This window comes from Streptomyces sp. NRRL F-5122 (assembly GCF_001507435.1).
Classification (GTDB): domain Bacteria; phylum Actinomycetota; class Actinomycetes; order Streptomycetales; family Streptomycetaceae; genus Streptomyces; species Streptomyces lannensis.
Window position 1 is genome coordinate 115,203 of the sequence record NZ_LMWH01000026.1, and the last position, 57,671, is coordinate 172,873.

At 68.9% G+C, this 57,671-nt stretch carries 44 protein-coding genes and 1 pseudogene (2 of these 45 cut by a window edge); 23 read left to right on the top strand and 22 right to left on the bottom strand.

Translation table 11 applies throughout. From position 1 onward, the window contains the following. Positions 1-270, top strand: partial view of an SDR family oxidoreductase gene (locus ADL25_RS05480; protein WP_059126471.1) — the 3' end only. The gene continues 477 nt to the left of window position 1, outside the view; 270 of the gene's 747 nt are visible here — the last part of the coding sequence; the start codon falls outside the window, past its left edge; its stop codon occupies positions 268-270. A gap of 244 nt (positions 271-514) precedes the next feature. Beyond that, entirely contained in the window at positions 515-721 is a 207-nt protein-coding gene (locus ADL25_RS05485) for a hypothetical protein (protein WP_059126472.1), read from the top strand. A 41-nt stretch (positions 722-762) separates the two neighbouring features. Here ADL25_RS05485 and ADL25_RS50290 read toward each other — a convergent pair whose 3' ends face one another. Next, complete coding sequence (locus ADL25_RS50290; protein ID WP_059126473.1) at positions 763-1,335, bottom strand: hypothetical protein; 573 nt, start codon at positions 1,333-1,335, stop codon at positions 763-765. Between the two features lie 414 nt (positions 1,336-1,749). Here ADL25_RS50290 and ADL25_RS05495 point away from each other — a divergent pair, with 414 nt between their 5' ends. The 3 genes from ADL25_RS05495 to ADL25_RS05505 all read left to right on the top strand — a co-directional run bounded on the left by ADL25_RS05495 (position 1,750) and on the right by ADL25_RS05505 (position 4,529). After that, positions 1,750-3,195, top strand: a complete 1,446-nt coding sequence (locus ADL25_RS05495; protein ID WP_059126474.1) for a sensor histidine kinase — start codon at positions 1,750-1,752, stop codon at positions 3,193-3,195. Between the two features lie 234 nt (positions 3,196-3,429). Further along, positions 3,430-3,990: a thioredoxin family protein gene (locus ADL25_RS05500; RefSeq protein WP_199839107.1), complete on the top strand. Its 561-nt coding sequence runs from the start codon at positions 3,430-3,432 to the stop codon at positions 3,988-3,990. Further along, complete coding sequence (locus ADL25_RS05505; RefSeq protein WP_059126475.1) at positions 3,981-4,529, top strand: hypothetical protein; 549 nt, start codon at positions 3,981-3,983, stop codon at positions 4,527-4,529. Before ADL25_RS05500 ends, ADL25_RS05505 begins: the two co-directional genes overlap by 10 nt. A gap of 89 nt (positions 4,530-4,618) precedes the next feature. Here the strand turns inward: ADL25_RS05505 and ADL25_RS05510 are convergent, their stop codons facing one another. From ADL25_RS05510 to ADL25_RS52105, 5 genes and pseudogenes are all read right to left on the bottom strand, one after another. Further along, on the bottom strand, positions 4,619-5,020 hold the full coding sequence (locus tag ADL25_RS05510) for a tautomerase family protein (protein WP_059126476.1): 402 nt from the start codon (positions 5,018-5,020) through the stop codon (positions 4,619-4,621). A 143-nt stretch (positions 5,021-5,163) separates the two neighbouring features. After that, a complete protein-coding gene (locus ADL25_RS05515; protein ID WP_059126533.1) occupies positions 5,164-5,877 on the bottom strand; it encodes a flavin reductase family protein in 714 nt (237 codons plus the stop codon). Positions 5,878-6,022: 145 nt separating this feature from the next. Beyond that, on the bottom strand, positions 6,023-6,808 hold the full coding sequence (locus ADL25_RS05520; protein ID WP_079050190.1) for an alpha/beta fold hydrolase: 786 nt from the start codon (positions 6,806-6,808) through the stop codon (positions 6,023-6,025). Positions 6,809-6,924: 116 nt separating this feature from the next. After that, positions 6,925-7,110: a hypothetical protein gene (locus ADL25_RS50295; RefSeq protein ID WP_234380618.1), complete on the bottom strand. Its 186-nt coding sequence runs from the start codon at positions 7,108-7,110 to the stop codon at positions 6,925-6,927. A gap of 35 nt (positions 7,111-7,145) precedes the next feature. Beyond that, positions 7,146-7,355 (bottom strand): annotated as a pseudogene (locus tag ADL25_RS52105) (nuclear transport factor 2 family protein); the annotation flags it as partial. Between the two features lie 225 nt (positions 7,356-7,580). Here ADL25_RS52105 and ADL25_RS05530 point away from each other — a divergent pair. Continuing rightward, positions 7,581-8,066 (top strand): winged helix-turn-helix transcriptional regulator, encoded by a 486-nt coding sequence (locus tag ADL25_RS05530; protein WP_059126534.1) that lies wholly within the window; start codon positions 7,581-7,583, stop codon positions 8,064-8,066. A 59-nt stretch (positions 8,067-8,125) separates the two neighbouring features. On the opposite strand, the gene ADL25_RS05535 is transcribed toward ADL25_RS05530, so the two are convergent. Both ADL25_RS05535 and ADL25_RS05540 read right to left on the bottom strand, forming a co-directional pair. Continuing rightward, positions 8,126-8,623 (bottom strand): winged helix-turn-helix transcriptional regulator, encoded by a 498-nt coding sequence (locus ADL25_RS05535; protein WP_063805556.1) that lies wholly within the window; start codon positions 8,621-8,623, stop codon positions 8,126-8,128. 118 nt (positions 8,624-8,741) lie between these two features. Further along, positions 8,742-9,635: an alpha/beta hydrolase gene (locus tag ADL25_RS05540; protein ID WP_059126478.1), complete on the bottom strand. Its 894-nt coding sequence runs from the start codon at positions 9,633-9,635 to the stop codon at positions 8,742-8,744. 137 nt (positions 9,636-9,772) lie between these two features. Here ADL25_RS05540 and ADL25_RS05545 point away from each other — a divergent pair, with 137 nt between their 5' ends. Then, the gene (locus ADL25_RS05545) at positions 9,773-10,600 is read left to right on the top strand and encodes an enoyl-CoA hydratase/isomerase family protein (protein ID WP_059126479.1); all 828 of its coding nucleotides are present in this window, start codon (positions 9,773-9,775) and stop codon (positions 10,598-10,600) included. 198 nt (positions 10,601-10,798) lie between these two features. On the opposite strand, the gene ADL25_RS05550 is transcribed toward ADL25_RS05545, so the two are convergent. The 5 genes from ADL25_RS05550 to ADL25_RS05570 all read right to left on the bottom strand — a co-directional run bounded on the left by ADL25_RS05550 (position 10,799) and on the right by ADL25_RS05570 (position 19,693). Further along, entirely contained in the window at positions 10,799-11,575 is a 777-nt protein-coding gene (locus ADL25_RS05550; RefSeq protein WP_079050199.1) for an SAM-dependent methyltransferase, read from the bottom strand. Between the two features lie 257 nt (positions 11,576-11,832). Next, the gene (locus ADL25_RS05555) at positions 11,833-15,303 is read right to left on the bottom strand and encodes a phosphodiester glycosidase family protein (RefSeq protein ID WP_059126480.1); all 3,471 of its coding nucleotides are present in this window, start codon (positions 15,301-15,303) and stop codon (positions 11,833-11,835) included. 120 nt (positions 15,304-15,423) lie between these two features. Next, complete coding sequence (locus tag ADL25_RS05560; RefSeq protein ID WP_059126481.1) at positions 15,424-16,143, bottom strand: DUF6461 domain-containing protein; 720 nt, start codon at positions 16,141-16,143, stop codon at positions 15,424-15,426. 75 nt (positions 16,144-16,218) lie between these two features. Further along, positions 16,219-17,994, bottom strand: a complete 1,776-nt coding sequence (locus tag ADL25_RS05565; RefSeq protein WP_079050191.1) for a SpoIIE family protein phosphatase — start codon at positions 17,992-17,994, stop codon at positions 16,219-16,221. Positions 17,995-18,160: 166 nt separating this feature from the next. Further along, a complete protein-coding gene (locus ADL25_RS05570; protein WP_059126537.1) occupies positions 18,161-19,693 on the bottom strand; it encodes a GMC family oxidoreductase in 1,533 nt (510 codons plus the stop codon). A gap of 120 nt (positions 19,694-19,813) precedes the next feature. Between ADL25_RS05570 and ADL25_RS05575 the strand changes: the two genes are divergently transcribed. Then, entirely contained in the window at positions 19,814-20,566 is a 753-nt protein-coding gene (locus ADL25_RS05575; RefSeq protein ID WP_059126482.1) for a TetR/AcrR family transcriptional regulator, read from the top strand. 112 nt (positions 20,567-20,678) lie between these two features. On the opposite strand, the gene ADL25_RS05580 is transcribed toward ADL25_RS05575, so the two are convergent. Then, positions 20,679-21,536 carry a formate/nitrite transporter family protein gene (locus tag ADL25_RS05580; RefSeq protein WP_059126483.1) on the bottom strand — a complete coding sequence of 286 codons (858 nt, stop codon included), beginning with the start codon at positions 21,534-21,536 and terminating at the stop codon, positions 20,679-20,681. Between the two features lie 341 nt (positions 21,537-21,877). Between ADL25_RS05580 and ADL25_RS05585 the strand changes: the two genes are divergently transcribed. The 7 genes from ADL25_RS05585 to ADL25_RS05615 all read left to right on the top strand — a co-directional run bounded on the left by ADL25_RS05585 (position 21,878) and on the right by ADL25_RS05615 (position 34,738). Continuing rightward, positions 21,878-22,891, top strand: a complete 1,014-nt coding sequence (locus ADL25_RS05585) for a LacI family DNA-binding transcriptional regulator (RefSeq protein ID WP_107116524.1) — start codon at positions 21,878-21,880, stop codon at positions 22,889-22,891. Between the two features lie 267 nt (positions 22,892-23,158). After that, positions 23,159-24,493: an ABC transporter substrate-binding protein gene (locus ADL25_RS05590; protein WP_059126484.1), complete on the top strand. Its 1,335-nt coding sequence runs from the start codon at positions 23,159-23,161 to the stop codon at positions 24,491-24,493. A gap of 7 nt (positions 24,494-24,500) precedes the next feature. Further along, positions 24,501-25,451: a carbohydrate ABC transporter permease gene (locus ADL25_RS05595; RefSeq protein ID WP_059126485.1), complete on the top strand. Its 951-nt coding sequence runs from the start codon at positions 24,501-24,503 to the stop codon at positions 25,449-25,451. 47 nt (positions 25,452-25,498) lie between these two features. Next, complete coding sequence (locus ADL25_RS05600; RefSeq protein ID WP_252125222.1) at positions 25,499-26,305, top strand: carbohydrate ABC transporter permease; 807 nt, start codon at positions 25,499-25,501, stop codon at positions 26,303-26,305. A 62-nt stretch (positions 26,306-26,367) separates the two neighbouring features. Continuing rightward, positions 26,368-29,097 (top strand): glycosyl hydrolase-related protein, encoded by a 2,730-nt coding sequence (locus ADL25_RS05605; RefSeq protein WP_059126487.1) that lies wholly within the window; start codon positions 26,368-26,370, stop codon positions 29,095-29,097. Positions 29,098-29,313: 216 nt separating this feature from the next. Then, entirely contained in the window at positions 29,314-32,289 is a 2,976-nt protein-coding gene (locus ADL25_RS05610; protein ID WP_059126488.1) for a glycoside hydrolase family 2 TIM barrel-domain containing protein, read from the top strand. 418 nt (positions 32,290-32,707) lie between these two features. Next, entirely contained in the window at positions 32,708-34,738 is a 2,031-nt protein-coding gene (locus tag ADL25_RS05615) for a zinc ribbon domain-containing protein (RefSeq protein WP_063805560.1), read from the top strand. A 3-nt stretch (positions 34,739-34,741) separates the two neighbouring features. On the opposite strand, the gene ADL25_RS05620 is transcribed toward ADL25_RS05615, so the two are convergent. Continuing rightward, positions 34,742-38,824 (bottom strand): discoidin domain-containing protein, encoded by a 4,083-nt coding sequence (locus ADL25_RS05620; RefSeq protein WP_059126489.1) that lies wholly within the window; start codon positions 38,822-38,824, stop codon positions 34,742-34,744. Positions 38,825-39,629: 805 nt separating this feature from the next. Between ADL25_RS05620 and ADL25_RS05625 the strand changes: the two genes are divergently transcribed. The 5 genes from ADL25_RS05625 (at position 39,630) to ADL25_RS05645 (ending at position 48,318) form a co-directional block, all read left to right on the top strand. Beyond that, positions 39,630-41,882, top strand: coding sequence for a carbohydrate-binding protein (locus ADL25_RS05625; RefSeq protein ID WP_059126490.1), 2,253 nt, complete (start codon positions 39,630-39,632; stop codon positions 41,880-41,882). 260 nt (positions 41,883-42,142) lie between these two features. Further along, a complete protein-coding gene (locus ADL25_RS50300; protein WP_059126491.1) occupies positions 42,143-42,328 on the top strand; it encodes a hypothetical protein in 186 nt (61 codons plus the stop codon). 485 nt (positions 42,329-42,813) lie between these two features. Continuing rightward, a complete protein-coding gene (locus ADL25_RS05635; RefSeq protein ID WP_059126492.1) occupies positions 42,814-45,111 on the top strand; it encodes an ATP-binding SpoIIE family protein phosphatase in 2,298 nt (765 codons plus the stop codon). A 209-nt stretch (positions 45,112-45,320) separates the two neighbouring features. Beyond that, a complete protein-coding gene (locus tag ADL25_RS05640) occupies positions 45,321-46,676 on the top strand; it encodes a mycothione reductase (protein WP_059126493.1) in 1,356 nt (451 codons plus the stop codon). A 415-nt stretch (positions 46,677-47,091) separates the two neighbouring features. Next, positions 47,092-48,318, top strand: coding sequence for a cytochrome P450 (locus ADL25_RS05645; RefSeq protein WP_059126494.1), 1,227 nt, complete (start codon positions 47,092-47,094; stop codon positions 48,316-48,318). A gap of 69 nt (positions 48,319-48,387) precedes the next feature. On the opposite strand, the gene ADL25_RS05650 is transcribed toward ADL25_RS05645, so the two are convergent. The 5 genes from ADL25_RS05650 to ADL25_RS05670 form a co-directional block, all read right to left on the bottom strand. Beyond that, on the bottom strand, positions 48,388-49,653 hold the full coding sequence (locus ADL25_RS05650) for a cytochrome P450 (RefSeq protein WP_059126495.1): 1,266 nt from the start codon (positions 49,651-49,653) through the stop codon (positions 48,388-48,390). After that, positions 49,650-50,267, bottom strand: a complete 618-nt coding sequence (locus ADL25_RS05655; protein ID WP_059126496.1) for a GTP-binding protein — start codon at positions 50,265-50,267, stop codon at positions 49,650-49,652. The genes ADL25_RS05650 and ADL25_RS05655 overlap by 4 nt, the downstream gene beginning before the upstream one ends. Then, positions 50,248-50,604 carry a DUF742 domain-containing protein gene (locus ADL25_RS05660; protein WP_059126497.1) on the bottom strand — a complete coding sequence of 119 codons (357 nt, stop codon included), beginning with the start codon at positions 50,602-50,604 and terminating at the stop codon, positions 50,248-50,250. The genes ADL25_RS05655 and ADL25_RS05660 overlap by 20 nt, the downstream gene beginning before the upstream one ends. Next, complete coding sequence (locus ADL25_RS05665) at positions 50,601-51,020, bottom strand: roadblock/LC7 domain-containing protein (RefSeq protein ID WP_059126539.1); 420 nt, start codon at positions 51,018-51,020, stop codon at positions 50,601-50,603. The genes ADL25_RS05660 and ADL25_RS05665 overlap by 4 nt, the downstream gene beginning before the upstream one ends. A 126-nt stretch (positions 51,021-51,146) precedes the next feature. Beyond that, positions 51,147-52,865, bottom strand: coding sequence for an ATP-binding protein (locus ADL25_RS05670; protein WP_079050193.1), 1,719 nt, complete (start codon positions 52,863-52,865; stop codon positions 51,147-51,149). 648 nt (positions 52,866-53,513) lie between these two features. On the opposite strand from ADL25_RS05670, the gene ADL25_RS05675 reads away from it, so the two are divergent. Beyond that, positions 53,514-53,705: a hypothetical protein gene (locus tag ADL25_RS05675; RefSeq protein WP_234380620.1), complete on the top strand. Its 192-nt coding sequence runs from the start codon at positions 53,514-53,516 to the stop codon at positions 53,703-53,705. 136 nt (positions 53,706-53,841) lie between these two features. Here the strand turns inward: ADL25_RS05675 and ADL25_RS05680 are convergent, their stop codons facing one another. Then, positions 53,842-55,029 (bottom strand): flotillin family protein, encoded by a 1,188-nt coding sequence (locus ADL25_RS05680; protein WP_059126499.1) that lies wholly within the window; start codon positions 55,027-55,029, stop codon positions 53,842-53,844. 10 nt (positions 55,030-55,039) lie between these two features. Continuing rightward, complete coding sequence (locus ADL25_RS05685; protein WP_059126500.1) at positions 55,040-55,291, bottom strand: hypothetical protein; 252 nt, start codon at positions 55,289-55,291, stop codon at positions 55,040-55,042. Between the two features lie 571 nt (positions 55,292-55,862). Here ADL25_RS05685 and ADL25_RS05690 point away from each other — a divergent pair. Both ADL25_RS05690 and ADL25_RS05695 read left to right on the top strand, forming a co-directional pair. After that, positions 55,863-56,831 carry an RNA polymerase sigma factor gene (locus ADL25_RS05690; RefSeq protein ID WP_059126501.1) on the top strand — a complete coding sequence of 323 codons (969 nt, stop codon included), beginning with the start codon at positions 55,863-55,865 and terminating at the stop codon, positions 56,829-56,831. Positions 56,832-56,916: 85 nt separating this feature from the next. Further along, positions 56,917-57,671, top strand: the 5' portion of a protein-coding gene (locus ADL25_RS05695) for an alpha/beta fold hydrolase (RefSeq protein WP_059126502.1). Its footprint extends 151 nt past the window's final position; the window shows 755 of its 906 coding nt (coding positions 1-755); the start codon lies at positions 56,917-56,919; its stop codon lies beyond the right edge, outside the window.

Sequence of the window (57,671 nt, forward strand, 5' to 3'; positions counted from 1 at the left end):
ATCCACTCCGACGACGTGGCCACGGCGGTCGGCCGCACCGCGGTCGGCACCCCCGTCAACGGCGTGGTGGAGGTCGCGGGTCCCGATGCCTTCCAGCTCGACGAGCTCATCCGTGACGGGCTCGCCGCCAAGGGCGACCCCCGCACCGTGGTCTCGGACCCGCAGGCCCGGTACTTCGGAGCGGAACTGAAGGAGACCACCCTTCTCCCGGGTCCTGACGCCCACCTGGCCGAGACCCGGTTCGCCGACTGGGCCGCGCAGCAGAAGTAGGCGGATGGGTGGCCCCTGCGTGCCCGCGGTGGCCACCCTCCCCCTCGCCAACCACGCCTTTCGTCGCACCGTCAGCGCCGCACTCCGCCATGACGTGATCACCCGTGTCGCGCAGGGAAGTTGACGCGCACGCCACGCCCTCCCGCCTGTTCCCGGCCCGGAGAGCCCCGTATCCCAGGGCGGATCAGCCCTGACTTCGAGAAGCGCCCAGAGTCTGCCAGCATTCGCCGAAGGAGGGCTCACGATGACCCGAGCGGCAGAGGACCGCGTCGCCTTCATGGCAACCTTCGAGTCATTGGCCGCGAAGGCAACCGAACTGGAAACCCGTGCCAACGACCTCCGCCGGGAGCTGGCGGACCTCGATCAGCGAATGACGGCGATCGCCAACGCCCTGCACGGGGCTACCCGTTCGGCGGGCCTCCCCGGCGAACCCATCGGCGAGGGGGACTGACCCGGCACCACGAGGTCTGCTGACCAGGCAGCGACCAGGGTTCAAGTTCGAGTGCCGTTCGGAGGCTGGTCAGCACGTCGGGTGGCGACCAGTGCGGCGTGGATCCGACCGACGGCGCGCAGGATCTCGTCGCGGTTCTTCGCTCGCTTGATCCATGCCGGTAGACGGGCCACCAAAGTCATCCTCTGTCCGGTGTCGTACCAGGGCGCTCGTTCCCGCAGCGACGCTTGAACGAAACGACGGATCAAATCGAGGTGTTCGAGGTTGTACGCCCACAACCACCCGTGCCGGGTCTCGTGCTGGAGCCACAGCGGCATTCCGAAGCAGGGATCGGTCGCTGACTGACGTGTGCCACAGGAGAGCGCGACAAGACGGCCGCTCCACACCCGTGACAGTCCGCAGCCACGACACACCAGACGTCGCGGCCTGAACAGAATCCGGCCTCCGGGATCGGAGTCCCCTGGCGCTGGAACCACACGGGCGGCCTTCCCGCAACCGGGGCACCGTACAATGATCAGGCTGATGAAGTCGTATTCGGTGCTGCGCGGATCCCGGAACCGACCGGAGAACAAGGCCACACGGCGAGTATGCGACTGTTCCGCAGAACAGCGCATCCCGATTCGACCGCTCGCGCTCGGGCCCGCCGGCCACACTGTCAGAGGCGGACGGAAGTCAAGATCACGCCGAAAAGCGCCTTCGAGATCGTGGGTACAGGCGTAGTACCCGACCCCGTGCAGTCCCGCCCCTCCCCTCCGCCGGTCGGCCCCTGGCACGCACAAGGTCCTGGGCTCAGGCGGGTCGCGGAAATGCGCCACGTCGGTCGGACGGTCGGCTCGACCGTTCAGCGGGCTCTCATCTTCCCGTCGCACACTGTCGTCCTATGCACGAATGAGTCGGACGGCGCGCTCCGCTTCCCGCGGGCCTCTGGAAAGTCTCGGCGGTCAGCCGACCGGTGGGCTGCGATGATGCGACGTGCCTGCTGGGGAGTGGCGGGTGCCACGAAGTGAGTACTCGGGGGATCGACCGACATGAAGAGCCCGTTCCGGCGCCTGACCCTGCGGCTGCGGCTTGGGCTGTCCGCCGCTGTAGCCGTGGCCCTGGCCGTCAGCGCCGTCGCGACAGCGTCATGGCTCGTCACTCGGCAGCAGTTGACCGCCCAGCTGGACTCGAACCTGCAGAGCGTGCAGGCGCAGCCCGGCTATGTCCAGGATCTGCTGAGTCTGTGCGGTATGCAGCTGCCGGATGTCTCCCAGCGCAACCAAACGCCCACGCCCTACGTGGTGCAGGTCATCACCGCGGACGGAACGGTATGTGTCGCCCCGGGCAACAAGAAGGTCGCCGTCGACGAGACCGACCTCGCCGTGGCACGTGGTGTCCTCGGGTCGGCACTGCACAACGCCACGTCCGAGGACGGACGAAGAATGCGTGTCTCGACGACACGTCCCGACCTGCCCCCGCGGCTTTCCGGAGAGTTCGCCGTTTCCATCGCGCAACCGCTCACTGCCGTGGACAACCCGCTGAACAGCCTCGCCCTCTTCCTGCTGGGCTTTGCAGGCGTGGGCGTCGTCGGCGCGGCCACGGCAGGAATCGGCATCAGCCGCGCCGGCCTGCGACCGGTGGAACATCTCACGGACGCCGCCGAACACATCGCCCACACCCAGGACCTCACGGTTCGGATACCGGCCGACGGCGATGACGAGATCGCCCGACTGTCCAAGAGTTTCAACGACATGACCGAGGCCCTCGCGACCTCACGGGAGCGGCAACAGCAACTCATCGCCGACGCCGGCCACGAGTTGCGCACCCCACTGACATCGCTCCGCGCGAACATCCAGTTGTTGATAAGGAGCCACACGTCAGGTCGAAAGCTTCCCGAGAACGCGATGAACGACCTTCTTCACTCCGTGGAGTCTCAGGTGGGAGAACTCGCCTCACTCATAGCCGACTTGCAGGAGCTGTCCCGGCCGGACACCAAGCCGGACGAGACATCCCTTCACGTTGTCGCGTTGCACGAAGTGGCAGGTCGGGCGATGGAGCGGGTGAGGCTCCGTGGGAGTGATCTCGAGTTCATCAGTGACCTGGACGAGTGGTACGTGCTGTCCGAACCCTCCGCTCTCGAAAGGGCGGTGGTGAACCTGCTGGACAATGCGGTCAAGTTCTCGCCCCCCGGCGGCACTGTCAGCCTACGACTCGGCGACGGCCGACTGGTGGTGCGTGACCAGGGGCCGGGCATCCCCGCCGACGAGTTGCCGCATGTCTTCGACCGCTTCTGGCGCTCACCCACGGCCCGCAGCCTGCCGGGCAGCGGCCTCGGCCTCGCCATCGTGGCAAAGACCGTTCAGCAGGCCGGTGGCACGGTGACGCTGCGGCCCGCCGCCAGCCAGGGGACCGAAGCCGTCATACGCATCCCCGGTACCCGCAACCCTCCGCCGACGGTGGAGTCCCGGGACACGCGATCCGAGGCCACGGCGTAGGCGTCAGCCGGCTCCGAGCGACACCGGACAACAGGGCCGGTTCGGGGGGAGCGGTCCTCAGGCGTGAAGACCATGACCGGCAGCAGCGGAGGGCGCCCGCGGTGTGCGAAACTGCGGGGCACCGCCGTTCGTCACCCGGCTCTCTCCAATGGCCGCGCGACCGCATGCGGATCCCGAAACGGCCTGATGCCGGCAACGGAACCGTTTCACATGAAAACGACGACGAGGAGTCACGTGAGGCGTCGCCCGTTCCCCGCCGCAGTCGGCCTGGCCGGCATCGCCCTACTGGCGCTGACCGGTTGTGAGGGTACGCCCGCCACGTCCCACTCGGCCCCTGCCTCCGCCGCTCCCGCCGCCGAGTCTGCGGCGCCCGCCGCATCCCCGACATCCTCCGCGTCCGAGAAGCCCGCGCTGGGCTACGACCCGGCCGCGAACGCCAAGGCGGACATCACGGCAGCGCTCAAGGCCGCGAAGAAGGACGGCCGCCCCGTGCTTGTGGACTTCGGCGCCGGCTGGTGCCCGGACTGCCGTGTCCTGGACGCACGGTTCGAGGAGCCCGGGCCGGCCACGATGCTGGCGAAGTACCACGTGGTGACCGTCGATGTCGGCGAGTTCGACCGCAATCTGGATGTCGCCGAGCGTTATGTGAACCTGCAGACCAGCGGAATTCCGGCACTGGTCGTCCTCGACCCTGCGTCCGGCCGGATCAAGGTGGCGACGAACCGTGGCGAGTTCGCCAATGCACGGACCATGTCGCCCGGCCAGGTCGAGGAGTTCTTGAAGCGATGGGCATAGCCGCCCGGCTCCCCGTCTTCGGAGCGAACCCGTGCGGGGCGCTCACCCTCGCGATCTCCGCCCTCCTGCTCACCGGCTGCGGACATGAGCAGAACACGGATCCCGCAGCCGTGGGTGCACCGTTCTCGGACGGCGGCGTGGCCGTCTCGGTCAGGGTGGAGTCCCACGACGGGGGCTTGCGGGTACTCGCCGACCTGCGACCCGAGCGGGACGGCTTTCACGTGTACAGCCTCACCCTTCCCGACGGTGGCATCGACGGGATCGGCATTCCGACCCGCATCCGTACCGAGGGCGCCCTGCGGCCGGCGGGCCCTGCGACCACCGATGCCCGGGAGCGCGTGGTGCGCCCCGATGGCCTCGACGTCCGGCTGCCGGTCTACGAGGACGGGCGGGTCACCCTCCGGCTCCCCGTGCGCCGGGTCGGCGGTACCGATCGGGCCAAGGTGCTTCTCAGCTACGGCGCTTGCAGTGAGCGGGACGGGTGTCTGGCGCCGGTGCGCGACCGTGCCGTGGCCCTGACGCTCCGGCCGACGGACTGAGCACGCTCCGAAGAAGGGCAGAGTGAGCGGCGGTACGTCGGGGAGATGGACGTGCCGCCGATCCGGACGGACTGTGGTGCTCCGTCCGTTCACCAGCGGGGTGACCCCTCCGAGAGTTGCAGTTCGCCCCGGCCGAAGGAGAAGTTCTCGTTCGGGACCGGGATCAGCGCGATGAAGATGTCGTCGGGCGAGACGCCGAGCGCCTCGACCACGAGCCTGTTGATGGCCGCCGACACCGCCCGCTTGTCCTCCAGAGGGCGGTGAGCTCCGAGCAGAACTGTGATGATCATGGCGTCACTGCTGCGCTCCATACCCATGAAGGTCGGATCCAGGGACAGTTCGCTGTCACCGTGCTCACTGATGACGATGAAGCGGTCGCCCTCGGGAATGCCGAGACCCTGCACCAGTGACTGGTTGAGTGCGTCGGCGAGCGCACGCTTCTGTTCCGACGAGAAGCGGTTGGCCGGGATATGGGCGTTGAAGACGGGCATGATGTGCTCCTTCGGGGGTGTAGTTGTACGTTCGGTTTGGATTTCCTCTGGGGCCGGAGTGCTGTCCACCGGGCCCACCGTGAGAGGCCGTCCGTCCGCGCTCCGCGGGGAAAGGCCCCGTCCGAGCCGGAGTTGTGGGGACGTCACGCCTGGGTGGCCCCGGAGGGCGACCAGCCCGCCGTGTCCACCGGCGACCATCCGTCAGGACGCTCGTCGAGGCGACGCATGCGACTGCTCGCGCGTGCGCGCAGCACGTCGTCCGTCAGCGGGGTGACAAAGGCGTTGTCCGCCAGGGTGTACTCCGCGGCGAGACGGCCGACGGTCGGAATGGCTCCCGTGTCGATCCGTCCGGTTTCTGTGTACAGGTCGTCTCTGATGTGGAACCGTACGACCTTGCCCCAGACGACATGGTCCTGCACCTCACCGACCGGGATGACCCGGTCGACTTGGCATTCCATGGCGATCGGGGCGTCCTCCACACGCGGCGCCTTCACCACTTCGCACGCGCCTTTGGTCAGGCCCACCTCGGTGAACTCGTCCTGATCGCTGTCGAATTCGCCGGCGCTGCGATGCATGTGATGGGCGTGGGGAAGGGTGACCAGGTTGGTGACGAACTCACCGGTCTCCCGCATGTTGACGAGGGTGTCCTTGAGGGTTCTCCCGTCGGACCTGGGCTGTATGGTCAGGGACACCATCGGCGGCTTCCGGCTCACCACCGTGAAGAACGAGATGGGTGCCAGGTTGGCGACACCGGACGACGACAGGGTGCTGACCCAGCCGATCGCGCGCGGCGTGATCGACCCGATGAGGAGCTTGTACGCCGACCGCGCGTCCAGTTCGTCGGAATTGATGATCACATCGACCGCCTCTCGAACGTGTGCGGTGGTGTCCCGCCGCACGTGATGTGAGATGTGAACTCCGCTCGTGAGAGCGGGTGCGCCACCACGTGGCCGGCCCGGCGTACGGCCGATTCCCACCGATCTCCCCGACAGCGGCTGCCGCTCATCCGTCGCTCGCCTTCTCGGTCCCGCCCAGGAAGTGGTCCGCGATCAGCGCGACGCTGCGGGCCGGGGTCTCCATGGGGGCCAGGTGAGCGGCGCCCTCGAGGACTAGGCTCCGCACGTCGGTGTACTGCGGAACGATCTGATCCGCGGCCACCTCGGTGGTGAGAACGGTGTCGTACTGTCCGGTGAGCACAAGAACGGGTCGCTCGTATCCATGGACCTGGTCGGACACGTCGTCCTGGGTCCAGGTCCGCAGGTAGGAGCGCATGGCGGCGGGATCGGCGGTTCTGCGGGACAGTTCGTTCACGTGGCGGACGAAGCCCGCCCCCAGTCGTCCGCCGGTCACGGCGGCTATGACCGAGGCCCGTGCGTCCAGGTCGGCGACGGCCGCTTGGAAGAGCCTCGTGCCCTCCTCGTCGAGCGGGAAGGCGCGGCTGGGAACGGCGCACAACAACACGAGACTGCTCAGCCGGTCCCGGGCTCCGGGTTGCCCCGAGACCCACTGTGCGGCCTGACCCCCCATGGAGTGCCCGACCAGATGGAACTCATGCCATCCCAGAGCGTCGGCGAGGTCGACGATATCGCTCCCCATTTCCGTGATCGAGCAATCACCCGTCAGCTCGGAGGACCGACCGTAACCGCGGAAGTCCGGAAACACCCACGTGAATCGCTCGGTATCGAGAAAGGGAATCATGCAGTCATAGGCTTTATGGCCGGCGAGCCACGAGTGTGCCCACATGACCTTCGTCGCCCCACTGCCTGATGTTCGGTATCCCAGAGTCATGCGACGATTCTTTCCGATTGATCAAGGGCGCAGGTTCACCGAATACGGCGGGGTCCGCCCCCGAAAGGACTTCCAGAGGTGGACGGCGCGATGTCCCGGGCTCTCTTCGGGTTGTTTCAGGACGCGGCGGCCGCCGAGGGGAAGACTTCGAGGCCGTCGATCACATCGCGTCCCTTGGCGGTGTCGGCGTACAGTCGCGCCTCCACGATGAGTCCGTCGACCACCCTGAACAGCAGGCAGTGGTCGTTCTCCATGGTGCGGCCGTTCTTCGCCCTCGCCCTGGCCGTGACGGGGACCACCACTTGCGATCCGGCATCGAGCACCTGTGCGCGTCGTAGTCGAAGTACTCGTAGTAGTGATCGAACAGATCCCGATAGAAGGCCTGGAAGCCCTCCCGGCCGTGGAATGTCCCGCCGTACGGCAGCGAGGTCGGGAAGTGGAAAATCACATCGGGTGACATCAGGGCCACCAGGTCGGACGAATCGTTCTTCTCGAACCCGGAATAGGCGCGACGACATGCGTTCACGATGTCCTCGTTGCGCGACATGCTTCCTCCATGGTGAGACCTGAAAGCGGCGTTGTGCAGAAATCCGGTTCGGTCTGCACCGCCCTGACTCGTCTCCCGTACAAGACCGATCCCTGAGCAGATCGGGCCTCTGCATTACGCCGGGCGCGTTCTCGAGTCGGGGTCATCCCCACCTGAGTGTCCAACTGGAACCCAGGAGGCGTCAAGGCTGAGTTCCGGATGGCAACTCTGCGATACTCTGAGTTCATGGAGTGGCGAGAACTTGATCTGGGCAACTGCAGCGTCGCCGCGACCTTGAGCCTGGTCGGTGAGCGCTGGACTCTGTTGATCATGCGTGAGGTCTTCGCCGGACTTCACCGCTTCGACGAGATCGCCGACCACCTCGGGGTCTCCCGACGGGTACTGAGCGAGCGCCTACGGCAACTGGTCGAGGTCGGCCTGCTGGAGCGCCGGAGCTATCAGGAAGCCGGGCAGCGCTCGCGACCGGAATACCACCTGACTCCGCACGCGCACGACTTGCAGTGGGTGCTCGCCGCGCTGCTCCAGTACGGCGACACCCATCTCGGCGACCCGGCGGGCGCGCCGGTGCTGCTCCACCACTCCGGCTGCGGCGGCCAGGTCCACGTCGAGCTGCGGTGTTCCTGCGGGCACGACGTCCCCGGCTCCGAGGTGGAACCGGGCCTCGGCCCGGGTGCCGTCCGCGTCCCCTCCGAAGAGGCGACGCTCTCCTAGGACAGCCGCGGGCGCCCTCCCGCGCGCATCAACCCTGCCCGGACCCGCTTGCGACCAGGTCAGCGCCGGTGACGACGAGGCGTCTCGATGGGGACGGCGCTCTCGATGGGGTCCGCCGCCCGCGACTGGACGATGAGCATGTCGTCGGGGGTCAGCTCCCTGCCGTCCTCGGCGGTGAGCGTCATCGGCCGGGGCGGTTGTCCCGTGCGGGCGTCGATGACGCGGTTCATCGGCTCGTCCTCGTCGAAGAGGTGCTTCTGCCCCCACTGGCGCAGTGCAGCGAGGACGGTGTGGAAGTCGCGCCCCTTCTCGGTCAGCACGTACTCGTGGGAGTTGCCGAGATCCGACTCGCGGATCTCGAAGATCCCCACGGCCACCAGCTTCTGCAGTCGTGCGGACAGGACGTTGGTGGCGAGGCCGATGTGCTTGCTGAAGTCCGTGAACCGCGTGATGCCGTGCATGGCGTCCCGGAGGATCTGGAGCGTCCAGGTGTCACCGACCTCGGACAGGGAGCGGTCGATCGGGCAGGTCGAATTGACCAGTTCTCCACGCTTCATCGGTGCCCCCAATCACAGGTTGCTTGCAATTGTAGAGCAAGGTGGCACTCCCCCGACAGACGCCCTGGGTGCCCGGCCCGGGGACCAGCCCCGGCCAGGCACCCCGCCGTCCGCACGCCTACAGGTGCGTGCGGAAGAAGCGGACGGCAGCGTCCGTACTCACGTCGAAGCCGGCCAGGTACGGATCGAAGTGACCGCCCGGTATGACGACGAGCTCCTTCGGCTCGAGAGCGCGTTCATAGGCCCGGAAGGCCAGGTCGGTCGGGGCGACGGTGTCATGGGTGGCGACCAGCATCATGAGCGGCGTCGGGGAGATCTGGTCGATCCAGGCGCCGGGGTCGTAGGCCCGGGAACGGCGGTTCGACTGCACGGTCACGCTGTTCTCCCAGAGGCCCTCGGGAGCGTCGTGCTCCAGATAGAACTCGATCGCGTCGGCGGCACGGTAGGACGCCGGCGTCGCGGGGTCTGCGTTCACGAATGCCTGCGTCGCGGGCGCCTTCCCCTGAGCCTGCGCCAGCTCGTCGGCGGCGAACGACTCCTCCAGCTCGCGTGTCAGGTGCGGCGGAACACGCCGCCGCCCGCTCTCGGAGCCACTGATGGTGGGGACCTGTGAGTAGACGGCCTTGATCCGCCGATCCGTCGCACCGAGCACGAGGGCGTGTCCGCCGGAAAAGCTCGTGCCCCACACGCCGATCCGGTCCGCGTCCACCGCGTCGAGGGTCTGCAGATGGGAGATGACCCGCCGCCAGTCCTCCAGCTGCCGATAGGGGTCGATGTCATGGCGGGGCTCACCGTTGCTGTCGCCGAATCCGCGGTGGTCGTGGAGCGACACCGCGAACCCCGCCTCCGCCAGCTTGCGCGCGATCGGCTCGATCCGGTGGTACTTGGTTCCCCCGAACCCGTGAGACATCGTGATCGTCGCGTGTGGGCCCGTGCCCTCCGGCAGGAACAGCCATCCACTGAGCACGGTCCCGTCGGGAAGGTGAATGCGCTCCTCGGTGCGCTCGACCATGTGAACTCCTTACGCCGTTTCTGCGCCGCGGTGGCGGCCACCGGGGCGTTCAATCGGGGCTTGCAAATCGCAAGCGACACTGCCAAGGTAAATCGGACAGCTTGCAAATCGCAAGTGACACGTGAGGGAGTGAACCGATGCCCTGGGACTACTCGACGATCCGAACCGAACTACGCAACGGGGTCCTGTGGGCCACGCTCGACAACCCCCCGCTCAATCTCATCGACGAGAAGTTCGTCGCGGACCTGATCGCGTTGCTCGACGAGACCGAGGCGGACAACAGCACCCGTGTCGTCGTCTTCCGCAGCGCCGATCCGGACTTCTTCGTCCCGCACGTGGACATACGGCGGATCCCCCAGTACACGGCGAAGGCCGCGACGTCCGGCGGGCCGGACGACATCAGCCTCGGTGCGCTCTACCGACGGCTCAGCGAGGCGCGTCCCGTCACGATCACAGCCCTCGAAGGCCGTGCGCGCGGCGCAGGCGCGGAGTTCCTCTACGCGTGCGACATGCGGTTCGCCTCGCTGGAGCGCGCGGTGATCGGGCAGCCCGAGGTGGGCTTGGGCACCTTCCCGGGCGCGGGCGCGGTCCAGCACCTCGTACGGCTCGCCGGCCGCGGCCAGGCGATGCAGATCATCCTGAGCTCGGAGGACCTCGGCGCTTCCGAGGCCGAACGCGTCGGCGTAGTCAACAAGGCGCTTCCGGACGGCGAGTTGATCCCCTACGTGGAGCGACTCGCCGAGCGCATCGCGCTCTTCCCGGAGGCCGGCGTGCGGCTCGCCAAACGGCGGATCAACGCGGCAGGGCTCGCGGCCAAGGAGGACGTCCACGTCGACGCCGGCTTCTTCCAGATACTGGCCCGGGACGAGGCCGCCGCCGCCCGGTTCGGCGCCATCACCGAACGCGGATTCCAGGAACGCTCCCTCGCCGAACTCGAGTTGGGCGCGGCCATCGGCGAACTCTGAGCGCGACGGGTCGCCGTCCACCTCCGCTCCCCGTCGGGGGCATGCGGTGGCATCGGTCCTGCGACCCCCACTTGCGCCTGTCCAAGGGGCGAGTCGTCGCTGCACGTGAGTACCCGAGCCGGTGGACAGTTGCCCGCCCGCTCGGGAGTGATCACGGATGACCGGTCACCGCGCTACGAGACCGCGTCGGGAGTCCTTTCAGGCCACGGGGACAAGGGTCAAGTAGGCCAGTCCCAGGACACCTCGATATCCGCGGAGCCACATACCGCGGTGGCGGTCCACCCGGTCGCGGGTCTCCTTCGCCAGGGGGTGGTCCGGGTGGGCTGCGAGCCACTCCTCGACGTCGGCCTGGTAAGCGGACTCGAAGTGCTCCCACTCGTCGTGGTTCGCGGTCTCGATCCAGACTGGGCGGAAGCCGGCGGTGACGGTGAGGTCGACGAGGCCGGCAACGTCGTGAAACTCGGAGGCCGATGCGTCCGGCCACATGACCGACAACTCGGCTACGGTGGGCGGCCGTTGCCAGAATCCCTCACCCAGAAGGACACAGCCGCCCGGCTTCACCAGGCGGCGAAGGGCGTGCAGCGCGGCGATGGTGCTCTCCGGGGGCTGATCGTCGCTGAGAGCGTGCCCGGCGCCGAGACACAGAACGATGTCGGCCGGGTCTCTGCTGGTGTCGACGGCGGACTCCTGAACGAATCGGACACGCCCGGCCAGCCCACGGGTCTCGGCCTCGGCGCGTCCGCGGGCCAGGTCGTCCTCATTGAGGTCGATGCCGACACCGGTCGCGGCGGGCGCCGCTTCGAGAAGGCGAAGCATGAACTCCCCCCATCCGCAGCCGATGTCGAGCACGGTGATCGGGGCGGTCCGACCGACCCGGTCGGTCAGCCGGCGGATCATCCCGGCGGCCCGGTCGTCGGAGAGTGGGCCGTGGAAGGTGAGCCGGGTCAGCCGCGGCGGGGCAGTAGTGTCATCCATGAGCCGGAACAGTAGGGAGGCCTCGGCCGCCTGCGACACCTGTTTTCCGCGCGACGAGGGCAGACGGGCAGATCGACGCAGGCGCGCCGACCCGGCCCGCTCATGGGTCGGCGGTCGGGCCGGAAGGGCTCCGCCGGGGCCGCCGACCGGTCACAAAGACCGGTCGGCGGAGACCACCGCGGGGACCCGATCCGTGCCCGTGTCCCGCGCTCGTGCCTGCCCCCCGTCGCGGACCTGCTGGGCCGACGAACCTCGGGTCAGACGAGTCCGACCGTGGCGGAGGCGGTCCGGTCGCCCGATGACACCGTGAGGGTGACCGTGCCGGAACGCACCGCGGTGAGGCTGCCCGACGCGAGGTCGAGCACCGCGAGCGTCTTCGGGCTCCGCCCGGCCGACTTCGCCTCGGACTCCGTCCGCACCACCGCAAGTCCGGGACCGCCGCTCCAGCTGACGGTCGCGGGATAGCGCAGGGGGAACTCGAGGCCGAATTCGCTGGTGACACCCGTCGCGGAGACCGCCTCCGAGTGGCCCACCGTGATCTTCTCCGGTACCGACAGTTCGATCGCGTCGATCAGAGGACGGCACTCGGCCTGCAGCCAGTCACGGGTCTCCGGACTCGGCTGCCCCGCCCTGATCCGGGCGGGCCGCCGGTCGACACCTACGTGCATCCACCCGAAGAAGCCGCCCTGGTCGGGCGAGCTGTAGGGGGTCTTGCCCACGGCCGGGGTGGTGACCTCGAGCACTCCGTCGGCACGGCTGACCGACGCGGTGTGCGCATGACCGGTGAACAGCGCCACCGGCTTGCCGGCGCTCTCCCGGAAGTCCGCCAGCCAGCGCTTGAGGAGGTCGGCCTCGAGCTGGTCGGACAGCTGCGAGGCGGCCGCCCCGGACGGATCGTGCAGGGGGTGGTGGAAGGAGACCACGACGCCCGTGACCGAGGGGTCCTTCGCCGCCTTCACCAACTCCGACTGCAGCAGCGGAACCTGGTCCCAGTCCGACGTACGCATGTCGCCCGTGTGGGAGTCCAGCAGGATGAAGCGGGTGCCCTTGTGGTCGAAGACCTCCTTGTTGGGGCGGCCGGTCGCGGTGAGAAAGGCCTCCAGCCCGCCGGTCGAGGACAGCCCCGCCTCGTGGTTGCCCGGCGTCCAGTACACCGGCAGGTCACTCGGTACGTGATCGCGCAGCAGACCGTTGGCGAGCTCGAAGTCCGCGGGGTTGTTGTTGTCCACGAAGTCGCCGTTGATGAGGATGAAGTCGGGCTCGGCCGCAACCACCTGGTCCAGGGCGATCGCCGCCTGCCGCCCGGAGAAGGAGTTCAGTCCTGCGGCCGCGCTGATGTGCAGGTCGGACAGGACGGCGAACGTCCACCGGTCGTGCGGAACCCCGCCCTGCTCGACCACATAGGGGTCGGGTTGCGGCGGCTCGTTGGTGTCGGGCTGCTGCCCGACCTGTGCGACGAGTGCGTCGAACTCCAGTTGGCCGGCGTTCTTGTTGGCCTGCGACGTCTCCGCGATGTAGACGCGCTGCAGCGTGACGGGGTCGGAGAAGCCCGCGGGTATGTCGCCCACGACCCTGCGCCAGCCCGTCCAGTCGACGGTCAGGGCGAAGGTGAACGGCACATTGGTGGTGCCCTGCGACGACATCATGGCGCGCAGCCAGTGCCTCTGGCCGTCGCCGTTGACCCACAGTGCGAGCTTCTTCGCGCCTGCCGGCAGGGTGATCGGGCCGGAGCCGGCCACCGCGTACGCCGCCGAGGTGCTGGACTGCCCGGTGAAGTCGTACGTCAGCCGCAGAGCGTGGTTGTCCGCGGAGGCACCCGGGCGGTCCGGGGCCGGGACGACGGCGACCGTCGCGGTGCCTCGGGCGGCCAGCGCCGTCCAAGTCTCGTCGGGCTCGAACTCGGCCAGCGGGACGTCGATCAGTCCCACCGTCACCGGAAGCTTCGCCGTGACGCCCTGCACGCTCGCCGTGAGAGTGGTCGCCTTGCCACCTGCCTCCGCGGCGCCGGTGACGCTGAGGCTGCCGTCGGTCTCGGCCTTCACCGTGATCACGGTCTTGTCGTAGTCGAGGCTCACGTCGCGCGGTACGACCGGTGCGTCGAACCCGTCGGCGTCGTAGCCGGTGAGCCGGACGCGCGCCGAGGTGCCGGGGTCGATCGTGACGGCGCGCTGGGTGAAGGCCAGCCGGTGCAGGTCCCCGAGGACCCGCAGCTCGTGCCGCCCCTCCGCGGAGCCCGAACGGGCGCGCAGCGTCCCGGACCCCGGCCGCTCGGCGTGGAAGACGCCGTCCTGCGCCCTGCCCAGCGAGCTGGGCTTCGCGGTCCATTTGACCGGCTTCTTGCCGGCGTCCACCGGTGCCCACGTCTCGTCGTGGCCGGCGGCCGCGACATCCATGGTGAGCCCGGGAACCACCCGGTCGGCCTGGAGACGCACATCGAGTCCACGCAAGGTGCCCGATCCCCGCGGGGAGAACAGTCCGACACCGTTGGGTACCGGCCGTTCGTTCCCGTCCGACGGCGTGTTGACGACATCGGCCCGGGCGTCGCCCGGCCGTCGTGCGACCAGTTCGGTGGAGCCGCCGCCGTCGAGCATGAAGGCCTCGGTGGCGCCGAGCTGCACCATGAGCTTGGCCATGTCGTCGAAGCTCAGGCCCGCGGAGAAGTTGGCCGATCCGTCGACCGCGACCAGCAGCAGCCTGTGCCCGCCGTCGAGCCAGCCGATGGCCGTGCGGGGCTTGGGGACATCATTGCCCGTGCTGGGCGGAAAGTCGATCGGGGCGCCGTTTCGGACCAGCACCGCGCCACTGCCGAGCGCCATACGCAGCTCGGAGCCCGCATCGCTCTGGGGCTTGAACGCCACGCTCACGGCGTCGCCCGGCTCTGCGGTGGCCAGTTGACCGGCGGCGGCGCCGCGGCCCAGGACGATCAGCCCGTCGTCCGGTACGGCCGTGTCGGTCAGCTTGCTCTCGACGGAGACGACCTTGCCGTTCACGACGACGAGTTCGGTGTAGGGGCCGCCGTCGTGGATGAGTGTGCGATCGCCCGGACCCCACAACGGGGTGAACACCGCGATGGAGTCGGCAGGCACGGTGGCGGAGTTGAGCGCGGCGAGGGGCCGCTGAGTGTCCGCCACGATGACGGTGCCCGTGATCATGAGATCGGCGAGCCGGGCGATGCGGTCGGCGCCGATCGCCGCGACGGTCGACGGCCGGACGGCCCCCTTGCGCACCGTGCCGTTCTGGATCTCGGGACCCTCGGCCGCGTTGGTCTCGGTGATGTTGAAGTAGTCACCGTTGACGGCGGCGACCGCGTGCTGGGCATCTGACAGCTGCGTCAGTGCCCGGGCGTCGCTCACCCTGCCTGCGACCAGGTCCACGCCGACCGACTCGTCGCCCAGGTCCGCGTTCAGTACATGGACCCGCATCCAGCCGGTACGGCCGAAGGTGTCGAAGGAGGTGAGGACGATCCCGGGGGCGACGGGACGGTCGACGCGGTCTGCCTCGACGGACTCTCCGGGGACGGTGGTCCGGTACTTCGGAATCGTGTAGCCGAGGGGGTTCTTCGACCCCCGGACGGCGGAGGTCGAGGGTCTCCCGACCGGTCCGGATCCGTTCTCCTGGCGGGGACCGGCGGTTGCGACACCGCCGGTCGCGGCGAGCCCGGCGGCGACGGCGCCGACGATGAGCCCGCGTCGTGTGACGCCCGCGGCGCTGGTGTGATGGTCGTTCATGAACGCGGAAGGTATTGGCCCCGACGTACGGCGAGATGAACGAAGAACTGAGGATGGACGTCGGATTGGCGTTGCGGGCGTGGGCGCTCGGCCCGAGCGCGGGGCCTCAGCCGCCGTGTGTCAGAGTTGATCCCGCCGAAGCTGCACGAAGGTGCGCTCGCCGTGCGCATCCGTGATGTCGACGGTGACGCTTTCCCATGAGCCGGCGGGCTCCTCGGGCACATCGCCCGTCAGGAACTCCGCCAACGCCAGCAGTTCGTCGGTCACCCGCACGCCTGTGAGGCGCTCGGTCAGTGCGAACACCGCCGCCTTGCGATCGACACCGGGCGCTTCATCGTCCGTGGGGTCGAGACCGACCTCACGCATCACGGCATTCAGTTCGTCGGGAGTGCTGCCGCTTCTGACCTGGGGCCGCTCGAACATGGTGCGCAGCTCTCCGTGCTCGTACCAGTGGAAGAAGTGCATGGGTTTTCCCCCATTGCTCGAATGGGAGACGGCCCGGGTCCCGGCGGAGAGGGTCTCCATGAGGAGAGGCGACCCCAGATCGCCGCCGAGCACGAGAGCGAGAGTCCAGTCCCCTCCTTCGCCCTCGACGGTGCACGCTCCTGCGAGAATCGTCTCGTCCCAGTACTCGGCCTCGATGAGACGCTCCTGGTGCTGCTCGATCAGTTCACCGAGCCCTGCGGACATACCCCTCGGCTCGGCGCCCGCCATCCCGAGCAGTTCGTCGGGCCGGACTCCGCGCACCAGAGCCAGGGTGTATCCGAGGTCCAACGCGTATCCGAACCCTGCGGACGAGGAACGTATCCAGCCGTAGTCGGCTGCGGTCGCGGAAGCCATGCGCGGCATCCTGCCAGTGCCCACCGACATCGGTCCGCCGTCCCCGCCGCCGGTGCGCGGTGCCGAACCGGAGGGTCACCGCAGCGCGGGTCGCCGGGTTCCTGCCGCACCGCCGGGCTCCGGACCGGAGGTGCGGGCGAGGAGCAAGGTGACGTCGTCGGTCGGCGCCTGGCCCGTCAGGGTGTCCAGGACCTCGGAGCACAGCACGTCGAGAGGGCGGCCGGGATGATCGAGAGCGGTGCGCAGCCGCTCGATGCCCGTGTCGATGTCGTGGTGGCGGTCCTCGATGAGGCCGTCGGTGTAGAGGGCGATGGTGCTGCCTTCGGCCAGTTCCACCTCGGCGGACCGGTACGGCAGCACACCGAGGCCGAGCGGTGTGCCGTTGGGCAGCCTCGGAAAGGTGACGCCACCGCCGGGATGGAGGATCGCGGGCGGCGGATGCCCGGCCCGTGCGACGGTGCAGCGGCGGGTGGCGGGATCGTAGACGGCGTACAGGCAGGTGGCGCCCGCGGACGGGTCCGGGGTGCCGATCTCCTCCTCGGCGATGCGGATGACCGCCTGGTCGAGATGGGCCATGAGCCGGTGCGGGGGCAGGTCGAGGTCGGCGAGCGTGTGCACGGCGGTACGCAGGCGGCCCATGGTGGCCGCCGCGTTGATGCCGTGCCCGGTCACGTCACCGACCACCAGCGCCACCCGGCCGCCGTTCAGGGGGATCACGTCGTGCCAGTCCCCTCCCACGCCGTCCTCGAGGTCCGCCGGCCGTGAGCGGGAGACCACCTCCAGGTCAGGGCCCCCACTGACGGCGCGGGGAAGCAGCCCACGCTGGAGGGCCAAGGCCGTGGCGCGTTCGTGGGTGTAGCGGCGTGCGTTGTCCAGGCTGAGCGCGGCTCTGGCCACGAGCTCCTCGGCGATGAGCAGGTCCTGCGGGTCGAACGGAGCCCGGTTGTCCGTCCGCACGAACACCGTGACGCCCAGGATGACTCCGCGGGCCCGGATCGGCACGACCATCAGGCTGTGGATCCCGCGTTCCCGAATCGTCCTGGCCCGTGCCGGGTCGTTGGTCAGCCAGGTGGAGCGCCTGTCCAGGACGGGCTCCAGGTAGGAACGCTCGCTCGAGAGGACCTGGGTCAGCGGGGACAACGGCGGCACGTACACCACGTCACCGACGCCGAAGAGCGACTCCGGCGCGCCGGGGTGGATCGATGCGAGACCCGCCCTCCGGAACACGGGCATGTACTCGCCGTCCGCACAGAGCCGTGCCAGCGGTTCCTCGCCCAGTCGCACGGTGTCGGCGAGGTCGACGGTCACGAAGTCGGCCAGCAACGGCACTGTGAAAGCGGCCAGTTCCCCCGCGGTGCGGGTCACGTCGAGTGTGGTGCCGATCCGGGCACCGGCCTCACTGAGCAGGCTCAGACGGTCCGCGGCAGGATGCCCGCCGGTGACCTCCACGACCACCAGGGCCACGCCCGTCGTGCGGCCGTCCGTGTCGTCCAGGCGCAGACAGGAGAGCGACAGCGTGCGGTGGTGTTCCACGCCGTCAGCGGCCGGGACGCGGTACTGGCGGCCTATGACGGGGGTGCCGGTGGCCAGCACCTGGCGCATCACCGCCGTGTACGAGGCGACGCTGCCGGCCAGTGCCGTCTCAGGCCGCCGTCCGAGCCGCTTGTGCCGCGGGACGGCGTCGTACTGCTCCAGGGCGTCGTTGACCCAGGTGCAGTGCAGTGCGGCGTCGAAGAGGGCAAGGCCTATGGACGAGTGGGTCAGCAGGGCCGACGCCGGTTCGCCGTGGCCGGCCGTGCTCTGCAGGACCTCTTCCAGGTCCTTCGGTGTACCGGTCGGGGGTGTTTCCATGAGTGGGGTGGTTCTCCGGCTCTGCTCAGGGAGCTCGAGTCGTTCGATGCCGGCGGCAGCAAAGGGCGCGGTGAGCGGCCGGGCGCGCACGGGTGGCGGGACGTGGCGGTCTCGGACCGGTCGGTTGTCCGGGTCCGCGCGAGGGAACGGGCAGCATGGCATCGCGTCAAGAACTCCGGCCGCGGAGCATGTCCGCAGCGCGTTCGGCGATCGCACAAACGGTGGCGTTGGTGTTCGCGGAGGGGATGGACGGCATGACGGAGCCGTCGGCGACCCGTAGGCCGCCGACCCCGTGAACACGCAGGTGCCGGTCCACAACCGCAAGGGCGTCCTCGCCGATCCGGCAGGTGCCTACGGGGTGGAAGTACGAGGCGAGGCTTCTGCGCACGTACGCCTGCAGGGCGGCATCGTCGTCCGTCCGGGTGCCCGGCTTCATCTCGTACGCGCGCCAGTCGTCGAGAGCCCCGGCCTGCCCGATCTCCCGGGCCAGGCGGAGCCCTTGGACCATCGTGGCCAGGTCGCGGTCGTCGCCCAGGTAGTTCGGGTCGAGCCTGGGCAGAGCGCCCGGCTGCGCGCTCGACAGACGGACTGTGCCGCGGCTGTGGGGGCGCATCACGGCGACTCCGATGGTGTAACCCTCCCCGGGTTCGGGGGCGTCGACCCCGGGAATGTGGCCGAGGGAGTCCACGAAGATCATCTGGAGGTCGGGCCCGTCCAGACCGGGTTGGCTTCGGACCAGACCGGCGGCCTCACCATGGTTGTTGGACCCTGCCGGGACCGGTCGTGCCGCGCTGTAGACGACGTTGCATATGGGATGGTCCTGGAGGTTCGCCCCGACTCCTGGGAGGTCCGCGGCCACCGCGATGCCCATCTCGCGCAGGTGCCTCGGCGGTCCGATGCCGGAGAGCATCAGCAACTGTGCCGAGCCGATGGTGCCCGCGGTGAGCACCACTTCGCCGCAGCAGCCGACGCGGGCGGTGCCGCCCGGGGTGCTGTACTCCACACCCGTGCAACGGCCGTCGCGGACGTCCAGGCGGTGTACGAGCGCCTCGGTCAGCACCGTCAGATTGGCGCGGTGGCGCGACGGAGTGAGGTAGGCGTCGGCGGCACTCTGGCGCCTGCCGTCGACGATGTTCAGGTCGGTGCACCCGAACCCTTCCTCCGTCCCGCCGCTGATGTCGCTCGCACGGCGGTAACCGGTCTGCGTCGACGCACAGAGCAGGGCCGCGATCACCGGGTGGGGCGGCTGGGCGGGCGCAACGGTCAGCGGGCCGTCCGTACCGCGCAGCGCGGGATCGCGCCCCACCGTGGTCTCGCTGCGCTTGAAGTACGGAAGCAGGTCGTCGAACCCCCAGCCCCGGGCCCCGTCGGACTCCCACGCGTCGTAGCAGGAGCGATGGCCGCGCAGAAAGGACATGGCGTTGATGGCGGATCCGCCACCGAGTACGCGGGCACGTGCCAGGAGGGCGGTGGTGCCGGTGGCTTCCTGGCGGACGGTGCTGTCGCCCCAGGTCGCCTCGGTGTGCACCAGGGTCGGCCAGGCCGAAGGCAGGGCGGCACCCGGCGGCGACCGGTCGACCCCGGCCTCCAGGAGCAGCACACGGGCGGCGCCGTCCTCGGACAGGCGCGCGGCGATCACGCTGCCTGCGGTGCCACCCCCGACGACGACGTAGTCGTAGCTGTCCGATGGCGCTTGCATCACGAGTGTCACCTCTTCGGTGCGTCCGTTGTTTCCGTTGCTAACGGGATCTCGTTACCGACGACCAAAGTAATACAAGCAAGCTAATAGCGGTAGCTTTTTCTTGTTATCGTTGAAACTGTGGAGAAACAGACAAAAAGGTCTTCCGCGGCGGACACCCGGGAACGCCTGCTGGACGCCGCGGCATCTCTCCTGAGCCACGGCGGCAGAGAGGCGCTCTCCACGCGCGCGGTGAGCGCGGGGGCCGGGGTGCAGGCGCCGACGATCTACCGGCTGTTCGGCGACATGAACGGACTGCTCGACGCGGTCGCGACCCACGGATTCCGCACCTATCTCGCCGACAAACACTCCCTCGGCGACACCGACGACCCGGTGGACGACCTGCGCCGCGGCTGGGATCTGCACATCGAGTTCGGCCTGTCGATGCCGGCCTTCTACGCCCTCATGTACGGCGAGGGGCGCGAACGGGCCTCGCCGGCGGGCCGGGAGGCCTACCGGATGCTGCGTCGGCAGATCGGGCGAGTGGGCGCCGCCGGAGGTCTGCGCATGAGCGTGGACCGGGCGGCCCTGATCATGCACGCCAGCGGTGTAGGTGTGGTCCTGTCACTGCTCGCCACTCCGCCCGCCGACCGGGACGTCGAGATCTCGCCCATCGTCCGCGAACAGGTGCTGCGCACGATCACGGCCGGACACGAGGACCAGTCCGCCACCTCGACCGATGTGCCCAGCCGGTCAGTCGCACTGCACGAGGCGCTCCGGAGCAGCGGTACCGCGGCGCTCACACCGGCCGAGCAGGGCGTACTGGCCGAATGGCTCGACCGTATGGCCGACGCGGACAGCGTCGGCCACCGTCAGGCGGGAGGGCGACCGTGACGCCGTCCACCGCCGGGCCCGGGCGAACACCGCGTCATGGTGTGCGAGTACCTGGGCGAGCCATCCCGCCGAGCCCCGGGCTCCCGCCGACCGTCGGCGGGAACACCGCCGATCAGGAGGAGACGGCCGACTGTTCCGGGAGTGCGACGGATTCGGTGGCGGTCGCGGGCCCCTTCGGCGTGCGCCGGCCCAGGAATCCGTAGGCCGCGCCGACGAGCAGACATCCGCCGACGAGATTCCCCAGTCCGACCAGAGCGAGATTGTGGGCGAAAGCGCCTGCGGTCGCACCCGGCACATGCTCGAACATGCCGAGCGCGAAGTAGGTCATGTTGGCCACCACATGCTCGAAGCCGGACGCCACGAAGGCCAGAATGCCCCAGAAGATCAGCATGATCTTGGCCCCGTCGGACGTGGTCCGTGCCGCCATCCACACAGCCAGGCAGACCAGGAAGTTGCAGAGCACCGCCCGGAAGAAGAGGGCCGCTCCGGACGCCGCCGTCTTCGCCTTGATCACGCTCGCCAGCAGGACGAGTGCCGGGGCGGCATGTCCCGGGGTGGCACCGGAGGTGATGACACCGCTGCCGTGCACCAGCCAGGCGAACAGAACCGACCCGACGAGGTTGCCCACGAACGAACCCACGATCACCGCCAGGGCGTTACCGACCGTGCAGCGCCGGGCGATCGCCCCCTGGACCATGGTCATCATGTTGCTGGTGGTCAGTTCGGCACCCGCGAAGACCACCAAGGTCAGTGCAACGGCGAACACCAGCCCTTCGACGAGCTTGGTGAACGGCGACGACGCGGCGAGCAGAGGTCCGCCGACGCTCAGCAGCAGCACCACCCCCACCCCGATGAAGGCGCCGCCCAGCGACGAACTGACCAGGTAGCGACCCGGCTTGCGGAGGCTGTCGGCCTTGTCGGCGGCCACCTGCCCCTGTTCGACAAGGGCCTCGGATATGGCGATGGGCATGCTTTCACTTCCTGTGCAGCGTTGCGGTCCCCCTGAGGGATCTACGGCGAAGCGCCGGGCCTGCATGATCGGCGGTACAGGCTTTTCGATCCTGAACCGACTCATGACCCAATTGCTTCAATGGAATACAAAGCTCTGACAAAATGGCGGATATCCGATTCGACGGTACAAGATCGAACTCGCCCGTGGCTGTGTGCATCGTCACTCCGGGACCGGCGCCGAGGTCCTGCGCTCCGCTGCGTGACCCGCCGGGGGACCTGACCTCGCGCGGCCGCGCCCGGCGCAGGCATACTCGGGGCCCTGCGGGCGCGTCCGCGTTCGCGAGCAGCAGGAGGTGGGCGATGGTCTCGTCGTCGTCGGTGCCGGGGACTGAGCCCCGGAAAGTCACGATCCATGACGTCGCCCGGTCCGCCGGCGTGTCCCGGCAGACCGTGTCGCGGGCGTTGAACGACAAGGACGAGATCGACGGCACCACCAAGCAGCGCGTCCTCGACGCCGCCCGGGCGCTCGGCTACCGGCCCAGCAGGTTCGCCCGAGGTCTGGTCCGGCAGGACACCACCACCATCGGACTGGTCATCCCCGACCTGCTCAACCCCTTCTTCACCGAGGTCGCCGCGGCCGCCCTGGAGGCGGCACGGTCCCGGGGCTGGCACGTGGTCGTCTACGACACGGCGGACACGGCCGAGGAGGAACGCGGCACACTCCAGGTGATCAGCTCGCAAGTGGACGCGGTGGTCGGCTACTTCAGCTGCCCGGAGGACGAAGTCGAACTGTTCACCCGCGGCATGCCGGTGGTGCTCATCGGCCGCGAGCACCGCACGGCGCGGTTCAGCTCCATCCGGATCGACGGTGAGGACGGTGTCCACGCCGCGGTCGCGCACCTGGTCGCCCGGGGCCACGCACAGATCGGCATGCTCGACCACGACGGCCGCGCCGAGCCGAGCATCCGGCGCGAGTGGTTCACCGCCGCCGCGACGTCCCATGGGCTCGACGCCGGCATGGTGGTCGGTGCGGACCAGTCGGCCGACGGCGGCGGCGCCGCCCTCAGGACACTGCTCACCACACATCCGGACATCACCGCGGTCCTGACCTTCAACGACATCATCGCGATCGGCGCCCTGCGCGAGGCGCGCCGGATCGGCCGGAGCGTCCCCGAGGAACTGGCCGTGATCGGCTTCGACGGCCTGCAACTGGGCGCGGTCGTCGAACCGCCGCTCACCAGCGTCGCCCTCGACACACGCAAGCTCGGCGCACTCGCCATCGAGCAGGTCGCACGGCTGCTGACCGGGGTGAATCCGCTCGCGGCCGACGACCTCGTCGTCCGGGCCGAGCTCCGGCTGGCGGGTTCCGCTTAACCGGCCGGACTCGTGCGCGACTCGAACTCTTGACACTCGACCGGACCGGAGCGCACACTTCCGAACACTTCACAACGTTCCCCGTGAGCGTTCACGTGAACGTTCACGTGAACGCTCACGGGGATAGCACACATGGTTGCCAAGTCCCGCCTCGGCGTTCGGCGTCCAGCCGACACCGCGGCGTCCTGTCCCCAGAAGGCATCCCGCCTCAGGTGTCAACGTCGACCCGTCTAGCGCCGCCGCTAGGCGTTCTCTGGAACGGAAAAAATGAGCAACACAGTCACGCGCATCCGCTTCGCCGTGGTCGCCGCGGCCGCCGGTACCGTCGTACTCGCCGGGTGCTCGTCGCCCGCTCCGTCGGACAAGGCCTCCGCGGCGTCCTGCGAGCCCTCCAAGGGCAAGGTCACTCTTCAGTACTGGAACACCGTTCCGGGCATGGACCAGGTCGTCGCCCTGTGGAACAAGAAGAACCCGGACATCCAGGTCCAGATGAAGAACATCTCCAACGACCAGTACGGCACGATCGGCAACGCCCTCAAGGCGGGCAAGGCGCCGGAGCTCGCACAGGTCGGCTATGACGAGCTTCCCAGCCTGCGCACCCAGGACGCCTTCGTGGACGCCTCGGCCTGCTCGGACGCCACCGCCGCCAAGTCGAAGTTCGTCCCGTGGACCTGGTCGCAGACCAGCTTCGGCGGCACCGGGGTGTTCGCCATGCCGCAGGACACCGGCCCGATGGCCCTCTACGTCCGCAGTGACATCTTCAAGAAGAACGGACTCACCATCCCGAAGACCTGGGACGAGTACGCGGCGGACGCGCAGAAGCTGCACAAGGCGGACCCCAACCTCAGCATCACGTTCTTCGATCCGAACAACGCCGAGTGGTTCAACGGGCTCCTCTGGCAGAACAACGCCGAGATGTACAAGTACTCCGCCGACAAGTGGCACGTCAACGTCGAGTCGGACCAGAGCAAGCAGGTCGCCGACTACTGGCAGAAGCTGATCGACGACAAGCTCGTCCGCACCGACCTCGCCCACGGTTCGACCCAGATGTACGCGGCCTACCAGAAGGACCAGATCGCCACCTACGTGGGCGCCGCCTGGGGCTACAGCATGTTCCGCGACAACCTGCCCAAGCAAGCCGGCAAGTGGACCATCGTCCCGATGCCGACGTGGGGCGCGAACGGCGCGTCGGGCGACTGGGGCGGATCGACCGTCGCATTCATGAAGGGCAACAAGCACCTGTACGAGTCGGTCAAGTTCAACACCTGGCTGAACACCGACCCGGAAGCCCTGGCGATGGAGAACAAGCTGGGCGGCCTCTACCCGGCGGCCAGCGCCGGTCTGAAGCTTCCTGCCCTGTCCGAGGGCGTTCCGTACTACAACAACGAGAAGATCTTCGACGTCTTCGCGGACTCGTCCACGAAGATCGACACCAACTTCGCCTGGGGCCCCACGCAGAAGACCGTGAACCTGGCCCTGCAGGACGCGATGGCCAAGGCCGCAGGCGGCAAGGGCAAGATCACCGACGCGCTGTCCGCCGCCCAGGCTGCCGCACTGAAGTCGATGAAGGACCAGGCGATCCCGGCCACGGCAGGCAAGTGACCGCAGCATGACCGACATCGCAACCCGCGCAACCCGCGTGGTGGCACAGACCGGGGGCCGCCGCCGTCGTCTCAACGGCGGCGGCCCCCGGGCCGGCGTCATCGTCGCGTTCCTGACCCCGTTCTTCCTCCCGTTCGTGCTGTTCTACCTGGTGCCGGTCGGCTACGCGCTCTGGCAGAGCTTCCTGGTCGTGCGCAGGACCGGCGGCCAGTACGGCACCTCCTACACGACCTTCGGCGGCTTCGAACAGTATGTGCAGGTGTTCCAGAACCATGAGTTCTGGGCCAGCATCGGCCGTATCGGACTGTTCGGCATCGTCCAGGTGCCGATCATGCTGTTCGTGGCGCTGATCATGGCACTGCTGCTCGACACCCCCCTGCTCAAGGCCAAGTCGTTCTTCCGCATCACGGCGTTCATGCCGTACGCCGTGCCGGGTGTGATCGCCGCGATCATGTGGTCGTATCTGTACTCGCCGCAGCTCAGCCCCGTGGTCGACCTGCTCAAGGGGATAGGCCTCCAGCCGGACTTCCTCGGCCCGGACGCCGTGCTGTGGTCGGCGGCGAACGTCTCCACCTGGCTGTGGACCGGCTACAACATGCTGATCATGTTCTCGGCGCTGCAGTCGATCCCGCAGGAGCTCTACGAAGCCGCAAAGATCGACGGCGCGAGCAACTGGGCGATCGCATGGCAGATCAAGGTCCCGATCATCGCTCCATCGATCATCCTGACCACGGTGTTCTCGATCATCGGCACGTTGCAGCTCTACGCGGAGCCGGCCGTGCTGCGCCAGATCTCCTCGAACATCTCGAGCACGTTCACGCCGAACATGCTCGCCTACGCGGTGGCATCCGGAAACAACTACCAGCAAGCGGCGGCGATCTCCGTGGTCATCGCCGTCATCACCTTCGTCTTGAGCTTCGGGTTCATGCGACTGACGTCGAAGAGGGCCGGACTGTGAGCAACCAGCCCCTTATCCGTGAGAGCCGCGTCAGCCGCACGGCCATGATGGCTCTGATGTTCCTGCTGGCGATCTACTTCCTGCTGCCTATCTACTTTCTCATCGTCGCGGCGACAAAACCCCAGGGCGACCTCGCCGCCACCAACGGGCTCGCGTTCTCGCACTTCAACCTGTTCGACAACCTGAGCACCCTGTTCAGCCGCAGCGACGGCATCTTCGGCCGGTGGGCGCTGAACAGCGTGATCTACGCGGTGCTCGGCGCGGCCGTCGGAACCCTGATCTCCGCGCTGTGCGGGTACGCGCTCGCCAAGTTCACCTTCCGGGGACGGGAGTTCCTCTTCTCCGTCATCCTCGGTGGCGTCCTCGTGCCCACCACCGCGCTCGCGCTCCCGCTGTTCCTCCTGTTCTCGGCGACCGGGATCGTCAACACCTACCTCGCGGTGTTCCTGCCCAGCATCGTCAGCCCGTTCGGTGTCTACCTCGCCCGTATCTTCGCCTCCGCCGCGGTGCCCCAGGAGCTTCTGGAGTCGGCGCGCCTGGACGGGGCGGGCGAGTTCCGCACGTTCTTCTCGGTGGCGATGCGGCTGATGTCGCCCTCGCTGGTGACCATCTTCCTGTTCCAGTTCGTGGCCATCTGGAACAACTTCTTCCTGCCGATGGTGATGCTGCAGAAGGAGTCGCTCTTCCCGATCACGCTCGGACTCTACGAGTGGAACGGCCAGACCGCCCGTGCCCCACTCCTGCAGGAATCCGTTATCACGGGGTCGCTGGTCTCGATCGTGCCCGTGATCATCCTGTTCCTCCTGCTGCAGCGGTTCTGGCGCACCGGACTCGCAGCCGGCTCCCTCAAGTGACCCCGCGCCGGCGCGCTCCCCACACGCACATCGCTCCACCCACACAGAAGGTCCCTGCCCCCATGCAGAATTCCGCCGTCTTCGTGCCTCATTTCCATTGGGACCGGGAATGGTATGAGCCTTTCCAGGTGTTCCGGCACCGGCTTGTGGCCGCCCTCGACACCGTGCTGGAGACGGCCGAGGCCGATCCGGACTTCCGGTTCACCGTCGACGGGCAGATGGCCGCCATCGAGGACTACCTGGAGATGCGACCGGAGAACCGCGACCGGGTCATGGCCCTGGTCGCCGACGGCCGACTCGCCATCGGGCCGTGGCTGATCCTGCTCGACGAGTTCCTCTGCTCCGGCGAAACCATCGTGCGCAACCTGCAGATGGGGTGGGCGGCCGCGGCGGACCTCGGCGGCTCCATGCCCATCGGCTATCTGCCGGACATGTTCGGCCACGTCGCGCAGATGCCGCAGATCCTGGCACGTGCCGGAATCGAGCACGCCGCGCTGTGGCGAGGTGTCCCGGGCTCGGTCGACGGTCACGCCTTCCGCTGGCGCGCTCCGGACGGCTCCGAAGTGCGCACCGAGTTCCTCTTCGACGGCTACGACAACGGACTCGACGTCCTGCTGGTACCCGACCAGATCGGGCGCGCGCTCGGCGAGTACGCGGACATGACGGCCGAGCGCTGGGGTGCTGACCCGGTGCTGGCGATGGCCGGCACGGACCACAACGCGCCCGACCCGAACCTCGCCTCCTGGCTGCGGCGCGCGTCCGGCGACGAGCGCGCGATCACCATCGCCACGCTCGCCGAGTACATCCGCGAGCACGTGCGCGACGAGGTCTCCGCCGTCGTCACCGGTGAGCTGCGCAGCCATGTCCGCGGGAACATCCTCCCGGGCGTGCTCTCCGTGCGGCGCCGGCTGAAGCAGCGGATGGCCGACGCCGAGCGGACCGTCGGCCACGCCGAGCGATTCAACGCACTGTGGTCCCGGCGCGACGACTCGGCCTTCCTCTCGCTCGCATGGCACAAGATCATCGAGTCGAGCGCCCACGACTCGGTCGTCGGCTCCGGCACCGACGAGACCGCCGATCAGGTCGAAGCGCGTCTCGCCGAGGCCACACACGCAGCGCGCGCGGTTCGCGACGCGGCGCTGGCCGAGCCCGCAGCCCGGGTGCCGAGCGACGGTTATCTGGTCGCCAATCCGGTGCCGTTCGCCCGCACGGCCCTGGTCGAGGTGGATGTCGTGGCGCCGCCCGAGGGCGCCGTTCTGGTGTCTTCCGACGCCGACGGCTCGGCGCATCCCGTGCAGCTGATCTCCAAGGCCCCGACCGTGCTGAGCGATGAGCGCATGGACGCCTCGCAGCTCGAACGTGTGCTGCGCCGCATCCACCGCCGTGAGCTCTTCGGCCGGCTGATCGACCGCTACGAACTCACCGCGGGCACCCTCGTCTTCCACTTGGCCGAGGTGCCGACCAGCGGACCGTTCGATCTGCTGATCCTGCGCCGTGAGGTCGCCGACGCGGCCGCCGCGCATCCGGGTGAGTGGCGGGTGCTGACATTGGAGGAGGCACGCGCCACCGCCCTGGTACCCGTGACCGTGCCCGCCGCCGGACTCGCGAGCTTCCGCGTCGAGCCGAGCGACCGGGGTACCGAGCAGTCCACGACGGGCGCCCCCGCGACGGCGACCGCCCGCACGCTGGCGAACGGACTGGTCGAGGTGGAGGTGGCCGCGGACGGCACGCTGGAGGTGACCGGAGCCGACGGAACCGTGCTGCGCGGGGTCGGCCGGCTGGTCGACGGCGGTGACCGGGGCGACAGCTACAACTACGGTCCCCCGGCGCGCGATGTGCTCGTATCGGAGCCGACGAAGGTCGCCGTGGACGTCCTCGAGAACGGCCCGCTGCGTTCCAGGTTGCGCGTCACCCGCGTCTACGACTGGCCCGCCGCGCTCACCTCCGACCGCGACGTGCGCAGCGAGGACACCGTCTCCACACCGGTGGAGACACTCGTGGAAGTGCGGGCGGGTGAGCCGTTCGTGCGCGTCTCCACGTCGTTCCTGAACCGGTCCGCCGACCACCGACTGCGCTTCCATGTGCCGCTGCCCGAGCCGGTGGCCGGGTCCGCGTCCGCAGGGCAGTTCTCGGTGACCGAACGCGGTCTCACCGCCGAGGGCGGCTGGGGCGAGTACCCGATCCCGACGTTCCCCGCGAGTGCGTTCGTGTCGGCCGGCGCGGCCAACGTACTGCTCGACCACGCCACCGAGTACGAACTCGTCGGCGAGGGATCCGAACTCGCCATCACCCTGCTCCGCGCGATCGGCTCGATCAGCGTGAACATCCACCCGCTGCGCGACGAGCCCGCGGCGAGCGAGATCCCGGCCCCCGGCGCGCAGGACCTCGGCATGCGCATCGAGAACCGGTTCGCCGTGGTGCCCTCGTCAGCAGGATGGCGGGGGGCGAACGCGGTCGCTCTCGCCGAGGGCTTCCACAACGATGTCCTCGTGACCCGCGGAACGGCGCCCGCCGGGGGCCGACTGCCCGACGATACGACCGGCGTGCAGGTCGAGGGTGCGGACGTGCTCGTCTCGAGCATCCGCCGCGTCACCGACGAGGAGAGCGGTACAGGCACCGAGGTCCGGCTCACCGCGATGAGCGATACGGGGTCGACCGTCCGCGTCAGCGGCGCATTCAAGGAAGCCACCACGGTCGACCTGCTCGGCCGGCCCCTCTCCACGACGCCGGCTGCGGACGGACTCGAACTCGAACTCGGCCCGTGGGAGATCCGAACGGTCGTGGTCCGGTAGACAACCGCACCCCCACCCAAGGGACGGCCCCATGGTGATCGGCGGACGCACGATCCACGGCACGGGCGAACGGCCCTGACCACACCCCCCATTTCTGGAGCCGGTCTTCTTTGCACGACGCCGGTGATCGAGGCCCACGACCACGCCTCGATCACCGCGCCGCGAGTGCAGTCGGCGTTCGGATCCGCATCGATATCAAGAAAGAGTTGTGACCTCGTGCCTTCCGAACCTTCCTCATATGTTTCGGACCCCACACCAGGGCGTGGCGCGCTACGCCCTGCGCGCTCGTGGCTCCACTCCGACGCCCCCTCGCTCTCGCTGAACGGGTCCTGGCGTTTCCGTCTGGCCCCGACGGCGTCCGCGCCGGAGGACTTCACGGCCGACGCATTCGACGACGGCGGCTGGGACAGCATTCCGGTGCCCTCGCACTGGGTGCTCCAGGGTGACGGAGAACACGGGCGGCCGATCTACACGAATGTGCAGTTCCCCTTCCCGATCGACCCGCCGCACGTCCCGGACGAGAACCCCACCGGTGACTACCGCCGCCACTTCGACCTGCCCGCCGGCTGGTCGGAGGCCGAGCGTGTCGTGCTGCGGTTCGACGGCGTCGAGTCGCTCTTCAAGCTGTGGGTGAACGGCGACGAGATCGGCAGCGCCGCCGGCAGCCGGCTCGCCCACGAATTCGACGTGACGTCGTCCGTGCGGCCGGGCGACAACGTCGTCGCCGTGCGGGTGCACCAATGGTCGGCGGCCAGTTACCTCGAGGACCAGGATCAGTGGTGGCTCCCCGGCATCTTCCGCGATGTCACCCTGATCGCGCGCCCGGCCGGGGGCATCGAGGACGTCTGGGTGCGCGCCGGGTTCGACGACGGGCGCGGACGCGTCGAGGTGGAGGTCACCGCCGATGCGGCGGCGTTCCCGGTCACCCTTCGGCTGCCCGAACTCGGCGTCGAGCGGGTCTGGTCGACGGCTGCAGACGTGGCCGCGTTCGACATCGACGGCGTGGAGCCCTGGTCCGCCGAGCAGCCGCGTCTCTACGACGCCACGGTGTCGTCGCCCACGGAGACCGTCTCCCTGCGGGTGGGTTTCCGCACGGTCGAGATCCGCGGCGATCGGTTCCTGGTCAATGGACGCCGCGTCGTGTTCCACGGGATGAACCGCCACGAGGCCCACCCCGAGCGCGGCCGTGTCTTCGACGAGGAGCACGCCCGCGCGGACCTGGCCCGTATGAAGCGGTTCAACGTGAACGCGATCCGCACCAGCCACTATCCGCCGCATCCACGACTGCTCGACCTGGCCGACGAGTTCGGCTTCTGGGTCGTCCTCGAATGCGACCTCGAGACGCACGGCTTCGACAAGCTCGACTGGGTCGGCAATCCGAGCGACGACCCGGTATGGCGCGAGGCGTATCTCGACCGTATCCGGCGGACCGTCGAACGGGACAAGAACCACCCCAGTGTCGTGATCTGGTCGCTCGGCAACGAGGCGGGAACCGGCAGCAATCTGGCCGCCATGTCGGCGTGGGTCCACGCCCGGGACGCCGAAAGGCCCGTGCACTACGAGGGCGACCATGCCGGCGAGTACACCGACGTCTACTCCCGCATGTACGCGTCGGTGCTCGAGACCGAGCAGATCGGAACCGACGGATCACGCGCGCCGCTGATGAACTGCACTCCCGCGCAGGGCGCCCGGCAGCGCACCAAGCCGTTCCTGCTGTGCGAGTACGCCCATGCGATGGGCAACGGCCCCGGAGCACTCGACCGCTACGAGGAGCTGGTCCACAGGCATCCCCGGCTGCACGGCGGCTTCGTCTGGGAGTGGCGCGATCACGGCATCCTGACGACGGCACCGGACGGCACGCCCTACTACGCGTACGGCGGCGACTTCGGCGAGGTCGTGCACGACGGCAACTTCGTGATGGACGGCCTGCTGCTCAGCAATGACGTACCCACTCCCGGCCTGCACGAGTACAAGGCAGTGGTGCAGCCGGTCCGCTTCGCCTTCGACGGTGACGACGTCGTGGTCACCAACCTCCGGCACTCGGCGGACACGTCCGACCTGCGCTTCCGCTGGCGTGTCGAGCACGACGGCACACTTGTGGATTCCGGGGACATGAAGGTCTCCGTCGTCGCGGCGGGCGACTGTGAGCGTGTGCCCCTTCCGTCGGTGCCGGTGGCGCCCGAAGCGGAGACGTGGCTCACGATCGACGCGGTTCTGGCCGCCGACACCGCTTGGGCGGGCGAAGGACATGTGGTCGCCACGGCCCAGCTGGACCGTTCGGCCCCGCGTGCCGTGCCGGTCGCCCGTCCCATCACCGAATGGACGCCGGGCGAGGGGACACTGACGCTGGGAGTCGCCGAGTTCGTCGACGGGTCCCTCGTAAACCTTGCCGGCCGTGCCGTGGCGGGTCCTCGGCTGGAACTGTTCCGTGCACCGACCGACAACGACGAGGGCACGTCGGGCGAGGTCGAGGACAGCGACGCCAGCATCGCCGGGGTGTCCCACGCCGAGCTGTGGCGCCGCGACGGACTCGACCGGCTGACCACTCGGCGTCTGTCCGTGGAGCGCGCGCCCGACGCCCTGCGAACGATCTCCAAGGTCTCCGCGGCGCACTCCGCCCTGTCGGTGACGGTGGAGACCCTCTGGTCGCTCCAGGACGGCGAGCTGGAGCTGCGCGTGGAGATCCAGCCCTCGGCCGGCTGGCGGACGGTGTGGCCCCGGATCGGGATCCGTTTCGATCTGCCCGACGGCGCGGCTCCCGTCGACGGCGCCGAATGGTTCGGCCTCGGCCCGCACGAGTCGTACCCCGACAGTCTCCGCGCGGCACACACGGGCCGCTTCTCGTCGACCGTCCGCGATCTGTCCGTCGACTACGCGCGGCCCCAGGAGACCGGTCACCGCTCCCAGGTGCGGGAGCTGGCCCTGACCAGCGCCGGTTCCAAGGTGCTGCGCATCGTGACACTGCCGGACACACGCGGACGCCGCCCCGGCTTCACCCTCGGCCGCCACACCCCGCAGGAGATCGCACACGCCCGGCACCCGTTCGAGCTGCCCGAGTCGACGACCAGCCACCTGATCGTCGATGCGGCCCAGCACGGGCTCGGCTCTCGCGCATGTGGGCCTGATGTCTGGCCCGAGTTCGCTCTGCGCCCTGAATCCCGCACGATCAGGCTGCGCATCACAGCGGGCTGAACCGTCGGCGTCGCACAACGGCCCGCGGGGCACACCGAGTCTTCGGTGTGCCCCGCGGGCCTTGGCTGTTGCAGCTGCCTCAGCTGCCGGTGCTTCTTCGGCCCGGTCATCCCGGTCTAGGCCCGCCGGTCGGCAGCGGTGCAGGATGCCAGACGCAGGCCCATAACCGACACCGTACGAAATCAAGCTGACCGGCTGCAGGGGGCGTTGTCAGTGACGGCAGGTAGCTTCGACGTGATTGCCGAGCCGGAGCATGCTCGGGCAGATCTCCGCACCGTGAGAGTCAAAAAGGGAGGTGGGAACGTTCGTGAGCAGCCTGCTTGATGCGGTGCCCGCTTCCGATGCCCCGGCCGTTCGCCGGTTCCGAGGTAAGAACAAAGGCGAACGCTGGAAGCGGGGCGAGGACAGCGAGCTAGCGGTGATCCGTTTGCCCCTGGACGTCCACCGTCTTGACGACCTGCAGCGTGTGGAGAACCTGTACTCGGCGATGTGGTCGGTCAAGCGTGCCCTGCAACGCGACGCTCGCGCTGCAGTCGACGCGTACTGGGCCGGCGACATGCGCCGGGAAGCGGACGCGAAAGCGTGGCGGCAGGCATTGGGCTTGTCCCGGGAAGGCATGGAACGCCGCGCCTACCAGCACATGGAGAGATCCAAACACCTCAGCCACCACGTGACGAAAGCACTGGTGATGCATCAGGCCGACGAGGTGTGGGAAGGCATCGCCCGCCACCTGTTCCTCGATGCGACCGGACGCAGGTTCGGCCGGCCCAAGACCGGGAGATGGTGGGACTACACCCGGATCCCCGGCCGCGCCCGCTCACATACGACGGCGCGCAAGTGGGAGACGTTCCGCCTCCACGGCACGCTGGCCGGACATCTCGCCGCCTACCGACACCGCGGTCTCAGCCTGGCGGTGACGACGCCGGAGCATGCCGCCCCACTGCCGACCGGCACGAGCGTCCTCGAGCAGCCCCGCCGTCTCCCCATACCCGACCGGCCCTTCGGCCGCGTGCCGACCGGAGAGGCCACGTCGAAAGGCGCGCCGAAGACTCGTGCCGCGACCTGGTGGGACTACACCGGCTCCCTCGTACTGGTTTTCACCGGCGGCGCCGACTCCCAGCGCGGCAACCTCGTCCTCCCTGTCCGCCTGCCCTCAGGCGCGGGCCGCTGGCCCCGCCTGCTGCACTTCCTGAACGGCCCCGACACGTGGCACAAGGTCGATCTCGTCCGCCGCCGCGACACCTCCGCACCCGGAGGATGGGCGTACGAGGCGCATTTGATGGTGCTCGCCGACGGTTATGCATCACCTGGCACCCGCGGCCGCCGCAAGGCCGCGGCCGAGCTTGCCCGGGTCGGCGGGATCGACGGCAACGTCTCCAACCTGTCTGTCGTCTCCTTCCCCAACACGTTCGACCCCGCCGACGGCGAGATACAGACCAGTCGGGTCGGGCTCAGTGACGACGAACGTGCCGCGCTGGCGAAGGCCCAGCGTAAGGAACGGGGCCGCAAACGCGCCCTCGACCGGTCCCGCCGGGCAACGAACCCCAACCAGTACGGAATGTCGAAGCGGCAGCAGGCCCGCGCCGAACGACGCGGAGCGGCCGGACTGCCCGCGCGGCAAGCCGAGGTTCCAGGCGGTGCCCGGGCGGTGAACACAGCAGGCATCCCAAAGCAGGCATACCGACACGATGCCCTGTCCGCCGGCTACCGACTCAACCAGGCCAAGCTCGCCGAGGCGGCAGCGCCCCTGGCCGCGGCGAAAGACCACCGCGCCCGCCGCATCGCCGCACACATCATCACCGACCACGGCGCCAACCTCACGGTCGAAGACTGCGACATCCGCACCTGGCACCGGCTGTGGGGCAAAGCTTTGCAAGCCACCACACCCGGCCGGCTCATCACCGCCATCAGCCGCGAGTGCGAGAAGACCGGCGGCCGCCTGCTGCGCGCGTCCACATCCACCACCAAGCTGTCGCAGACGTGCCTGTGCGGCGCACAGGCGACAAAGGCCCTCGCCGACCGAGTCCACCGCTGCACCTCATGCGGCCTTGTCGCCGACCGGGACATGGTCTCCGGTGCCCTCGCCGCGCACGTCCGGCTCACCAATCCTGACGACCCCAAAACCGCGGGCCTGGACATCGTCCAGGCCCGCATGACACAGATCGTGTTCGCAGAAGGGCTGCAAGAAGCCCTGTCGGGTCAACCGCAGCGCGGTGCACGCCCTCGCAGGGGCCGCACCCCCGCGGCAGCCCAACGCCCCGTCCCGGGGCAGCGGGCCTCTGCTCGGCAAAACACCACCGACCGGTACCGGCCCGCCCCGAATGAGACCCGACCCGCGCTTATGCGGCACAAGGCCCACGTCGGAACAGCCGCCTCAGTAGGGAACGCACCGCCCACAGACGGCGCACCCGAACAGGAACTGATCGGACGGCATCCCATCACAGGATGACTCTTAGGAACGGGCCCTCGTGGGGCTGCTGTTGTAGGCCTCCGCCTCGAGCGTGGGACGGCCCGAACGCAGGGCCCCGGCGGGCCAGGAGAGGGTGACGGTCTGGGACTCACCGGGCAGCAGCCACACATAGTTGTGGCTGTACAGCGTGGGCAGCACTCGGCTGCCGTCCTCGCCGTCGAGCAGCGAGAGCCGGACCATCGCCGCCACGGCCGTTCCGCGGTTGCGGACCGTGGCCGTCAACTCGTGCCGGCTGCCGGAGCGGGAGAGCTTCTCGATCGACGCCGACAGCTTGACCTGCTTCGCCGTGCTGAGCGACTTCATGGCAGCCGGCGTGCGATGGCGCCAGTAGGTGTTGCTCGACAGCAGGTGGCCCGCGCCGTCCTCGAGGGTGAGCCGCAGCATGTGCAGGTCGGGCAGATCGTCCGTCCAGTCGGTCGTGAAGGCCGACGCAGTGGCGGACGAGGCGATGTCGACCCTGGCGCGCTTCGCGCTCCCCAGTTGCCGGCCGGAGAGGTCGTACACACGCGCAGTGACGGTGGCCCCCTTGACCGCCCTGGCGGTGTGGTTCACCGCGAGGACCTCCCACTTCAGCGGGTCGGCCTGGACGTGCAGGGGCTCACAGGCGGTGCGAGCACCGTAGTAGGTCCCGTTGACGTCGAAGTCGTAGTCGTAGGTCTGCCAGACGGTGCTGTGCCAGGCCGGGTGGGACATCCAGAGCATGAGGCCGCTGGCGTTGTCCCACAGGTTGGCGTTCCACGCCTCGAACATGGCGCGCATGTTCTCGTAGTTGACGAACTGTGCCTTGCGGGCGAAGTCGTCCAGGTCCGTGGCCGTGCCGAGCCGGTCCTCGATGGCGGCCTTGTAGTTCTGCGGCGCTTGATTTCCGTGCTCGCTCCAGTCGTGGTAGTACCACGCGCCACGGATTGGCCACTCAGGCTCGTCGCCCGTCATGTTCCGCATGCTGGCCGCGGTGGACACCACGGGCATGCCGATCTCGGTGTGGAAGCCGAAGTCCCTGCTGCCGTAAGTGGAGGGGTCGAAGTACTTCTCGGGCTCGACCCAGCCGTAGGGGCCGCCACCGGTGATGATCCCGCCGGCCGAGTTGTTCTGGTACAGGATCCCGGGCGCCTGCTGCTCGACCGCGTCCCGCATGCCCTTGTCGATGGCGGCGGGGGGATTGCCCTCGTTGGCACCGCACCACACGACCACGCTGGGGTGGATGCGGTAGCGCAGCACGGTGTCGGCGGCGAGCGTGTTGAAGGCGTCGTGGTCCGGCGGGTCCATGCCCCAGGCGTTGGGGAAGTCGTTCCACACCAGGATGCCGTGCTCGTCGCAACTGGCGTAGAACTCCTCACGGTTGCTGCTGCCGACCCAGTTGCGGATCATCGTGAAGTTCATGTCGCGGTGCATCCGGACGGCGGCGTCCATCCGCTCGGCGGGCATACGGCGCAGCAACTCGTCCCAGCCCCAGTTGCCCCCGCGGGCCAGGACCCGCACCCCGTTCACGCTGATCTTCAGCGGGTCGGGGGTGTTGGACACGGACTTCACGTCGGTCCAGCTGTCGCCGTCGGCGGACACCTGGATGACATAGGTCTTGGGGTAGGCCTGCTCCCACACGACGGCCAACCGGTCGAAACGCCGGGCGGATCCGAGGTCGACCTGGATCCACTGGTGGTCCTCGTACTGCGAGGACCAGCGTGTGCCCGAGTTGCCGTCGGTCGCGTGGGCGGCCGGGTGGTCGGGGTCCTCCGTCGAGGCGGTGGCCTTCTGGTGCAGCGCGAGGTCGGTGCCCGGCTCGGTGCTGTCGATGACGGACAGGGACCACAGCGAGTTGCCCCAGCTGGTGTTGCGCAGGCCGCAGTTGAGGCGGACGTAGCGCGCGGTCTGCGCGGTGAAGTCCTCGACCTGGAGGCTGGCGTCGCCGTTGTTGAACGGCAGCGGCACGGCGGTGTTGTCGACCGACTTCGCGTCCATCCAGGTGGCGTCGTCGGTGGACACCTGGACCACGTAGCTCGCGGCGTAGGCCTGTTCCCAGACCAGGTCGACCCGGTCGAAGGACTGCTGGGAGCCCAGGTCGACGCGGATCCACTGGTCGTCCTCGTACGAGGAGGACCAGCGGGTGCCGGGGTCGCCGTCGGTCGCGTTGGCCGGGCCGTGGTCGTCCCCGTCGAGGCTGGAGGACGTGGCCGGCGCGTGCAGGGCGAGGTCGGTGCCCGGCCGGTCGCCGTCGAACACGGACAGGGTCCACAGTGAACTGCCCCAGCCGGTGGCCCGGGTCAGGCATCTGATCCGGACGTAGCGGGCCTGCCGGCTGCCGAGGTCGACCGACTGCGTATAGGCGTCACCCGTGGCGACGAAGGGCAGCGGCACCTTGTACTCGTAGCCGAACTGGCGGATGCCGAAGCGGCTGACGCGCCGGTCGCTCTCCGCACCGTCCACCGAGGCGACGAGGGTGAGGTCGTGCAGTTCGGGGCTGCCGAGGCCGTTGGGCCACCACAGCTTCGGGTTGCGCAGCCGCAGCCGAGTGAAGGCGTCAGGGGTGAAGGTGACGTCTAGGCTCTTGCCGCCCGGGACGGTGACGACCTTGGACACCTGCACGTCGCCGAAGGAGGCGGAGACGGTCGCCTTGTGGTCGGCGGAGTCGGCGTTGCGGACCGGGACCACGATGGTGAGTTCCGCGACGGACGTGTCGGGCAGCTGCGGCAGCACGCTGTCGACGCGCGGGTCGCCGATGACGACATGCCCGGTGGATCGCAGCCGCACATGATTCCAGATGCCCGCCACACGGTCGCGCACCGCCGGCATCCAGTCCCATCCCGAGGAAGCGAGATAGGTGGGCGAGTTCAGGTTCATCTGCTGGGCGCCCGCATCGACCCAGGACTCACCGGCCGGACCCTTGTCACCCGGGCTGCCGGGAACGGGCATCGGCGTGATCTTCACTGCCAGGGCGTTCTCGCCCTTGGCGGCGAGGAGCGGCGTGATGTCGTGCGACGAGCGGGCGAAGGGATAGGTCACCCCGCCGACCTGCTGCCCGTTGAGCCAGATGTCCGCCCGGTGGTTGATGCCGTCGAACTCGAGCCAGACATGACGTCCTGCCCCGGTCCGCAGGCCGCGCGGCAGATCGAAGTCACGCTTGTACCACCAGGAGTGGCGCGACAGCGCCTCGGGGATGTGCAGGTTGTTCAGGCCGATGACGGGGTCGGGCAGCTTGCCCTGGTCGACGAGCGAGGCCAGCACCGTGCCGGGAACCGTGGCAGGCAGCCAGCCGCTCGTGTCCACGGTCGTCTTGGACAGCTGTGCGCCGTCGCCGCCCGCCCAGTCGTCCATGGTGAGGGTCCAGCCGGACTCCAGCGGCACCGTGCCGTCGTCGGCGACCACCAGTTGCGGCGCCCTGTCGTGATGGGTGCCCCAGTCCGTCCAGCCGGTGGCCGACGGGCGGTGGCCCTTGGCGGTGCCGTAGACCTCGAAACCGTTCAGGCCCAGCGGGTTGGGGTTGGACCGCTTGCGGGCGGTCATCCGCACCCAGCGGGCCGTCGCCGGCTTCGGCAGCTGGATCTCCACGACCCCGCCGGTGCCCGCGGTGGTGCGATACACGCTGGTCCAGGACTTGTGATCGCGAGAGGTCTCGACGACGAAGTCCACCGCGTAGCTCGACAGGATCTCCTTGCCGGTGGTGCCGTCGGCCCAGTTGCCGCTCGAAGGAGGCGTGAACACCGGGTCGCTCGCGTCGGCTTCGAACGTGAGGCGGATCCAGGTGACCTGGCAGTCCGCCTGAAGGTCGACCGATATCCACTGCGGGTCGCCGGCCGCGGCGCGCCAGCCGGTGCCCCGGACCCCCTGCGCGGTGATCCGGTCCACGACGAACTCGCCCGGGGTGGGCGCGTAGTCCGTCGAGGAGACCGAGACGGGACGGTACGCGGCGAGTTCGCCCGGGGCCGCCGTGGCTCCGGTGGGCGCGGGCTCAGCGGCGGAACTCGTCCCCGGGAACACGGTGCCGAGACCGAACCCTGCCAAAAGGGTGGAGCCGGTTGCGACGACGGAGCGTCGAGATGGGTGACGCGACGGATGCGCCTGATGTGCCATGGGTGGGAAGTCCAATCACAAGAAGACGCCGGCAGGACGGACGGCTCGGCCAGCACGAGCTTCAGCGTATGACAACGTTGCCTGACAACGTTGCCAAAGGCTGTTCCGCGAAGCGGCTTCTGTCAAGACTCCTGACAGGGATCGAGACCTGCCCGAAAGGGGCGGGACGTACGGGAAGTTGCGGCCGCAACGACTGGCGCGGAGGTGCTGCGCGCAGGACGACACCGTGAACACAGGCCGGGCACGCCTTTTCCTCGAAGGGAACGCCGACCCGGTTCTCGGCCGCCAACCACTTTGCCGAGATTTTTTGTTTTACTGCCGAGCGCCCCGATTCGGGAGCGGGAGCCGCCCCGCCCTTGCCCCGCGATGGCGATCGCGTCACGGACGAACGGAGGCCCGGCCCGTCCGCCGTACAGGTCCACGCAAATCCCGCCGAGCGGGCGCCCCTTCCGCCCCATGTTCCGGGATCAGCCCGGAAACCTTTCTTCACACCTTGACTTAACACCAGTGAAATTGCTTGGATCCAACCCGTCGGTGAGGCGGGAGGGGGCGGTCGGGGTGACTGACGCCATGTCGGAGTGTGCGCCCGCCGACCTCTTCCCGAGTGCACGTACCGCGGCAACAGGGCGGCCTGTTCCTTTTCCGGAACAAGGCCGGCCGACGTCGCCGAGGGAGGTCGACACACCGCGACGGCAGGCCCTGGCGAGCCACATGACCACGCCTGCCGTCGCCGATGCGACGGGCTCCGTACCACCGACCTGGCACAGCACCAATCCCCGGTATCCCCCAGACTCCAGGAGAAGCTGTGAGACGTTCTCTCAGCGCGATCGCCGCCGTGGCGGTCACGGCGCTGACCGCACTGGTAGGCACGGGCCCCACCGCACATGCGGACCGTTCCGGTCATGAACCGGCCGGGCGGGGCCCGGTCGTGACCGGCACCTACTCCACCGGCGCCACCCAGGCATGGCGGCCGCTGCCGAGCGTCCGCGTGGGCGAGGACCAGGACGCCCCCGCGGATGCCACCGTGGTCGTCGATCCGAGCACCACCCGGCAGCGGTACACGGGCATCGGCTTCTCCCTCGACGAGACGAGCGTCTCCAACCTGTGGAAGCTCACCCCCGCGAAGCGCGAAGAGGCCATCAAGCTCCTGGTCGACCCCAAGCACGGTGCGGGCCTCGACCGTTTCCGGCTGACGATCGGCAGTCCGGACCTCATCGAGCATCTGCCGTTCTGGTCGGAGGACGACCTCCCGGCGGGCGTCTCGGAGGACTTCGGCCTCAAGCACTTCTCCATCCAGCGGGACATCGACCTCCACATCGTCGACACGATCAAGATCATCCAGCGCTACAACCCGAAGGCGACCTTCTTCGCCTCCGCGTGGAGCGCACCGGCGTGGATGAAGACGAACAACCGGTTCACCGGAGAGGTCGCACTCAAGCCCGGCAGCACCACGGACTATTACCAGGTCGGAAAGCTGCGCGACGACTGCATCGACGTGTTCGCGCGCTACTACGTCAAGTTCGTCCAGGCCTACGCCAGGCACGGCATCCGCGTCGACGCCCTGACCATGCTCAACGAGCCGGGCATGGACGTGGTCTACCCGGCCATGGACATCAGCGTCGCCCAGCAGCAGAAGCTGGCCCTGGCGATCAAGCGTGAGTTCCGGGCCGCCCACCTCGACACCCAGCTCTATGTGCACGACTTCAACTTCTGGGACTGGCGGGACCCCAACAGCACGGCCACCAAGAACTACCACCGCATCTTCGACGACGCCCCCGACGGTTCGGTGACCGGAAGGCAGGTACGGAAGGCGGCGGACGCCATCGCCTTCCACCCCTACTGGGGGGACCCGCGCGTGATGCGCGACGCCTACGAGGAGACCGGCAAGCCCGTGCACCTCACGGAGACGAGCGACCTGTCGTCCTCGACCCTGCTGAGCGACTTCCGTCTCGACGCGGGCTCCTACATCCTGTGGGCTCAGACGACGGACCAGGACGGCGGGACACTGCACTGGACGCCCGCGCGGGACAACAACATCGACTGGGACCAGGTCGCCGCCACCACCAAGTGGCCGGACCGGCTGGTCACGGTGGACACCACGGCCAAGGATTTCACCGTCCGCGACGAGCTCTACGGCCTGGGGCAGTTCGCCAAGTACCTCTCCCCCGGTGATGTGCGCCTGGAGTCCAGCGCGGCGGAGCACGGGATCAGCAACGTGGTCTTCCGGTCCGGCGCCGACAGGTTCGTCGCCGTGCTCGGGAACACGAACGACACCGACACCAAGGTCAGGGTCGTCGCCGCGGGCCGTTCGTTCGTGGTGACCGTCCCGGCGGGCTCGTTCGCCACCTACCGCTGGCAGGACCACGCCCCCACGGGCCACAGGAACCACGCCCCCGTCCTCAGCGGGAGCACCGAGGTGGTCGCAGACCAGTACAGCACCGCGCACCTGCAGTTGCGGGCCACCGACCGTGACGGGGACCGGCCGGCCTACTACGCCGAGGAACTGCCGGACGGGGTCGCCGTCGACCCGGCGACCGGCCTGGTGACGATCCACCCGACCGCCGCAGGCGAGCAGGACATGACCTTCTATGCCACCGACGGCAGGGCCCGCGACCAGCTGAGCGTCCACCTGACCGTGCGGACGCACGCCGTCCCGGTGGGAGAGCGGATCGAGGCGGAGAACTACACCGACCAGCACGGCTGGCCCGCGGACGGCAGCAACTTCGTCGAGAGCAACGCCGCGGCGAGCGGGGGCAGGAACGTGGGCTGGACGGCCGCAGGCAACTGGCTCCGGTACGACGTGGACGTGCCGCAATCCGGCACCTACGACGTCGAGTTGCGCGTCGCCAACGGCACCGGGAGCGCCGCGCCCGACGCCCTGTCCCTGCGCGACCGGAGCGGAGCCACACTGGCCACGGTGTCGGTCCCCGCGACGGACGCCTGGGGTGACTACCGGTCCGTACACACGACCGTCACGCTCACGGCCGGGGAGCAGCCGATCACCGTCTACTGCGAGACCGGCGGCTTCAACCTCGACTACCTGCGCCTCACCGAGTAGTCACCGGCTCGCCGGCAGCCCGGGTGTCCCCACGCCGAGTGTAGGCACCCGGTGGTGCGAGAACGCCTCGGCACCCGCCGCGGTCCCGGCCTCGGCCCTGACTCGACCACAGTGAAGGGGCGTTGACGGGCGGCGGCGGTGTGTCCGGCACCACCAACCAGTCGTTCTTCAAGGACGGCACCGCCGAGGTCATCACCGCCGTCACCGGCAACCCCGGCGGTTGACACACCTCGGTGTACGCAAAGGAGGAGGCGATCTGGATGGGCACGCGCGATGTCGACCATCCCTACGGCTTCGCCGCCTTCACCGTCGATCCCGGCCGCTTCCCCGGTGACACCGCGCGGATGCACGCGACGTACTACAGCCTCGACAAGCCGAACGGCGAGCTCAGCGTCTTCGAGCAGTTCACCCTGCGCCGCAAGCGGTCCGACGGCCACCGTCACTGATCCACGGCGCGGACGACCATCGTGCCCCTCGCCAGGTCGTCCGCGCCGTGCTCGCCGTCCGTCCGGCGGCGCCGACATGTGCCGGAGCTCGCCCCGGGCTCCCGCACACACCGCGACCGGCCTTCGGCTGTCCCGGGAACCCTTCCGCCGCCCGCGACCGCCGATCGCTTCACCCGGCGGTGAATCACCCCGCGCCACCACCCCCCTGACGTCGTGCTCACCAGGTTCCGGCTGCCCCCGTACGCCCATGTGGTCCCTCGACGGCGCAGACATGGCACCCGCCCGGCCGGCAGCGTGCGCCGAGCCGGCACCCGAGACGCGAGTCCGTCCCCCGGCTGGCGCAGAGCGGGGGTGGCAGTGGCCGCGCCCACGGCGGCAGCGGCGCCGCCGGAGAAACGCGGGCTGAGCCGATCGGTGTAGCTGCCGTGCGCGAGGGCCTGTCGTCGCCGCAGGACGGGCACAGATGGATCCGGAGGTGCTTGCGCATGCCCAGCGGTGACGTGCTCATCCTCATCGATGAGGCCGGCAGGGTGGTCGAGTGGGGGCATGCGGCCGAGGAGCTGTTCGGGTGGTCGGCCGAGGAGGCCGTCGGCCGGCACGTGTCCACACTCGTACGGGAGGACGCCGACGACACAGGACGCCGAAGAGGGGTCCCCGATGCGGCCGCGGTCCTGGTCAGACCGGTACTGCGCGGCACACGGGTGACATGGGAGGTACGGACGTCGTCGGAGCCCACGCCGGAGCAGGACGCGGCGATCCTGAAGACGCTGTTCACCCACTCCCCCACGGGACTGCACGTCCTCGACGACCGGCTTCGTGTCGTCCGCACGAGCACCCCCGGACTGCGCGACACATCCACGGGACGCCTGCTCGGCACGCATTTCACCCGGGTGTACGACCTCGAGGACCCCGAGCGGGAGACGGCCGTGGCACAAGGCGTCCTCGACAGCGGCGCGGCGGTCGTCAACCGGCTCGTGCGAAGCGCGAGGACCCCGGGTGGGACCAAGCGCCGCGTCCACTCCGTCTCCTACGTCCGTCTGGAGGACTCCCGGGGCGAGGTGCTCGGGCTCGTGGCCTCCACCCTCGACGTCACCGATCGGGAGAACGCACGGGACCGGCTGGACCTCCTGAACTCCGTCCGCGCGCGGGTACGCCACGGCCCGAACGTGGGCGCCGTGTGCCAGGAGTTCGTCGAGGCGGTCGTTCCCGCCTTCGCGGGCATCGCCGTGGTCGAGGTCATCGACGACGTCGTCCGCGGCGAGGAGCCTCCGCTGGTCCCGGTCCGCGAGGACGTCCCCCTGCGCCGGGCGGCCTTCCACGGCGGTAGCCCGGCGCACCCGATGGCCGATGTACGCCCACCGCCGGCCGGCACGCCGTTCAGGAACGTGCTGTCCGATCTCCGGCCGCGCCTCGTCCCGATCGGAGAGGACAACCCCTGGCCGGCCGGGGACCCGGCCCGAGCCGCTGCCATCAGGAGAGCCGGCGCCCACTCGCTCATCGTGGCGCCTCTGGCACTGCGCGACCGGGCGCTGGGCATGGTCGCCTTCTACCGTGTCCACGAGCAGGACCCCTTCGAAGAGGAGGACCTCGAGGTGGCCTCCTCCGTGTGTGCGCATGCCGCGCTCTGTATCGAGGACGCCCGTCGCTACATGCGTGAGTGGATCACCGCGGCCACCCTCCAGCGCAGGCTCCTGCCACAACAACCCACCACACAGAGCACCGTCGAGACCTGCCATCTGCACATCGCCGACCCGGAGGGCGGCGGCGCGTTCTGCGACACGATCGCGCTGCCCGGCGCACGGACCGCGCTGATCGTCGGTGACGTCGCCTGGCACGGCATCGCCGCGGCTCTCACGATGGGCTTCCTGCGCACCGCGCTGCACACCCTGGTCGCGCAGGACCTGCAGCCCGACGAGCTGCTCGCGCGCTTGAACGACACTGCCGACCGCCTCGCGGCGGCATGCGCCGCGCTGCCCCCCGATGATCCACTGCACACCGAACAGCTCACCGCAGGCTGCATCATCGCCGTCCACGACCCGATCGAGCTCAACTGTACGATCGCCCGGGCCGGCCTCCCCGAGCCGGTCGCCGTGTTCCCCGACGGGTCCACCGTCGTCCTGCCGGTGCCTCCCGGTCCCCCGCTCGCCGGAAAGGGCAACGCTCCCTTCCCCGCTGCCACCGTCAGCCTCCCCGAAGGAAGCACACTGGCGCTGGGCACGACCGGGCTCGCCCCGCAGGTCCTGATGCGGTCCGCGTCGCAGAACACCTTCGCGGACGGCGTGGGCGCCGGGCCTCTGTCCGATCTCCGCGACGCCGTCGCCCATGCGCTCACGGGCTCGCCCCACACCGGCGACCAGGTGATGCTGTTCGCCCGGATGACGGCACTGCCCGGCGATCGCGTACTCACCCGCGCACTGCCCGCACATCCCGAAGCCGCGTCCATCGCCCGCAGGGCGACCCGCGACCGGCTTCAGGCCTGGGACATGGACGAGGAGACCACGTTCACGGCCGAACTCATCGTCAGCGAACTCGTCAGCAACGCCATTCGCTACGGCGCACCGCCCCTGCAACTGCGCCTCATCCACGACCGCATGCTGACCTGCGAAGTCACCGACTCCGCCAGCAGCGCCCCCCATGTCAAACACGCGCGCACCGTCGACGAAGGCGGCCGGGGCCTGTTCATCATCTCGCACCTCACCGACCACTGGGGCACGCGCTATCACGACCGGGGAAAGACCATCTGGGCCGAGCAGCCGACCCGGCACCGCACGCCCTCGTCATGACCCCGATGCCATGCATCCACCGCGCGCGCCAAGCCCGATTGCCGCAGCGGCGTCACCCGTCGACACCGCATTCTGCGTGATAGACACCTAGGAGGCACCGGCGGGAAGCGGACCGTGCGGTCGATCTTCACACAGCCGCGGGCCTGTGGCCTCACCGCAAGGCCACGCGTCGCAAGGCCACACACCTCGCCGACGGAAGGTGGACGGGCGTGCAGCACTACGATCTGGTGATCCTGGGGGCGGGCAGCGGCAACATGCTGCTCGCCGACGAACTCGCCCATCTGCGCACCGCCGTCGTGGAGCCGAACCGCTTCGGCGGCACGTGCCTGAACCGCGGGTGCATTCCCAGCAAGATGTACGTCCTTGTCGCCGACGCGGTCGAAGACGCCCGGGCCGCGGCCCGCCTCGGCGTCCATGCCGGCGTCGAGCGCGTCGACTGGAGGGCCGTCCGCGACCGGATCTTCCGGCGCATCGATCCGCTGCACGACGGCGCGCTGGACTACCGCAGGAAGAACGGCGTCGACGTGTACACCACGGAGGCACGATTCGTCGGGCCCAAGGTGCTGCAGGTGGGAACCGAGCGGATCACCGCCGACACGTTCGTCATCGCCGTCGGATCACGGCCCGTGGTGCCGGACATCCCGGGATTGGACTCCGTTCCCTTCCACACCTCGGACACCATCATGCGGATCGACGACGTGCCCGCCTCCATGGCCGTCATCGGCGGCGGTTTCATCGCGGCGGAGTTCGGCCATGTATTCGACGCGTTCGGTACGGACATCACGGTCGTGACGCGAGGTCCGCGCCTGCTGACCGGAGAGGACGAGCAGATCTCCGCCCGGTTCACCGAACTCGCCTCGCGGCGCCATCGCGTGCTGCTCGATGCCGACATCACCTCCGTCGAGCGGCGTTCCGGAGGTGTCGCGCTCACTGTGACCTCACCGGACGGGGATCAGGTGGTCGAAGCCGAGATGCTCCTGGTGTCGGCCGGACGCCGGCCCAACACCGATCGGCTGGACGCGGTCGCCGGCGGGCTGGAACTCGACGAACACGGCCATATCGTGACCGACTCGGCCTACCGCACGTCGGTACCCGGCATCTGGGCCCTGGGTGACGTGGCCAATCACTTTCAGCTCAAGCACATGGCGAACGCCGAATCGCGGATCGTACGCCACAACATTCTGCATCCCGAAGACCTGCGCACCCTGCCCAACGCCTTGGCGCCGCACGCTGTCTTCACCAGCCCGCAGATCGCCGGTGTCGGACTGACCGAGCAGGAGGCTCGCAACCGCCGGATCGGCTATCTGGCGAGTGTCCGCGACTACGCCGACACCGCATACGGATGGGCGCTGGAGGACACCACGAGCTTCGTGAAGGTCCTGGCGAGTCCTCACGACCGCAGGCTTTTGGGGGCACACATCATCGGCCCTCAAGCGGCGACGCTCATCCAGCCGTTGCTCCAGGCCATGACGCTGGGCCTCACGGTGGACCAGATCGGCCGGGACGTCCTGTACATCCATCCCGCACTCACCGAAGTCGTGGAACAGGCCCTTCTGGCCTTGTAGTTGGGACGGGACACCGCGGCGCTCGGACAACGGTGATTCCCTCGGTTGCAGGTCGGACGGATAGCATGAGGCAGGTATCGCTGGAATCGGACTGCGCCCATTCCCTCGGTGAGCGCCTGGGACGACGCTTTCACCGATCTGCACGGCGCCAGGCGGATCACCGTGCGGACCGTGACGCGCCCAATGCCTGCCGTCGATATGGCGTCCACTCTCGGTCACCGGGCCCGAGCCGTCTTTCCCCCCGGCGCACGGTCCTTGTGCTCGGACGCAGTCCGCTCATGCCGTCGACCGGGGGCCGGGCCGCACGACGGCGGCAGACGATACGACGCTCAACTTTCGCCAGTACTGGCCTGTTTGACGAATCAAAAGATCAATAACCTGGCATCTGACGGCAGGCATCTACCTGAGGAGTTCCGTGTCCGCTGCGCAGCAGCTTCCCGACATCCTTTCGCCCGAGTTCGCCGCGGATCCCTACCCCGCCTATGCGGTGATGCGGGAAGAAAAGCCCCTGATCTGGCACGAGGCCACCAAGAGCTACATAATCTCCCGTTACGAAGACGTGGAACGTGTCTTCAAGGACAAACAGAGCCAGTTCACCACCGACAACTACGACTGGCAGCTCGAACCGGTCCACGGCAAGACGATCCTGCAGCTCAGCGGCCGTGAACACGCGGTGCGCCGGGCTCTGGTCGCCCCCGCGTTCCGGGGCAGCGACCTGCAGGAGAAGTTCCTGCCGGTCATCGAGCGCAACTCGCGCGAACTCATCGACGCCTTCCGGCACTCCGGATCCGCCAACATCGTCGGCGACTACGCAACCCGTTTCCCTGTCAACGTCATCGCGGACATGCTGGGCCTGGACAAGGCCGACCACGCCCGGTTCCACGGCTGGTACACGGCTGTCATCGCCTTCCTCGGCAACCTGTCCGGCGATCCCGAGGTGACAGCCGCAGGAGAACGCACCCGGGTGGAATTCGCCGAGTACATGATCCCGATCATCCGCGAGCGGCGCGACAGCCTGGGTGACGACCTGCTGTCCACACTGTGTGCCGCCGAGGTCGACGGCGTCCGCATGAGCGACGAGGACATCAAGGCCTTCTGCAGCCTGCTGCTGGCCGCCGGCGGGGAGACCACCGACAAGGCGATCGCCAGCATCCTGGCGAACCTGCTGGTCAACCCCGACCAGTTGGCGGCCGTCCGCGAGGACCGCAGCCTGATCCCCGCCGCCTTCGCGGAGACCCTCCGCTACACGCCGCCGGTCCACATGATCATGCGGCAGTCGGCCACCGAGGTCGAGCTCACCGGTGGCACCGTCCCTGCCGGCGCCACCGTCACCTGCCTCATCGGCGCCGCCAACCGGGACCAGCAGCGCTACCGTGAGCCCGACCGGTTCGACATCTTCCGTGACGACCTCACCACGACCTCGGCGTTCTCCGCCGCCGCCGACCACCTCGCATTCGCCCTCGGCAGGCACTTCTGCGTGGGCGCGCTGCTGGCCAAGGCCGAGGTCGAGGTCGGTGTGAACCAACTGCTGGACGCCATGCCCGACCTCCGTCTCGCCGACGGATTCGACCCGGTCGAGCAGGGCGTCTTCACCCGCGGCCCGAAGGCCCTGCCGGTGAACTTCACACCGTCCGCCGCCTGATGCCGCTCTCCCGCTGAATTGCCTCCTCCGCGTGCCGGGGATCCCGCCCGGCACGCGGAGGGCATGGGGCTACCGCACCTGCGGAGTGAACTGCACCGGAAGCGAGGTCAGACCCCGCATCCAGATGGACGGGCGCCACGTCAGCTCCTCCGGTTCCACGGCCAGTACGAGGTCGGGAAGGTGTTCCAGGAGGGTCTCCACCGCCGTCCGTGCCATCACGTCCGCCAGGAGCGGTGCCGGATACGGGCAGCGGTGTTCGCCGTTGCTGAAGGACAGATGAGCGGAGTTCTCGGCGCCGACATGTGATTCCGGCCAGATGTGCGGGTCCGTGTTGGCGGCCGCGAGACCGAGGACCAGGCAGTCGCCCTCGCGGATGAGACGTCCGCCGAGCTGTGTGTCACGTACGGCCCAGCGCCCGATGAAGTTCTGCGTCGGTGTGTCCAGCCACAACACCTCGTTGAGCGCGTCGCCGACACTGACACGGCCGCCCGAGACGTTGACCGCGAAGCGCTCGTCGGTCAGCAGCAGCCGCAGGGTGTTGCAGATCCAGTTGGCGGTCGGCTGCTGTGCCGCGGCGATGACGGAGATCAGGTCCTGCACGATCTCCTCGTCGCTGAGCCCGGCGGGATCCAGCAGCATGCGCGATGTGACGTCGGGACCGGGCCGCTCCCGCTTCTCCTTCACCAGTTGCATGACGCGTTCACCGACACGCGTGTACGCCGCCACCGGGTCGTCTCCCTCACCGGCGTCGAGGGAGATCCGCAGATCCTCGACGAGACGCTCGGTGTCCGCGCTGCCCTGCGGCATGCCGCACATCCACAGCACGCCACGGGCGGGCAGGGCGTGCGCGTACGTGCTCATCAGCTCCGCCTGGCCGCTGCCGGAGAACGAGGAGATCAGCTGATCGGCGATCAGCTGGCACTCGCGGGCCAGCTCGAACTGGTCCACGCCCTCCAGCGCCTGGGTGATGACACCCGCGCGGCGCTGATGCTCCGCTCCCTCGGTGAACAGCACGGAGGGCTGGTAGCCCACATACGGCAGAAGAGGCCAGTCGTCCGGGATGTGCGGCCACTGGTTCCACCGCCGGGAGTCCCGTGCGAACAGCTCGTCGTGCACGGTCACATAGCAGACCTCGGGGTAACCGAGCACCAGCCAGGCGGGGATGCCGCCGTCGAGCAGCACCGGCGCGACCGCCCCGTGCTTCTGGCGCATGGCGCGGTAGAGCTGCGACGGCGTCTGCTGGTACTCCAGTCCGGCCAGATGCACGGCGGACGAGTGCGCGGGGCACCCTGGAGGAGGATTGTTCGTGGACGGGGAGTCGGCGGTGTCGCTCACGGTGTCCTCTCCTGGGCCATCGCCAGTGTGTACAGGTGGTCCACCAGAGCGATGAGGACCTCCTTGACCGAGCCCCTGACCCGTGCGTCGCAGTCGATCATGGGCACGTGCTCACCCAGGGCTAGTGCCTGACGGATCTCGTCGAGCGTGAACCGGCTCTCGTCGCCGTCGAAGCGGTTGACCGCCACCACGAAGGGCGTCTTGTGGTGTTCGAGCCGGTCGATCGCGTACCAGGAGTCCGCCATGCGGCGGGTGTCCACGAGGACGACCGCGCCGAGCGTGCCGGAGAACAGCCGGTCCCACAGGAACCAGAAGCGCTCCTGACCGGGTGCGCCGAACAGGTAGAGCACCATCTGCTCGTTCAGGCTGATGCGCCCGAAGTCGAAGGCGACGGTCGTGGTGGTCTTGCGTTCCACACCGGCCGTCTCGTCGATGCCTTCACCCGCCTGCGTCATCACCTCTTCGGTGTTCAGCGGCCGGATCTCGCTGACCGAGCGGACCAAGGTGGTCTTGCCGACGCCGAAGCCGCCCACGACGATGATCTTCAGACCGGTCTCGGCGGCATCGGCCAGCGGCGTGCGCTGCAAGGGCAGCTCAGAGGTGGCGGAGTCCATCAAGCACTTCCTGGAGCAGGGTTGTTTCGGGGAGGCCCGCGACGGACTCGGCGGCGCGGGGGTGCCGGGCGCTGACCTTGCCCATGTCGTGCAGGTCGCCCAGCAGAATGCGTACGACGGTGATGGGGAGCTTCAACTCGGCAGCGATCTCGACCAGTGCCGTCGGATGCCGGCACAGTTCGAGGATCCGAACATGCTCCGACTGCATCCCTGCGGTGGGTTCGCACTCACTGACGATCAGCGTGACCAGGTCGAAGGTGTCGTCGGCTTCGCTGCGACCGTCCGTGACCATGTACAGCCGGTCCGGATCGCCGACGTCCACGGGTTTGCGGATCACGCGGAGGCACCCGGGCCGACGGAGGCGCGCGGCTCGGCCCTCAGATGGTCCCCGATCTGCTCCACCAGCTCCGTCATGTGATGACCCACCACGCCCGGGTCGGCGCTCTCCTGCGCGACGACCGCGAGGTGCGCGCCCTCGCCCGCCTCCACGATGCACAGCAGGCCGCCGTGGAACTCGGTCATGGAGTGCCGGACACCGCCGGATCCGTCACCGAACTCGGCTGAGGCACCCTGGGAGAGGGCTTGGATACCGGAGCAGATGGCCGCCAACTGGTCGGCCTGGTCTTCGGTCAAGTGCTCCGTCCAGCACAGCTTCAGGCCGTCCCGCGACAGGACGAGAGCGTGGCGCGTGCCCGGCGTACGCTCCAGCAGGTTTCCCAGAAGCCAGGTAAGGCTGTTGTCAGTGGTCTCCATCGTGGGCGGGGCGGGTTCTGACCGGTCGAAGGTCACCCGACCCGTTCCTCCAATCCAACGTGGTGCGGCGAATCGATGCGGGGGGTGGTGGGCTGGGGCGCCCAGGCTGTGCGGAGGGTTTGGCCCTCAGTCGTCGGTGGAGGCGTGGCCCGTGTCCTCACCGCCCTGGGCGCCGCCGGCGCTCCGTCGGCCGCGGTGGAAGGCCCCGAAGCGGCTGCCGGCGTCGCGTGCGGGGCCGGGTTCACCCCGCTCGGCGGGCGTCTGTGGGGCCTGCTTCCGCCGCTCCCGCTCCGCCTCTGCCATGGTCCGACCCGGGGTCCTCAAGGGCAGACCGCCGGTTGCGGCCCCAGCAGGCTTGCTCGGGATGTCCGTGCGGGCCGCGGGCCCTCCTTCGGTCGGCACGACCGACTGCGGGCGTACCACTGGGGGTTCGGCCGCGGGGGCGGGCACGTTCGGCGCGGAGGTGCCACCCCGGAGAGGCTCGGAGACGATCGGCTCGCGCTGCTGGGCGACCATCTGAGGCGGCAGGAGTACGACCACCCCGGTGCCGCCGCGCGAGGACGGGCGGTAGTTGACGCTGATGCCGTATTTGACGGCCAGCCGTCCCACCACGCCGAGTCCGAGCCGGGTTCCCTGCAGTGCGGCGAGGTCGATGACCTTGCCCGACACGGACTCCTCCGCCCGGCGCATGGCCGCGTCGGACATCTTCAGACCGCTGTCCTCGATGGTGACGACGATGCCGGCGCTGCGTTCCTCCACGTAGACGTGGACCTCGTCGATGGGAGGGGAGAAGTTGGCGGCGTTGTCCATGAGTTCGGCCAGCAGATGCATCACACCCTCGGCCGCGAACCCGTTGATCGCGGCCTTGCTGGAGGAGTGCAGGCGCACCCGCCGGTAGGCGGCGATACGGCCGACGGCACCACGCAGGATGCTCTCCATGACGATCGGCTTGTTCCATACGCGGCTGGAGCGGCCACCCATCAGCAGCGCCAGCCGGTCGGTCATGAGGCCCAGCTGCGAGGTGCTGTGGTCCAGACGCAGCAGGTCGCCGAAGACCTCCTCACCGTGGCGGTCCTGCATCTCGCGCAGATCGGCAAGCATGCTGACGGTCTTGGCCTGAACTCGGCTGAGCGCCTTGGCGGAAGCGGCCTGCGCGGCGGCCGAACGCCTTTCGCTGTAGGCGAGTTCGCGCACGACCCACTCGGCCAACTCCCGCAGCAGCGTGCTCTGCGGCCAGTCGACCTTGGCGAGCGCGGTGTCGGCGGAGCTTCCTTCCCGCAGCAGCTCCACCGCTGCGGGCAGCGTCTCCTCGGCCAGCCGCTCGAGCTCCGCCTTGCCGCGGTCCAGTTCGGAGCGCAGGTGCTGCCGGTCGGACTCGGCCGTGGTTGCACGCCGCACCGATTCGGCGAGCGCGGTGGCGAACACCTGTGACAGCTGCCGCAGATGCGGGTCCGAGGGCACGGGGAACCGTGACAGGGCTTCTTCCGCCTCCGCGCCGTTCTTCACCCTCTCGGCGACCCCCGGCATGGTCGTGTTGACCAGGTGCGACCTCTCGGAGACCTGCTGCCGCCAGACGCTCTCGCTCATCTCGAGCTCGCTGCCCTGCGCGACGGCCTGCCGATGGGCGCGGCGCACCAGATACGAGGCGGTGCCGACGACAACGGCGACGCAGCACCAGGCGACAACCGCGGTAGCCAAGACCCAAGTGCGGGAGTCCTCGGGAGCGAAGACACCCGCTGCCGCGGCGCCCGCAGCGGTGACGAGCAGGATCACCGGAAACGCGACCGGGGACGATCGCCCTCCTTTGGCGCTTCGGCGCTGGCGGGGGCGAGTTGGCACTGACATTCCGCGGTCCCTCGGTCCGTGAGAGCAGGGGTGGTTGGACGGCTGAGCAACGCCGACGCTCCGGAAGGGGGCCGACCGAGGGCGGCGTTGTTCCGGATCAGGGTTTTGCCGCACATGCTAGTCACCGGGCCGAGAACACCGGTACCGGACGATGAGTTCGGCCTCCGTACGAATTCACTTCGACGGGAAATGAGCACCACGGGACTGGTGCGTGGTACCGGATCGATCGCCGATCATGACTGATCTTGCATAGGCCGAAAGCGGCGTTCCGGGTGCAATGTCTACCCATCGCCGTATACACCGGACCGAACCCCGCTGACCGATGTGAGTTTTCGGCCAACTATTGGGCACGAGGCGGGTGGCAGGCCGGAGGCAGCACAACCCAGATCCGATACGGCGACCGTCGTGGACCTCCGCACCACCCAGCCGAATTCAACTGGAGTGGGACAAAAGGGCGTCCGCAATTTCGCCGATGAGGTAGGCCAGTCGATGTCCCGTCAGGCGGTATGACCATGTTGGGCTTACCTGTTCCGGATAGTGACATAGTTCTGGAAATCCACGCCCCTGTCGGACAATAAAGGAGCTGGATCAATCGAGTTCCCGGGTGTCCCGCTACCGCGCCGCACGCGGTGTCCCGACGGACGGAAAGTGCGTGTCAGCGCCCACCCCGATGGGAGCATCCGGTTCCGGGTGGACGGGCTGCCGTACGTCCTGACCGAGGCGTATCTGAGCGGCAACCCCGACCAGGACGAGGCGATCTTGAAGCTCTCTCCCGGTGGGCGGGGAAGCAACGCGGCGCACAACTACGCGGAACTGCTGGAGAAGAAGAACCGCAGCTAGAGCGTGACGTTCGGGATCGGGCCGCAGCGTCCGGAGCTGCACCCCACTAACGAAGGCCGCCCACGTACGGAAGGTACGTGGGCTGCCAGGCACCGTCCCGGGTCTCACGGGCCCGGGCTTGCCACCGTGAAACGCGTCAGCTCTCCTCGCCCGTGCCCTGCTTCCGCGACCGCGGGCCCTGCAGTTCGAGGCGCCCGTTGCCCTGCTCGGGCCGGCCGCCGGAATTCGGGGAGTTCTGGCCGCTCTGACCGTTCAGGTTCTGCCGGACCGAGTCCAGGATCGTCAGGCCCTGGGCGACCAGGCCGGCCGCGATCTCGCCGAGTCCGTCCGCACCGTTCAGGACGTTGACGTTGGCACCGGAGAGGCCACCGGCCGCCTCCTTCACGATCTGCGGAAGCTGGTCGATCAGCATCCGGTCCAGGGCGACGCGGTCGTGCGAGGCCGCGGCCTCGGCCTGGATCTTCATGCGCTCCGCCTCCGCGGCGGCGAGGATCCTGACCCGCTCCGCCTCGGCCTCAGCGGGCTTCACGACCTCGGCCACGAGCTGCTGCTGCCGCAGCTTGGCCTGGCGCAGGGCCAGCTCGGTCTGGGCGGCCAGCACCTCCTGCTGGGCGTGCGCCTGCGCCAGCGGTCCGGCCTGGGCGGCATGCGCCTGGGCGCGGTCCACCTCGGCGGAGTACTCCGCCTTCACCACCGCCGTCTGCCGGGCGTACTCGGCCTGCTTACGGGCCGCGTCCTGCTCCGCCTCGGCCGCGGTCTGGTTGGCCTGGGCCTGGGCTATCTGGGCCTGCCGCTGGATGGCTGCCTTGTGCGGCGCGGACATCGCGTCGATGTAGCCGGTGTCGCCGTCGTCGATGGACTGGATCTGCAACGAGTCCACGATCAGGCCGATCTTCGCCATCTCCGTCTTGGACGTGTCCAGCACCTCGGCCGCGAGCTTCTGCCGCTCGGTGACGATCTCCTCGACCGTCATCGAGCCGATGATGGCCCGCAGATGACCGGCGAAGATCCTCCCGGTCAGGACCGACATCTGATCCTGGTCGGAGAGGAATCGCTGGCCGGCGTTGATGATGCTCTCCGTGTCGTTGCCGACCTTGAAGGCGATCACGGCACGCACGTTCAGCGCGATGCCCTGCCTTGTCACACACGTCTCGGTGACCTCGGCCTCGCACATCGACAAGGTGAGAAAACGGACCTTGCGCAAAACCGGCAGCACGAACTTCCCGTGCCCCGTCACCACCCGGAACGGCGCGCCCCCCAGTCCCCGCCGTCCTCCCGAGATCAGCATCGCCTCGTCGGGGGCGGGAACGCGGTAACCGAACATCCTCTTCTCCTTAGCCGGCGTCGGCGGCGTCCCCGCACAACGCATCCAACGGATCGGCCCACTCGATGACGTCCACCTCGCGGCGTCCGCGGGAGTCGATCACGAGCACGGTGGCCCCAGTCGGCAGGGGCTCCTGCGACCAGGCGAGGAATGTCTCGGAACCGCCTCTGACCCGCACCAGGATCTCGCCGGGACCGGCGGATCCACGAGTGCCGATGAGCAGTTCCCCCGTGCAGCCGATCACGGCCTCGTCCTGCGCCATTGCCGACTGCCTCCCATCGTTCTGGTCCCGTGTTTCCGACCTTAGACCCAGCCGTGACGGCCCTCTACACTGCGGCGCCGCCATTCCCGGCCCACCTCCGGCCCACCCCGAGCCCGACCCCTCCGACCTGCGCGAACGCCAGGCCGGCCGACGCGCCCTTCGAACCTTTTATGCGCGTTGACACTGCGGCCGACCCTGCCGGACTCGTGCTGCCACGGCCACGCGGATCCATGGGACCTGACCGGCCGGTACTGCGGGTGACACGTGGACCCCCTTCTTGCCACGTGGACCCGCCCCACGGGCCGGAACGCGCGTACGCGCAATCGGGAGCGCCGCTTCTGCCCGCGGTGGTCGCTACCGTGGTCCGGGCGCGTCCGCCGGGGAGTTGACGACCACTCAGCATGTGATCGAGGCCGGACGACATACGGTCGGCCCCACAGGCGCCGCAGATCGCAGCCCGGTCGGCCTCGGCGGCACCCGGACGACCGCGGGAGCGACCCGCTCCCGCCGGGCAGTTCGGCCGGCGGACGCGGCACACTACGTGTGGGGGAAGAAGGCCGGAAGGGACCGCATGATCCGAGACGAGGACGAAGCCGCGCGTCTCGAGGACGCGCAGCTCACCCGTGCTGCCCAGGCGGGTGAGGTCACGGCACTGGGCCTGCTGCTTGAGCGGCACCGGGCGGGTATGCGGGCGGTGGCTCTGAGCATTCTGGGGCCGGGTCCCGATGTCGACGACGTGCTCCAGGACACGGCGGTGCGCGCGCTCCGGAACATACGCGACGTCCGCGACCCGGCGGCCGTGGGCGCATGGCTGCGGATGATCGTGCGCAACACCTGCCGTTCCCTGCTGCGGGACTCCGTGAGGTCCCAGCCGGTCGAGGACCTGAACATGTCCTCCATGGACAGCGGTCCGGACCGGTGGCTGGAGCAGAACACACTGCGGGACTGGATCTGGGAAGCCGTGGAGGAGCTGTCCCCGGCGCTGCGCATGCCCCTGGTTCTGCGCCATTTCAGCACGGGCGTCACCTCCTACGAGCAGATAGCCCGCGCGTGCGGTGTCCCGGTCGGTACCGTCCGCAGTCGTCTCAACCTGGGACGCGCCAAGCTGGCCGCGGCTCTCGCCGCCACGGCCGATGCCCCGCACTCCGACGCCGCACGGCGCGTTCGGGCCAGTCGTATCGAGGCACACGAGATGCTGGCCGCGGCCGAGCAAGGGCACTTCGCCGCGTTGCTCGCGGAGCGGTGGTCCCCCGAGGTCGCGCTGCTCAGCGGGAACACCCCGGTCGGCGACAGTGACCTGCTGGTGCGCGGCATGGACAGCGACCTCGAGGCGGGTGTGCGGCAGCGGCTCGTCCACGCCGTCGCCGGGCGGTCGCTCGCCGTGTGGGAGATGGACCTGCTCAATCCCCCCGAGAGCCCGGAGCACTGCCCGCCTGCCGTCGCCTGGCTCATGACCCTGGACGACGCCGGCCGGGTGCACCGGCTGCGGCTCTTCCACCCGAGGCGGACGCCGGCCACCGACCCGGCATCCTATGTGTGACGACCGTCACATGATGGGGATCGAACTTCCCTGACTCTCCTGCGTCTGGCCGGTGTCGTAAACACCAGCTGGACAGGAGACACCTGTGAACAACTCCCCGGCCGATCCTCTGGCCCCCGGCACCCACACTTTCGACGCCTACGGGGTCGTGCAGCGCTACCACGTCCATGGCACAGGGCCGGTGTGCGTAGCGCATTCCGGCGGTCCCGGCATCCACTGGGAGTACCTGCGCATGCCCGCGGTGGAGCGGCATCTCACCGTGGTCTACCCGGAGCCGGTCGGCACCGGCGGTTCCGGCCGCCTGCCCTCCCACCCCCACGGCTACACCCGGCGCCGCTACAGCCGCTTCCTCGGCGCCCTGGTGGCTCACCTGGGCGTCCCGAAGGTGCATCTGCTCGGTCATTCGCACGGCGGCTTCGTCGTGCAGTACCACGCCCTGCACCAGCCCGAAGGGATCGCCGGAGTGATCCTCTACGACAGCGCACCGCTCACCGGTCCCGAGCACGGCGCCGAGGCCATGCGCCTGGTCCAGGAGTTCGCCGTGCGTCATGCAGGCCGCCCCGAGCTCCCCGAGGTCCTGGAGGCTTTCCAAGCGATTCCCACCATCTCCGACGACTCGCGGATGACATCCGTCGCCAAAGGCCTGCTGCCGTCGTACTTCGCGGACTACTGGGGACGGGAGGAGGAGTTCGCTCCCTTGCGCGCCTCACTGAGCGCCACCTACGTCTCGGGGCTGGACGAGGACCTCGTCCCGGACATCATCGACGACCGTGAGGCTCTCGGCGCTCTCTCGGTGCCCGCCCTGGTGGTCGTCGGCCGCCATGACGTCATCTGCGGGGT

Coding starts and splice junctions, on each gene's coding strand:
- ADL25_RS05530 (WP_059126534.1), top strand. CDS start 7,581: ATGGAGTGGCGAGAACTTGATCTGGGCAACTGCAGCGTCGCCGCGACC.
- ADL25_RS05580 (WP_059126483.1), bottom strand. CDS start 21,536: ATGCCCATCGCCATATCCGAGGCCCTTGTCGAACAGGGGCAGGTGGCC.
- ADL25_RS05600 (WP_252125222.1), top strand. CDS start 25,499: ATGGCTCTGATGTTCCTGCTGGCGATCTACTTCCTGCTGCCTATCTAC.
- ADL25_RS05685 (WP_059126500.1), bottom strand. CDS start 55,291: ATGGCGCAGGACGAGGCCGTGATCGGCTGCACGGGGGAACTGCTCATC.
- ADL25_RS05595 (WP_059126485.1), top strand. CDS start 24,501: ATGACCGACATCGCAACCCGCGCAACCCGCGTGGTGGCACAGACCGGG.
- ADL25_RS05495 (WP_059126474.1), top strand. CDS start 1,750: ATGAAGAGCCCGTTCCGGCGCCTGACCCTGCGGCTGCGGCTTGGGCTG.
- ADL25_RS05510 (WP_059126476.1), bottom strand. CDS start 5,020: ATGCCCGTCTTCAACGCCCATATCCCGGCCAACCGCTTCTCGTCGGAA.
- ADL25_RS50300 (WP_059126491.1), top strand. CDS start 42,143: ATGGGCACGCGCGATGTCGACCATCCCTACGGCTTCGCCGCCTTCACC.
- ADL25_RS05565 (WP_079050191.1), bottom strand. CDS start 17,994: ATGGAAACACCCCCGACCGGTACACCGAAGGACCTGGAAGAGGTCCTG.
- ADL25_RS05585 (WP_107116524.1), top strand. CDS start 21,878: ATGGTCTCGTCGTCGTCGGTGCCGGGGACTGAGCCCCGGAAAGTCACG.
- ADL25_RS05535 (WP_063805556.1), bottom strand. CDS start 8,623: ATGAAGCGTGGAGAACTGGTCAATTCGACCTGCCCGATCGACCGCTCC.
- ADL25_RS05505 (WP_059126475.1), top strand. CDS start 3,981: ATGGGCATAGCCGCCCGGCTCCCCGTCTTCGGAGCGAACCCGTGCGGG.
- ADL25_RS05570 (WP_059126537.1), bottom strand. CDS start 19,693: ATGCAAGCGCCATCGGACAGCTACGACTACGTCGTCGTCGGGGGTGGC.
- ADL25_RS05690 (WP_059126501.1), top strand. CDS start 55,863: ATGATCCGAGACGAGGACGAAGCCGCGCGTCTCGAGGACGCGCAGCTC.
- ADL25_RS50290 (WP_059126473.1), bottom strand. CDS start 1,335: ATGCGCTGTTCTGCGGAACAGTCGCATACTCGCCGTGTGGCCTTGTTC.
- ADL25_RS05590 (WP_059126484.1), top strand. CDS start 23,159: ATGAGCAACACAGTCACGCGCATCCGCTTCGCCGTGGTCGCCGCGGCC.
- ADL25_RS05655 (WP_059126496.1), bottom strand. CDS start 50,267: ATGGACTCCGCCACCTCTGAGCTGCCCTTGCAGCGCACGCCGCTGGCC.
- ADL25_RS05670 (WP_079050193.1), bottom strand. CDS start 52,865: ATGTCAGTGCCAACTCGCCCCCGCCAGCGCCGAAGCGCCAAAGGAGGG.
- ADL25_RS05485 (WP_059126472.1), top strand. CDS start 515: ATGACCCGAGCGGCAGAGGACCGCGTCGCCTTCATGGCAACCTTCGAG.
- ADL25_RS05605 (WP_059126487.1), top strand. CDS start 26,368: ATGCAGAATTCCGCCGTCTTCGTGCCTCATTTCCATTGGGACCGGGAA.
- ADL25_RS05635 (WP_059126492.1), top strand. CDS start 42,814: ATGCCCAGCGGTGACGTGCTCATCCTCATCGATGAGGCCGGCAGGGTG.
- ADL25_RS05550 (WP_079050199.1), bottom strand. CDS start 11,575: ATGGATGACACTACTGCCCCGCCGCGGCTGACCCGGCTCACCTTCCAC.
- ADL25_RS05545 (WP_059126479.1), top strand. CDS start 9,773: ATGCCCTGGGACTACTCGACGATCCGAACCGAACTACGCAACGGGGTC.
- ADL25_RS05520 (WP_079050190.1), bottom strand. CDS start 6,808: ATGACTCTGGGATACCGAACATCAGGCAGTGGGGCGACGAAGGTCATG.
- ADL25_RS05540 (WP_059126478.1), bottom strand. CDS start 9,635: ATGGTCGAGCGCACCGAGGAGCGCATTCACCTTCCCGACGGGACCGTG.
- ADL25_RS05665 (WP_059126539.1), bottom strand. CDS start 51,020: ATGGAGACCACTGACAACAGCCTTACCTGGCTTCTGGGAAACCTGCTG.
- ADL25_RS05555 (WP_059126480.1), bottom strand. CDS start 15,303: ATGAACGACCATCACACCAGCGCCGCGGGCGTCACACGACGCGGGCTC.
- ADL25_RS05560 (WP_059126481.1), bottom strand. CDS start 16,143: ATGGCTTCCGCGACCGCAGCCGACTACGGCTGGATACGTTCCTCGTCC.
- ADL25_RS05620 (WP_059126489.1), bottom strand. CDS start 38,824: ATGGCACATCAGGCGCATCCGTCGCGTCACCCATCTCGACGCTCCGTC.
- ADL25_RS05680 (WP_059126499.1), bottom strand. CDS start 55,029: ATGTTCGGTTACCGCGTTCCCGCCCCCGACGAGGCGATGCTGATCTCG.